This window comes from Microbacterium sp. F01 (genome assembly GCF_056156365.1).
The window spans coordinates 800,556-858,226 of the sequence record NZ_CM149592.1 but is presented as its reverse complement, the minus strand read 5'-3'; the positions used below and the strand labels follow the sequence as shown (position 1 = coordinate 858,226).

48 protein-coding genes and 1 pseudogene (2 of these 49 cut by a window edge) are annotated in these 57,671 nt (G+C 70.1%); 15 read left to right on the top strand and 34 right to left on the bottom strand.

Annotated elements, in window-relative coordinates; translation table 11 throughout:
• The 4 genes in view from ACVN90_RS03730 to ACVN90_RS03715 are tightly spaced (at most 28 nt apart) and all read left to right on the top strand, a layout consistent with a single transcriptional unit that may run on beyond the window.
• A protein-coding gene (locus tag ACVN90_RS03730; protein ID WP_475100830.1) for a branched-chain amino acid ABC transporter permease crosses the window boundary here: on the top strand, positions 1-372 show its final stretch. It extends 921 nt beyond the left edge of the window; the window shows 372 of its 1,293 coding nt (coding positions 922-1,293); the start codon falls outside the window, past its left edge; the stop codon is at positions 370-372.
• A gap of 10 nt (positions 373-382) precedes the next feature.
• Complete coding sequence (locus ACVN90_RS03725) at positions 383-1,363, top strand: branched-chain amino acid ABC transporter permease (protein ID WP_475100829.1); 981 nt, start codon at positions 383-385, stop codon at positions 1,361-1,363.
• Positions 1,364-1,391: 28 nt separating this feature from the next.
• The gene (locus ACVN90_RS03720) at positions 1,392-2,501 is read left to right on the top strand and encodes an ABC transporter ATP-binding protein (RefSeq protein WP_475102053.1); all 1,110 of its coding nucleotides are present in this window, start codon (positions 1,392-1,394) and stop codon (positions 2,499-2,501) included.
• Entirely contained in the window at positions 2,498-3,235 is a 738-nt protein-coding gene (locus tag ACVN90_RS03715) for an ABC transporter ATP-binding protein (protein ID WP_475100828.1), read from the top strand. Before ACVN90_RS03720 ends, ACVN90_RS03715 begins: the two co-directional genes overlap by 4 nt.
• A gap of 201 nt (positions 3,236-3,436) precedes the next feature.
• On the opposite strand, the gene ACVN90_RS03710 is transcribed toward ACVN90_RS03715, so the two are convergent.
• The gene (locus ACVN90_RS03710) at positions 3,437-4,714 is read right to left on the bottom strand and encodes an ABC transporter substrate-binding protein (protein ID WP_475100827.1); all 1,278 of its coding nucleotides are present in this window, start codon (positions 4,712-4,714) and stop codon (positions 3,437-3,439) included.
• A gap of 311 nt (positions 4,715-5,025) precedes the next feature.
• Between ACVN90_RS03710 and ACVN90_RS03705 the strand changes: the two genes are divergently transcribed.
• From ACVN90_RS03705 to ACVN90_RS03695, 3 genes are read left to right on the top strand one after another with little or no spacing between them, the layout of a single operon-like run.
• Positions 5,026-5,235, top strand: coding sequence for a heavy-metal-associated domain-containing protein (locus ACVN90_RS03705; RefSeq protein ID WP_475100826.1), 210 nt, complete (start codon positions 5,026-5,028; stop codon positions 5,233-5,235).
• Entirely contained in the window at positions 5,232-7,580 is a 2,349-nt protein-coding gene (locus ACVN90_RS03700) for a heavy metal translocating P-type ATPase (RefSeq protein ID WP_475100825.1), read from the top strand. Before ACVN90_RS03705 ends, ACVN90_RS03700 begins: the two co-directional genes overlap by 4 nt.
• 11 nt (positions 7,581-7,591) lie before the next feature.
• Positions 7,592-7,921, top strand: a complete 330-nt coding sequence (locus tag ACVN90_RS03695; RefSeq protein WP_374977118.1) for a metal-sensitive transcriptional regulator — start codon at positions 7,592-7,594, stop codon at positions 7,919-7,921.
• 3 nt (positions 7,922-7,924) lie between these two features.
• Here the strand turns inward: ACVN90_RS03695 and rarD are convergent, their stop codons facing one another.
• Together rarD and groES are read right to left on the bottom strand one after the other, a co-directional pair.
• A complete protein-coding gene (gene rarD, locus ACVN90_RS03690; protein ID WP_475102052.1) occupies positions 7,925-8,839 on the bottom strand; it encodes an EamA family transporter RarD in 915 nt (304 codons plus the stop codon).
• A gap of 260 nt (positions 8,840-9,099) precedes the next feature.
• A complete protein-coding gene (gene groES / locus ACVN90_RS03685) occupies positions 9,100-9,396 on the bottom strand; it encodes a co-chaperone GroES (RefSeq protein ID WP_045275440.1) in 297 nt (98 codons plus the stop codon).
• Between the two features lie 420 nt (positions 9,397-9,816).
• On the opposite strand from groES, the gene ACVN90_RS03680 reads away from it, so the two are divergent.
• The 3 genes from ACVN90_RS03680 to ACVN90_RS03670 all read left to right on the top strand — a co-directional run bounded on the left by ACVN90_RS03680 (position 9,817) and on the right by ACVN90_RS03670 (position 15,093).
• On the top strand, positions 9,817-11,649 hold the full coding sequence (locus tag ACVN90_RS03680) for an Hsp70 family protein (protein ID WP_475100824.1): 1,833 nt from the start codon (positions 9,817-9,819) through the stop codon (positions 11,647-11,649).
• Positions 11,650-11,671: 22 nt separating this feature from the next.
• Positions 11,672-14,215, top strand: coding sequence for a helix-turn-helix transcriptional regulator (locus ACVN90_RS03675; RefSeq protein ID WP_475100823.1), 2,544 nt, complete (start codon positions 11,672-11,674; stop codon positions 14,213-14,215).
• Between the two features lie 128 nt (positions 14,216-14,343).
• Positions 14,344-15,093 (top strand): IniB N-terminal domain-containing protein, encoded by a 750-nt coding sequence (locus ACVN90_RS03670; protein WP_475100822.1) that lies wholly within the window; start codon positions 14,344-14,346, stop codon positions 15,091-15,093.
• A 615-nt stretch (positions 15,094-15,708) separates the two neighbouring features.
• Here the strand turns inward: ACVN90_RS03670 and ACVN90_RS03665 are convergent.
• The 3 genes from ACVN90_RS03665 to ACVN90_RS03655 all read right to left on the bottom strand — a co-directional run bounded on the left by ACVN90_RS03665 (position 15,709) and on the right by ACVN90_RS03655 (position 20,617).
• Positions 15,709-17,328 (bottom strand): dynamin family protein, encoded by a 1,620-nt coding sequence (locus tag ACVN90_RS03665; RefSeq protein ID WP_475100821.1) that lies wholly within the window; start codon positions 17,326-17,328, stop codon positions 15,709-15,711.
• Positions 17,329-17,330: 2 nt separating this feature from the next.
• Complete coding sequence (locus ACVN90_RS03660; protein WP_475100820.1) at positions 17,331-19,223, bottom strand: dynamin family protein; 1,893 nt, start codon at positions 19,221-19,223, stop codon at positions 17,331-17,333.
• A 146-nt stretch (positions 19,224-19,369) separates the two neighbouring features.
• The gene (locus tag ACVN90_RS03655) at positions 19,370-20,617 is read right to left on the bottom strand and encodes a hypothetical protein (protein ID WP_475100819.1); all 1,248 of its coding nucleotides are present in this window, start codon (positions 20,615-20,617) and stop codon (positions 19,370-19,372) included.
• A 174-nt stretch (positions 20,618-20,791) separates the two neighbouring features.
• Between ACVN90_RS03655 and ACVN90_RS03650 the strand changes: the two genes are divergently transcribed.
• Positions 20,792-21,979, top strand: coding sequence for a THUMP-like domain-containing protein (locus tag ACVN90_RS03650; RefSeq protein WP_475100818.1), 1,188 nt, complete (start codon positions 20,792-20,794; stop codon positions 21,977-21,979).
• 7 nt (positions 21,980-21,986) lie between these two features.
• Here the strand turns inward: ACVN90_RS03650 and ACVN90_RS03645 are convergent, their stop codons facing one another.
• The 9 genes and pseudogenes from ACVN90_RS03645 to coaA all read right to left on the bottom strand — a co-directional run bounded on the left by ACVN90_RS03645 (position 21,987) and on the right by coaA (position 30,201).
• Positions 21,987-22,649 carry a DUF4190 domain-containing protein gene (locus ACVN90_RS03645; RefSeq protein WP_475100817.1) on the bottom strand — a complete coding sequence of 221 codons (663 nt, stop codon included), beginning with the start codon at positions 22,647-22,649 and terminating at the stop codon, positions 21,987-21,989.
• On the bottom strand, positions 22,646-23,713 hold the full coding sequence (gene tsaD, locus ACVN90_RS03640; RefSeq protein WP_475100816.1) for a tRNA (adenosine(37)-N6)-threonylcarbamoyltransferase complex transferase subunit TsaD: 1,068 nt from the start codon (positions 23,711-23,713) through the stop codon (positions 22,646-22,648). Before tsaD ends, ACVN90_RS03645 begins: the two co-directional genes overlap by 4 nt.
• Entirely contained in the window at positions 23,710-24,309 is a 600-nt protein-coding gene (gene rimI, locus ACVN90_RS03635; protein WP_475100815.1) for a ribosomal protein S18-alanine N-acetyltransferase, read from the bottom strand. Before rimI ends, tsaD begins: the two co-directional genes overlap by 4 nt.
• Complete coding sequence (gene tsaB, locus ACVN90_RS03630) at positions 24,306-24,965, bottom strand: tRNA (adenosine(37)-N6)-threonylcarbamoyltransferase complex dimerization subunit type 1 TsaB (RefSeq protein ID WP_475100814.1); 660 nt, start codon at positions 24,963-24,965, stop codon at positions 24,306-24,308. Before tsaB ends, rimI begins: the two co-directional genes overlap by 4 nt.
• Positions 24,962-25,495 carry a tRNA (adenosine(37)-N6)-threonylcarbamoyltransferase complex ATPase subunit type 1 TsaE gene (gene tsaE, locus ACVN90_RS03625; protein WP_475102051.1) on the bottom strand — a complete coding sequence of 178 codons (534 nt, stop codon included), beginning with the start codon at positions 25,493-25,495 and terminating at the stop codon, positions 24,962-24,964. Before tsaE ends, tsaB begins: the two co-directional genes overlap by 4 nt.
• Positions 25,496-25,533: 38 nt before the next feature.
• On the bottom strand, positions 25,534-26,658 hold the full coding sequence (gene alr / locus ACVN90_RS03620; protein ID WP_475100813.1) for an alanine racemase: 1,125 nt from the start codon (positions 26,656-26,658) through the stop codon (positions 25,534-25,536).
• A 122-nt stretch (positions 26,659-26,780) separates the two neighbouring features.
• Positions 26,781-27,128: pseudogene (locus ACVN90_RS03615) on the bottom strand (holo-ACP synthase); the annotation flags it as partial.
• A 176-nt stretch (positions 27,129-27,304) separates the two neighbouring features.
• Positions 27,305-29,155 carry a glutamine--fructose-6-phosphate transaminase (isomerizing) gene (gene glmS, locus ACVN90_RS03610; RefSeq protein WP_475100812.1) on the bottom strand — a complete coding sequence of 617 codons (1,851 nt, stop codon included), beginning with the start codon at positions 29,153-29,155 and terminating at the stop codon, positions 27,305-27,307.
• Positions 29,156-29,247: 92 nt separating this feature from the next.
• Positions 29,248-30,201: a type I pantothenate kinase gene (gene coaA, locus ACVN90_RS03605; RefSeq protein ID WP_475100811.1), complete on the bottom strand. Its 954-nt coding sequence runs from the start codon at positions 30,199-30,201 to the stop codon at positions 29,248-29,250.
• A 39-nt stretch (positions 30,202-30,240) separates the two neighbouring features.
• On the opposite strand from coaA, the gene ACVN90_RS03600 reads away from it, so the two are divergent.
• On the top strand, positions 30,241-31,185 hold the full coding sequence (locus ACVN90_RS03600) for a Ppx/GppA phosphatase family protein (protein WP_475100810.1): 945 nt from the start codon (positions 30,241-30,243) through the stop codon (positions 31,183-31,185).
• A 56-nt stretch (positions 31,186-31,241) separates the two neighbouring features.
• Here the strand turns inward: ACVN90_RS03600 and ACVN90_RS03595 are convergent, their stop codons facing one another.
• The 8 genes from ACVN90_RS03595 to ACVN90_RS03560 form a co-directional block, all read right to left on the bottom strand.
• On the bottom strand, positions 31,242-32,003 hold the full coding sequence (locus ACVN90_RS03595; RefSeq protein ID WP_475100809.1) for a hypothetical protein: 762 nt from the start codon (positions 32,001-32,003) through the stop codon (positions 31,242-31,244).
• Positions 32,004-32,226: 223 nt separating this feature from the next.
• Positions 32,227-34,260: a glycoside hydrolase family 32 protein gene (locus ACVN90_RS03590; protein WP_475100808.1), complete on the bottom strand. Its 2,034-nt coding sequence runs from the start codon at positions 34,258-34,260 to the stop codon at positions 32,227-32,229.
• 89 nt (positions 34,261-34,349) lie between these two features.
• Positions 34,350-35,336 (bottom strand): glycosyl hydrolase family 32, encoded by a 987-nt coding sequence (locus ACVN90_RS03585; RefSeq protein ID WP_475100807.1) that lies wholly within the window; start codon positions 35,334-35,336, stop codon positions 34,350-34,352.
• Positions 35,337-35,427: 91 nt separating this feature from the next.
• Positions 35,428-36,372, bottom strand: coding sequence for a carbohydrate kinase family protein (locus ACVN90_RS03580; RefSeq protein ID WP_475100806.1), 945 nt, complete (start codon positions 36,370-36,372; stop codon positions 35,428-35,430).
• Complete coding sequence (locus tag ACVN90_RS03575) at positions 36,369-37,325, bottom strand: carbohydrate ABC transporter permease (protein WP_475100805.1); 957 nt, start codon at positions 37,323-37,325, stop codon at positions 36,369-36,371. Before ACVN90_RS03575 ends, ACVN90_RS03580 begins: the two co-directional genes overlap by 4 nt.
• Position 37,326: 1 nt before the next feature.
• Positions 37,327-38,268, bottom strand: coding sequence for a carbohydrate ABC transporter permease (locus tag ACVN90_RS03570; protein WP_475100804.1), 942 nt, complete (start codon positions 38,266-38,268; stop codon positions 37,327-37,329).
• A gap of 58 nt (positions 38,269-38,326) precedes the next feature.
• Complete coding sequence (locus ACVN90_RS03565) at positions 38,327-39,616, bottom strand: sugar ABC transporter substrate-binding protein (protein WP_475100803.1); 1,290 nt, start codon at positions 39,614-39,616, stop codon at positions 38,327-38,329.
• A gap of 41 nt (positions 39,617-39,657) precedes the next feature.
• Positions 39,658-40,746 (bottom strand): LacI family DNA-binding transcriptional regulator, encoded by a 1,089-nt coding sequence (locus ACVN90_RS03560; protein ID WP_475100802.1) that lies wholly within the window; start codon positions 40,744-40,746, stop codon positions 39,658-39,660.
• Positions 40,747-40,943: 197 nt separating this feature from the next.
• Here ACVN90_RS03560 and ACVN90_RS03555 point away from each other — a divergent pair, with 197 nt between their 5' ends.
• Both ACVN90_RS03555 and ACVN90_RS03550 read left to right on the top strand, forming a co-directional pair.
• Positions 40,944-42,557 carry a glycoside hydrolase family 68 protein gene (locus ACVN90_RS03555; RefSeq protein WP_475100801.1) on the top strand — a complete coding sequence of 538 codons (1,614 nt, stop codon included), beginning with the start codon at positions 40,944-40,946 and terminating at the stop codon, positions 42,555-42,557.
• A gap of 197 nt (positions 42,558-42,754) precedes the next feature.
• Entirely contained in the window at positions 42,755-44,404 is a 1,650-nt protein-coding gene (locus ACVN90_RS03550) for a glycoside hydrolase family 32 protein (RefSeq protein ID WP_475100800.1), read from the top strand.
• Between the two features lie 55 nt (positions 44,405-44,459).
• On the opposite strand, the gene ACVN90_RS03545 is transcribed toward ACVN90_RS03550, so the two are convergent.
• The 9 genes from ACVN90_RS03545 to ACVN90_RS03505 form a co-directional block, all read right to left on the bottom strand.
• Complete coding sequence (locus ACVN90_RS03545) at positions 44,460-45,500, bottom strand: LacI family DNA-binding transcriptional regulator (RefSeq protein ID WP_475100799.1); 1,041 nt, start codon at positions 45,498-45,500, stop codon at positions 44,460-44,462.
• 178 nt (positions 45,501-45,678) lie between these two features.
• Entirely contained in the window at positions 45,679-46,515 is an 837-nt protein-coding gene (locus ACVN90_RS03540) for a universal stress protein (RefSeq protein WP_475100798.1), read from the bottom strand.
• An 84-nt stretch (positions 46,516-46,599) separates the two neighbouring features.
• Positions 46,600-48,630 (bottom strand): hypothetical protein, encoded by a 2,031-nt coding sequence (locus ACVN90_RS03535; protein ID WP_475100797.1) that lies wholly within the window; start codon positions 48,628-48,630, stop codon positions 46,600-46,602.
• Between the two features lie 486 nt (positions 48,631-49,116).
• Positions 49,117-50,475, bottom strand: a complete 1,359-nt coding sequence (gene glmM, locus ACVN90_RS03530) for a phosphoglucosamine mutase (RefSeq protein WP_475100796.1) — start codon at positions 50,473-50,475, stop codon at positions 49,117-49,119.
• 16 nt (positions 50,476-50,491) lie between these two features.
• Positions 50,492-50,968, bottom strand: coding sequence for a 30S ribosomal protein S9 (rpsI, locus tag ACVN90_RS03525; protein ID WP_056371198.1), 477 nt, complete (start codon positions 50,966-50,968; stop codon positions 50,492-50,494).
• Between the two features lie 25 nt (positions 50,969-50,993).
• Positions 50,994-51,440: a 50S ribosomal protein L13 gene (gene rplM, locus ACVN90_RS03520; RefSeq protein WP_109210436.1), complete on the bottom strand. Its 447-nt coding sequence runs from the start codon at positions 51,438-51,440 to the stop codon at positions 50,994-50,996.
• A gap of 236 nt (positions 51,441-51,676) precedes the next feature.
• Complete coding sequence (locus ACVN90_RS03515; RefSeq protein WP_475100795.1) at positions 51,677-52,453, bottom strand: HNH endonuclease signature motif containing protein; 777 nt, start codon at positions 52,451-52,453, stop codon at positions 51,677-51,679.
• On the bottom strand, positions 52,450-53,484 hold the full coding sequence (locus ACVN90_RS03510; RefSeq protein WP_475100794.1) for a hypothetical protein: 1,035 nt from the start codon (positions 53,482-53,484) through the stop codon (positions 52,450-52,452). The genes ACVN90_RS03515 and ACVN90_RS03510 overlap by 4 nt, the downstream gene beginning before the upstream one ends.
• A gap of 45 nt (positions 53,485-53,529) precedes the next feature.
• Entirely contained in the window at positions 53,530-55,545 is a 2,016-nt protein-coding gene (locus ACVN90_RS03505) for a hypothetical protein (RefSeq protein WP_475100793.1), read from the bottom strand.
• A 150-nt stretch (positions 55,546-55,695) separates the two neighbouring features.
• Here ACVN90_RS03505 and galU point away from each other — a divergent pair, with 150 nt between their 5' ends.
• Entirely contained in the window at positions 55,696-56,589 is an 894-nt protein-coding gene (galU, locus tag ACVN90_RS03500) for a UTP--glucose-1-phosphate uridylyltransferase GalU (protein ID WP_475100792.1), read from the top strand.
• A gap of 58 nt (positions 56,590-56,647) precedes the next feature.
• Here the strand turns inward: galU and ACVN90_RS03495 are convergent, their stop codons facing one another.
• Both ACVN90_RS03495 and ACVN90_RS03490 read right to left on the bottom strand, forming a co-directional pair.
• On the bottom strand, positions 56,648-57,373 hold the full coding sequence (locus ACVN90_RS03495) for a lysostaphin resistance A-like protein (RefSeq protein ID WP_475100791.1): 726 nt from the start codon (positions 57,371-57,373) through the stop codon (positions 56,648-56,650).
• Between the two features lie 74 nt (positions 57,374-57,447).
• On the bottom strand, positions 57,448-57,671 hold the final stretch of the coding sequence (locus tag ACVN90_RS03490) for an LPXTG cell wall anchor domain-containing protein (RefSeq protein ID WP_475100790.1). It continues 310 nt past the right edge of the window; 224 of the gene's 534 nt are visible here — the last part of the coding sequence; the start codon falls outside the window, past its right edge; its stop codon occupies positions 57,448-57,450.

Genomic DNA, 57,671 nt, shown 5'->3' with positions numbered 1-57,671 from the left:
CGTGCGATCTCCGACAACCCGTCGCTCGCTTCGGCGTCCGGTATCGACGTCGACTTCGTCGTGCGGATCGTCTGGATCGTGGCCGGCGCCATGGCGGGTCTCGCCGGCATCCTCTACGCCTTCTACCGACCGGGCATCCGGTGGGACATGGGAGCGCAGATCCTGCTCCTGATGTTCGCCGCCGTCGTGCTCGGCGGTCTGGGCACGGCCTTCGGCGCCCTGATCGGCGCACTCATCGTGGGCATCCTCGTCGAGGTGTCGAGCCTGTGGATCCCCGCTGACCTCAAGTACGCCAGCGCGCTGTTCATCCTCATCCTCATCCTGCTGCTCCGACCGCAGGGCATTCTCGGACGACGCGAGCGGATCGGTTAGGGCAACGACCATGGACTGGCTTCAGATTCTCTCCAACACGGCATCGTCGATCATCAGCCCGGCGACGCTCGGGTACGCCCTCGCGGCGCTCGGACTCGCGGTGCACTTCGGCTACGCCGGCCTGATCAACATGGGCATCGCCGGCTTCATGGCGATCGGCGCGTACGGGTACGCCATCTCGATCCTCACGTTCGGGCTGGAATGGTGGCTGGCGGCGATCATCGGGCTCGCCGCGGCCGCGGTGTTCGCGCTGATCCTCGGCATCCCGACGCTGCGCCTGCGTGGCGACTACCTCGCGATCGTCACGATCGCGGCGGCCGAGGTGCTGCGGTTGATGTTCCTCACCACGGCGTTCGACGACGTGACCGGATCGGCCGACGGCCTGAGCGGCTACCACGCCAGCTTCCGCGCGTCGAACCCGATCCCGCCCGGCACCTACGGCTTCGGCCCCTGGACCTACAACGAGACGGGGTGGTGGGTGCGCATCATGGGCATCATCACCGTGGTCATCGCCGTGATGGTCGTCTGGATGCTCATGCGCAGCCCCTGGGGCCGCACGCTCAAGGGCATCCGTGAAGACGAGGACGCCGTGCGCTCTCTCGGCAAGAACGTGTTCTCCTACAAGATGCAGTCGCTCGTGCTCGGCGGCGTGATCGCCGCGGCCGGCGGCATCGTCTACGCCCTGCCCTCGGCGGTCAGCCCCGGCGTGTACGTCACCTCCCTGACGTTCTTCGTCTGGACGGCGCTGCTGCTCGGCGGCGCGGCGACGGTCTTCGGCCCGATCCTCGGCTCGCTCATCTTCTGGGCGCTGCAGACGTTCCTCTCGAACGTTCTGCCCGCCCTCGCCTCCGCCGGCCTCCTCGGCGGCATGTCGCAGATCCAGGCCGGCATCCTGCGCTTCATCCTCGTGGGTGTCGCGCTCATGCTGCTCGTGATCTTCATGCCGCAGGGCATCCTCGGCAACAAGAAGGAGCTGACCTTTGTCAAGTAACGGCGCAGCCCACACCGCCACCGGACCGGTGGCACGCCCGAAGACGACCGGACTCCATGTCGGCGACGCAGCGCCCGGCGTCGCGAAGGTCGATCCGATCATCGTCGCCGACGGCGTACGTCGCACGTTCGGCGGAGTGTCGGCGGTCGACGTCGACCACCTCGAGATCCCCCGCGGAGCGATCACGGCGCTGATCGGGCCGAACGGCGCGGGCAAGACGACCCTGTTCAACCTGCTGACCGGCTTCGACAGGCCCGACGAGGGCAGTTGGAGCTTCGACGGTCGCAGCCTCTCCGGAGTGCCGGCGTACAAGGTCGCGCGCATGGGCCTGGTGCGCACTTTCCAGCTCACGAAGGCGCTGGGCCTGCTCACCGTCATGGACAACATGAAGCTCGGTGCCACCGGGCAGCGCGGCGAGCGCTTCTGGATGAGCCTCATCCCCGCGCTGTGGCGCAAGCAGGACGCCGAGATCGAAGACCAGGCGATCCGTCTCCTCGAGAAGTTCAAGCTCGACGCCAAGTCCGACGACTTCGCCGCAAGCCTCTCCGGCGGTCAGCGCAAGCTCCTCGAGATGGCGCGTTCGCTCATGACCAAGCCGACGCTCGTCATGCTCGACGAGCCCATGGCCGGTGTGAACCCCGCGCTCACGCAGTCGCTGCTCGACCACATCCTCGACCTGAAGGACGAGGGGATGACGGTCCTCTTCGTCGAGCACGACATGCACATGGTGCGCCACATCGCGGACTGGGTGGTGGTCATGGCCGAAGGCCGCATCGTCGCGGAGGGCGATCCCTACACGGTCATGCGCGACCCCGCGGTCATCGACGCGTACCTCGGCGCGCACCAGGAGCTCGACCTCGGTGTCGTCACCGGCCGCATCGATGTGATCGATGCGGATGCCACCACGGATGCCGAAGCCAGCGCCGGTGCGAGCGCCCAGGCACTCGTCGAGGCGGGCATCGCGGAGGAAGAAGGGGAAGTGGTGGAGCCCGACCGGGCATCATCCGCAACGGTCGCGGGAGCGCCGGCCCAGGCGCCCACCGCTGCGCCCGACGAACCCGCCCCTGGGGACGGATCCGTCGATGACGCTGCGCCCGCGCCCGAACAGCCGTCCGACGACAAGGAGGAGCGCTCATGAGCACCACCGCTACCCAGACCCCGGTCGTCTTCGTCGACGATGTCCACGCGGGCTACCTGCCCGGGGTGAACATCCTCAACGGCTGTTCACTCGTCGCCCATCAGGGCGAACTGATCGGCATCATCGGTCCCAATGGCGCCGGCAAGTCGACGCTGCTGAAGGCGATCTTCGGCCAGGTGCACGTGCGCAGCGGCACCGTCTCACTCCAAGGCGACGACATCACCGGGCTGAAGGCGAACAAGCTCGTCGCGCGCGGAGTGGGATTCATCCCGCAGACGAACAACGTCTTCCCGAGCCTCACGATCGAAGAGAACCTGCAGATGGGCCTCTATCAGCGGCCCGGGGTGTACAAGGAGCGCCTCGAGTTCGTGACGGGCATCTTCGCCGAGCTGGGCAAGCGCCTCAAGCAGCGTGCGGGATCGCTTTCCGGAGGCGAGCGGCAGATGGTCGCGATGAGCCGCGCGCTCATGATGGACCCCAAGGTGCTGCTCCTGGACGAGCCGTCAGCCGGCCTCTCTCCTGTCCGGCAGGACGAGGCCTTCATCCGCGTCTCCGAGATCAACAAGGCGGGCGTGACCTGCATCATGGTCGAGCAGAACGCCCGCCGCTGCCTGCAGATCTGCGATCGCGGCTACGTGCTGGACCAGGGCCGCGACGCCTACGAGGGAACCGGGCGCGAACTGCTGCAGGACCCGAAGGTGGCCGAGCTCTACCTCGGCACGCTCGGCACCTGACGCCGCGCCTGCCCTGCCTGACCCGGAGGGAACGGATGCCTCGCATCCGTCCCCTTCGGCGTTTCTGCGTATCGTGCCCGTCGTGAGCGACGAGGGCGGCAGGCGCGACGGCGCGGTCGCACCTCCCGCCCTCCCGCGCCACCGTCAGCGCACAGCGAAGAGCCCCGGGTCCGAAGACCCGGGGCTCCTGATCAGGAAGGATCAGCCCTCGTACGCGACGTAGGTGTTGTCGTCGATGTACTCGTAGATGCCGATCGACGCCTCGGTCGGGTCGCCGACCTCGTCGAACGTGATCGGGCCGGAGATGCCGTCGTAATCGGCCGTGCCGCCACCGAGGATGATGTCGGCGCACGCGGCGAAGGTGTCGCACTTCTCACCGTCTCCGCTGCCACCCGAGACCTCGATGAGCTTCTCGGCGATGGCCGTGCCCTCGGTCGACTGAGCCGCCAGCGCGGCCAGTGCGAGCAGGACCGTCGCATCGAACGACTCGGCCGCGTAGCTGTACTCGGTCAGCGGCTCCGTGCCCTCGCCCTCGACGAACGTGTCGAGCTCGTCGGTGAACGCCGAGATCGAGTCGATCGACAGGCCGGGGAGCGTGCCCTTGGCACCGGTCAGCGAGCCGGCCGGGAAGCCCTCGTCGTCGAAGTTCGACAGGTTGCCGTCGACGAAGTACAGCTTGTCGGCGGGGATCTGCCCGAACAGCGACGGGAGGATCGTCGTGACCTCTTCGAACGTGATCAGCGCGATCGCGTCGGGGTCGGCCGCGAGGACCTCCGAGACCTGGGCGTCGAACGACGTGTCACCCGTGTTGTAGGTGGGCTCCGCGACGACCTCGCCGCCGGCGGCCTCGAAGGCCTCCTTCACGTAGCCGGCAAGGCCCGTGCCGTACGAGTCGTTCAGCACGATCATGCCGAGCGTCTGGTTGCCGTCTTCGGCGATCAGGTTTCCGAGCACTTCGCCCTGGAGGACGTCGGACGGCGCGGTGCGGAAGTAGAGCCCGTTGTCTTCATAGGTCGTGAACGCGTCGGAGGTGTTGGCCGGCGAGAACTGGATGACGCCGTCGCCGACGACCTGGTCGATGAACTGCAGCGACGTACCGGACGATGCCGCGCCGATGATGGCGGAGACGTCCTCACCGAGCAGGCGCGGGATCTCGGTCTCGTACGCCTTGTTGTCGGTGTCGCCCGAGTCGCCGTAGACGACCTCGAGGTCGAGGCCAGTGGTCTCGGCGTAGTCGTTGATCTGCGATGCGGCGTACGCGACACCGGCCTCTTCGGGCGGACCAAGGAACGCCAGGTTGCCGGTCTGCGGCAGCGCCGTGCCGATCTTGAGGCTCAGATCCTCGACGGGGCCGGCCGACTCGGTTGCCTCGCCGCCGGTGCCGCCGCCGGTGCAACCGGCGAGGACGAGGGCGCTGGCGCCGACGAGCGCGATGCCACCGAGGACGGTGGCCGTACGCGAGCGGGTGAAGACGCTCATGTTGCTCCTTGCTGTGTTTTGACAACGGGAACGGCTCGGGCGCCGACCCAGTGCACTAAACCTAATCGTCGGCAAGCGTCAGCAATGTTGCCTTTCGTTAACGATCTGTAACGGATTGAAAACCGTGATCGGAGGGCATTTCCGGATCATGTGAACAGATCGGCGCTGTGGATAACTCATCGACGACCGACCCGGCGCCGCCGCCGCGCCCGCCGTTCTCGGCGGCGGCCCGCCATACCCCTTGCGGGTATACACTGGACCGACCGGGTACCCCTCAGGGGTATCCATCCCCGATCGACAGAGGAGAACTCATGGCTGAGGCCGCGTACACGGTGACTGGAATGAGCTGCGGGCACTGCGAGGCGTCCGTGCGCGGCGAGGTGTCGAAGCTCGCGGGCGTCCAGGACGTGCAGGTGAGCGCCGCCGCCGGCACGCTCAAGATCGTCTCCGCTGCCGAACTCGCCGACGACGCTGTCATCGCGGCCGTCGACGAGGCCGGCTACAGCGCGGTCCGCGCATGAACGAGGCCTCGATCCCCGCCGCCCGGTTCGAACTCGAGATCGGCGGGATGACGTGCGCGTCGTGCGCCGCGCGGATCGAGAAGCGGCTGAACCGGATGGACGGGGTCGAGGCATCCGTCAACTACGCCACGGAGAAGGCGTTCGTCACCGTTCCCGCCGGACTCGACCCGCGGGCGCTCATCGAGGAGGTCGAGAAGACCGGTTACACGGCCGCCCTCCCCGCGCCGCCGGTGACCGAGCTCACCACAGAAGAGCCCGCCGACCCCCAGCTCACGAGCCTCTGGCAGCGGCTCATCGGGTCGGTCGTGCTGTCGGCGCCGGTGATCCTCCTGGCGATGATCCCGGCGCTGCAGTTCACGTACTGGCAGTGGGCGTCGCTGGCGCTCGCGGCGCCGGTGGTGGTGTGGGGTGCGTGGCCGTTCCACCGCGCCGCGTGGATCAACCTGCGCCACGGCGCGGCCACGATGGACACGCTGATCTCGCTCGGCGTCTCGGCCGCCTTCCTGTGGTCGCTCTACGCGCTGTTCTTCGGGCACGCGGGCATGCCCGGGATGACGCACACGTTCGAGTGGTCCGTCACTCCGAGCGACGGCGCGGGCGACATCTACCTCGAGGTCGCGGCCGGCGTCACGACGTTCGTGCTCGCGGGCCGGTACTTCGAGCAGCGCTCGAAGCGCCGCGCGGGCGCGGCCCTGCGCGCCCTGCTCGAGATCGGCGCGAAGGACGTCGCGGTGCTGCGCCCCTCGGGCGCTCCCGCCGGTCAGGTCTCCCTCGACATGCCGGGGATCGGCTCCCCCGCCGCACTCGCCCTCGTCGAGGTGCGCGTGCCCGTCGCCGACCTCCGCGTCGGCGAGGAGTTCGTCGTGCGACCCGGCGAGAAGATCGCCACGGACGGCGTCGTGACCTCCGGCACCTCCGCCGTCGACGCCTCGATGGTGACGGGCGAATCGGTGCCCGTCGAGGTCGCGCCCGGCGACCCTGTCGTCGGCGCCACGGTCAACGCGGGCGGCCGGCTGGTCGTGCGCGCGACGCGCGTCGGCGACGACACGCAGCTCGCGCAGATGGCGCGGCTCGTCGAGGACGCCCAGTCGGGCAAGGCGAAGGTGCAGCGGCTGGCCGATCGCATCTCGGGCGTCTTCGTGCCGATCGTGCTGCTGATCTCGCTCGGCACGCTGGTGGCCTGGCTTCTGACCGGCGCCCCCGCCGCGATGGCGTTCACCGCCGCCGTCGCGGTGCTCATCATCGCGTGCCCGTGCGCGCTCGGTCTCGCAACCCCGACGGCGCTGCTCGTCGGCACGGGTCGCGGCGCGCAGCTCGGCATCCTCATCAAGGGCCCCGAGGTGCTCGAGTCCACGCGCACCGTGGACACAGTCGTGCTCGACAAGACCGGCACCGTCACCAGCGGCCGCATGTCGCTCGTCGACGTCATCGTCGCGGGCTCGCTCGATCCCCACGCGAATGAGGCGTCCGCCGCCCGCGCCGAGGTGCTGCGCCTCGCGGGCGCTCTCGAGCACGCCTCCGAGCACCCGATCGCGCAGGCGATCGCCCGTGCTGCCGCCGCCGAGGCCGGCACCCTCCCCCAGGTCGAGTCGTTCCAGAACGTGCCCGGCAAGGGCGTCTCGGGCGTCGTCGAAGGGCACGCCGTGCTCGTCGGCCGCAGTGCCCTGCTCGCGGACTGGGCTCTGACGCTCCCCGACGACCTGGCCGCCGCGAAGGCCGCGGCCGAGGCGCTGGGCCGCACCCCGGTCCTCGCCGCGTGGGACGGCGCGGTGCACGGTCTCCTCGTCGTCGCCGACCAGGTCAAGCCCACGAGCCGCGAGGCCGTCGCGCAGCTGAAGACCCTCGGCCTGTCGCCGGTGCTGCTCACCGGCGACAACGCCGCCGCGGCGCGTGCCATCGCCGACGAGGTCGGCATCGAGCGCGTGATCGCCGAGGTGCTGCCGCAAGACAAGGTCGCCGTGGTCAGCGAGCTCCAGGGCGAGGGCCGCGTCGTCGCGATGGTCGGCGACGGCGTGAACGACGCCGGCGCCCTCGCGCAGGCCGACCTCGGCCTCGCGATGGGAACCGGGACGGATGCTGCGATCGAGGCCTCCGACATCACCCTGGTCCGCGGCGACCTGCGCAGCGCCTCCGACGCGATCCGCCTCTCGCGCGCCACCCTCGGCACGATCAAGGTCAACCTCTTCTGGGCCTTCGCCTACAACGTGGCCGCGATCCCGTTGGCGGCCCTGGGCCTTCTGAACCCTATGATCGCCGGAGCGGCGATGGCGTTCTCGAGCGTCTTCGTGGTGGGCAACAGCCTGCGCCTCCGGCGGTTCCGCAGCCTCTCGAACACTGACCGTTGAAGGAGTCCGACATGACCGACATCGCTCTCGAGCACTCCCACTCGCACGCCGACGACCACGCCCACCACGGCTACATCACCGACAAGGACAAGTACCTCAATCGCCTCAAGCGCATCGAGGGACAGGCCCGCGGCATCCACAAGATGGTCGAGGACGAGAAGTACTGCATCGACATCCTCACGCAGATCAGTGCGCTGACCTCCGCCCTCGAGGCCGTCGCCGTGGGCCTCTTGGACGACCACCTTCGCCATTGCGTGGTGGATGCTGCGCGCCTGGGCGGCGCGGAGGCCGACGCCAAGATCACCGAGGCCACGCAGGCCATCGCTCGCCTCGTGCGCTGAGCGCTACGCCGCGACGCGCGTGCGGCGCGCGTGGATGAGCGAGTCGACTGTCAGCACGGTGAGTGCGACCCACACGAGGCCGAAGCCGATCCACCGTTCGAGGGGCATCGGCTCCTGGAGCACGAGCCAGCCGACGAGGAACTGCAGGATCGGCGCCACGAACTGCAGCAGGCCGATCGTGGTGAGCGACACCCGGCGCGCGCCGGCGGCGAAGAGCAGCAGAGGCACCGCGGTGATGACGCCGGTGAGGCTCAGCAGTACGGTGTGCTCCCAGCCTTCCCTGCCCATCGAGAGGCCTTCGGTCGCGCCGACGATCACGAGCACCGCGACGGCGATCGGCGTGAGCCACAGGGTCTCGAGCGTCAGACCGCTCACCGCGTCGACCGACGGGCCGACCTTCTTCTTCACGAGGCCGTAGACGCCGAAGGATGCCGCGAGCGTGAGCGCGATCCACGGGAAGGCGCCGTAGCCCACCACGATCACGAGCACGGCAGCGGCCGCGATGCCGATCGCGACCCACTGCGTCGGGCGCAGGCGCTCCCGCAGCACGAGCACGGCGAGGAGCACGGTCGCGATCGGGTTGATGAAGTAGCCGAGGCTGGTCTCGATGACGTGACCGTTCAAGGCGCCGTAGATGAACACCTGCCAGTTGACATAGATCAAGAGGCCCGCGATCACGGTCAGGCCGAGCACCCTCGGCTGCCGGAAGATCGCGGTCAGCCGCGGCCACGTGCGGGTCACCGTGAGCAGCAGCGCGCAGAAGACGAGCGACAGCAGGATGCGCCATGCCACGATCTCCCACGGCCCGGTCGGAGCGAGGAGCAGGAAGTACAACGGCAGGAAGCCCCACAGCAGGTACGCCGAGAACGTGTAGATCCCGCCGAGCTTGCGCTCGCGGGCCTGGGCCGCGTCGCTCACGATCCGGCGCGTGCCGGTCGTGACGCCGAGGTCCAGCGCGGTCGAGTCGTCGAGCCCGTCCACAGCGGTGGGTTCCGGCGGGGAGGGCTGCGGGTGGCTCACCGAGTCAGCCTACGCCCGCTCACCTCGCGCCCGGCCCGCGGCGCCGGGGGCGCAGCATCCGTTCTCCGCCGTCCATGACGCGATTCCTGCCACCGGGAACGACGAGAGGGCCGGATGCCGAAGCATCCGACCCTCTCGTTACGCGTGGTGCGCTGGACTCAGCGGACGACGACCGCGAGGACGTCGCGAGCCGACAGGACGAGGAACTCGTCGCCGCCGAACTTGACCTCGGTCCCGCCGTACTTGCTGTAGATCACGCGGTCGCCGACGGCGACGTCGAGCGGGATGCGGTTGCCGTTGTCGTCGATACGACCCGGGCCCACCGCCACGACCTCGCCCTCCTGGGGCTTCTCCTTGGCGGTGTCGGGGATGACCAGACCGCTGGACGTGGTCTGCTCGGCCTCGACCTGCTTGATGACGATGCGGTCCTCGAGCGGCTTGATGGAAACCGACACGGTCTACCTCTTCTTTCTTGAGACTAAGACTCGTTAGCACTCTGACGTTGAGAGTGCTTACGTCAGTCTAGGCAACCGGCTGGCACTCATGCAACGTGAGTGCCAATGAGTCGTCATGCACGCACCGCTGTTTCGCTCCGTGACACCGACGCGTCGCAAATGACCCAAGCCCTTGAGGGTGATTTCGAGTCGGATGTATCATCGCGAGTGTCGGCTGCTCTTTCGTGGGGAACGCAATAAGACAGTCGATGCGAGATCGGGGGAGCTCGCTTGCAAACGAGGTGGGGGCGTTTCAGCGTGGATTCCTATTTCCTCTCGGTTGATGTCGGGACCAGCCGAGTGGGTGCAGCAACAGCCAGACTCGCCACTGACGGCAGCATCGTCACATCATCCTTTCCGCTGGGTCGGCGCGCAGACAGCGTGGCGACAGTGGTCTTCGTCGCCGAGGACGGCGAGATGCTCTTCGGCGATGCGGCCGAGCGCCGCGGAGTCACGCAGCCCGAGCGATTGATCCGCGAGTTCAAGCGGAGCATCGGGGACGAGATCCCCATCGTCGTCGGCGGCCAGTCGATCCCGGCTGAGCAGCTGTACGCACGGACCGTCGCCGACGTGATCGACACGGTCGCGGAGCGCGAGGGCGCACGCCCGGAAGGCGTGATCCTGACGCACCCCGCGATGTGGGGTCCGCACCGCATCGGCCTGGTGCGCTCCGCGCTCGAGGCGATCGGCGTGAGCGAGGTGGCATTCATCACCGAGCCTGAGGCCGCAGCACGCCACTACGACGCGTCGCGCAATGTCCAGGACGGTCAGATCCTCGCCGTGTACGACCTCGGCGGCGGCACCTTCGACTGCGTGATCCTGCGAAAAGAGGCGGGCAGCTTCGACCTCGTGGGCGAACCCGTCGGTATCGACAATCTCGGCGGTGCGGACTTCGACGACGCTGTCCTGCGGCACGTGCTGCGGACGGCAGAGGTCCCCGCCGAAGCGCTCCAGGACGCCTCCCCCGACTCCCGCATCGCGCTCTCTCAGCTGCGACGCGAGTGCGTCGACGCCAAAGAGGCGCTGTCATTCGACTCCGACGCCGTGATCCCGGTGCTCCTGGCAGGGGGCCGCTCGAGCGTGCGGCTGACCCGCGCGGAATTCGAGGGGATGATCGACGAGTCGCTGGCGAAGACGATCGACGCTCTCGAGGATGCCCTCGAGGACGCGGGTCTCGAGCCCGATCAGCTCGAGTCCATCCTGCTCATCGGGGGCTCGTCGCGGATCCCGCTGGTCACGCAAGGTCTCTCCGAGCGGTTCGGCCGCCCGACGGCGATCGACGCCGACCCGAAGTCTTCGATCGCGCTCGGCGCTGCCCACACCGCTCTCATCCGCGCGACAGACGTGCAGCTGGGCGTGTCGGCCGAGCTGGCGATCTTCGACGGCGCGCCGGCGGCAGCCGCCGAACTCGAGCTCGCGGGATCTTCCGTGGAACGCGGCATCCCAGCTCCGGTCGGGCCGGTCGCGGCAGCATCATCCGCGCCCAGCGCTCGGCACATCGTCGCGATCGCGGGAGGTGCCGTCGTCGTCGCGGCCGCGATCGTCTTCGGCAGCACGCTCACGGCCGGCACGGGGGCGCTGAACGGGTTCTTCACCGTCTCGACCGAGCCGACGCCCGGACCCACCGACGAGCAGGCCGCCCCCGAGGCGGCGGCGCCGGAGGCGCAGCAGCCCGCTCCCGAGAGCGCCGCGCCTGTCACGGAGCAGGCGGCCCCGCGCGCGGCGAACCCGCAGCGCAAGGGCGCGACCCCGCAGAAGAAGACGACCACCACCACGACGACCACGGCCGACGCCGCACCGGCACCCGCACCGCGTCCGACCAAGGGCGCTTCGCCCGCCCCCAACCCGGGTTCGCAGGACACCGGCGGCACGGGCGGCACCGGTGGAACCGGCGGTGAATCGGGAGGAACCGGCGGCACCGGCGAAGATTCGGGTGGAACCGGAGGACAGACGGGCGGGACCGGCGGCACAGACACCACCGGCAACGAGCCGACGCCGGAGCCCACCCAGGAGCCCCAGCCGGAGCCGACTCAGGAGCCCCAGCCGGAGCCCACCCAGGAGCCCCAGCCGGAGCCCACCCAGGAGCCCCAGCCGGAGCCGACTCAGGAGCCCACTCAGGAACCCGCTCCGCCCGCAGACCCGGCCCCTCCAGCCGATCCCGCGCCCGCCGAGCCGGCACCCTCGCCGAGCCCGACCCAGGACATTCCGGTCTGACGCGGGCCGACGGGGTTTCAACATGGCTACAACCACAACGACTGTGGCGGCGTTCTTCGACGCGACGACCTTCACGGGCGCGCGCCACGCACGTCCCCTCATCGACGCGCTGACGACGCACGACCTGCCCCCGCGGGTCTTGATCTCGGGGAACGCCGGCTCAGGCAAGACCACGATGCTGCGGGGTGCGCAGCGCTTCCTCACGCAGAGCCATGCCGAGGTGAGCGTCCTCGGCCCGGAGACCGACGTGTTCGACGTTCCCGTGTCCAGCATCCTGCTCGTCGACGATCTGCATCTGCTCCCCGCCGCACAGGTCGAGGGCCTGGGAGTGCGCGCGAGCGATCCCGACGCGGCTCTCGTCGTGACGAGCCGACCCTGGCCCCACTCGCAGGCGCTCTCGTCGATCGCGCGTCACCTCGAGCGGAGCCGCCCCGCCGTCGTGCTGGGCCACCTCACACGCTCCGACGTGCTCGACTACCTGGAGGCGAACGACCGGACTCTGAAGCCCGGCTGCCTCGATCATCTGCTCGAGGTGACGGGCGGAGTGGCGTGGCTCGTTTCTGCCGCGCTGGCCGCGCACGACGACCGCGACTGCACGGACGATGGCGCACACGCCGCTCTCGGCCATGTGCTCGAGCAGAGCGTCGCGCACCGGATGGGCGTCGTCGAGGAGGATGTGCGCCGCGCCATCGAGGAGATGAGCGTGGGATCGGACGACGTGCCGGTGCTCACCGACACGGTCGGCGACGTCGAGAGCGTCATCGCCCAGGGCTACGCGGAAGGACTGCTGCTGCGCAACGGGCGCCCGGTGCCGGTGGTGCGCTCCGCCGTGCGCGCGAACCTCTCCGCTCGGCGGCTGATCGACCTCATCGCAGCGATGCCCGGCGGCCTGAACCCCCTCGCGTCCCGATCCGACGGCTTGCTCGCAGACATCCGCGACCCGCGCCTGTCGTCCGCCCTGGTCGAGCACGGCGACCAACTCCTCGATTCCGATCCGGTGCGCGCGGGCGAGCTGTACGCCGCCGCCGCCGACGCCGGCGTGACCTCCGCCGACCTCGCCGCGAAGCGCGCGCAGGCGGCGTGGTCCTGCGGCGACATCGACTCCGCCGCCCAGCTCCTCGATGATGCGATGACCTTCGCCGAGCCCGAGCAGAGCGTCACCGCGCGGATCGCCGACGTCGCGGCCGCCACCTGGTCGATACGGGGAATGCTGCACACCGGGTCGGGCTTCTACGATGCGTTCCCGCCGACGACGGCCGAGGCATCCGTCCGCCGCACGATCGCCCGCGTCGGCATCGGTGAGGCCGGAACGGCAGGGACCGACCAGGCATCCGAGGTCCAGCGCGTCGCTCCCTCGACGCTCGGCGTGGCGATGAACCTGCTCCAGCGCGGGCTCGAGACATCGCTGCGCACCGAGCACGCCGAAGCGGCGGTAGCCGACCTCGTGCGCGCGTCGCACCTGTACACCGCGTCGCGATCGTCCACGCCGATGCCCGAGCATCCCGCGGTGATCGCCGCCGTCGCCGCCATCAGCGCCGGTGATCTCGCGACAGCGCGCGCGGTCGTCGATGCGGCGATCGAGGGCCACCAGGGCACCCCGTGGGTGATGTCGCGGCTTCTGCTCTGGAAGTCATGGATCGCCCTGCAGCAGGCACGCGGTGCGCGTTCCCGCGAGGCGCTCGAGGCCGCTGTGGCGCTGACGCCGAAAGCCGCAGCGCGCGATGAGCTCCTCCTCCAGGCGATCCGCGTCGGACTGGCGCGGCGGTATGAAGATGCCGCCGGCCTGGAGGCCGCGTGGGAGCGAGGCCGTGACGGTCTGCTCGACGCGGACGTCGACCTGTACACGCTGCTGCCGCTCGTCGAGTTCGTCAGCGCCGGCGCCAGAGTGGGCGACGAGGCGGTCACCGAGCCGCTCTTCACCCGTGCGCTCGCGCTGGTCGATGCACTCGGCCGGCCGGCGCTGTGGTCGGCACACCTGCGGTGGGCGGGCATCCAGCGGGGCATCCTCCGCAACCGCCCCGAGTCGCTGAGCTCTCACGCGCACGCTCTCGTGGACGCCGCCCCGCACAGCGCCGTCGCCGAGACGATGGCCAAGGCCGGGCGGCTGTGGACGTCCGTCCTCGCGGGCTCGGTCGACGTCGATGAGGTCGATACGGCGGCCCGATCACTCGCGGCGATCGGACTGCGATGGGATGCCGCGCGCCTGGCCGGTCAGGGTGCAGGACGCTCCGACGACCGCAAGGTGTCGGCACGGCTGCTGGCGCGGGCGCGGGAGCTGTTCCCGCAGGAGAAGCCGGCGGTCGCCGAGACGCCCGGGGAGAGCGCCGAGACATCGCCCGACACCGTGGCGTCGGTGCTGAGCGAGCGCGAGACGGATGTCGCGCGCCTGGTCGTCGAGGGCAAGACCTACGCCGAGATCGGCGAGACGATCTTCATCTCCCCACGCACCGCGGAACACCACATCGCCAGCATCCGGCGGCGGCTCGGCGCGACATCGCGCTCGGATCTCATCGCCAAGCTGCGTGTCGCCCTCTCGCAGACCCGACCCCTCGCAGAGGACGGCTGAGGGCACGTGTGCGGATGGCCCCCAGAACCCCCAAGAACCCCCCTACCGATTCGGGAAAACCCCCGATTCGCCGATTGTGAGAAACACCTAATGTCGAGAGTGATTCTCGAAGTGACAGGAGCCGAGTCATGACAACACCCTTGGCAACGATTGCCGACGCACTGATCGAGTTCATACTCAGTCTCCTGGGCGACCCGGCCGCCGCGGCGGAGTTCGAGGAGGACCCCCAGGGAACGCTGGCCCGCAACGGTCTCAGTGACGCGTGCGTCGAGGATGTCCGCGCCGTCGCCCCGGTCATCGTGGACCACCCCCACGTCAGCCCCAAGCCGCCGATGCCTCCGGCACCGCCGAAGCCGCCGTCGGTCGAGAACGAGATCTACAACATCACGAACAGCTTCGCGATCGACAATCGCGCGACGATCGTGGACCAGTCCGTCAACCAGAACATCTGGGCCAACGGCGACGTCAACCAGATCTTCGACCAGGAGGCCATCGTCAACAGCGGCGACAACGGTGCCGCCGCCGGCGAAGACGCCGAGGTCGACAACTCCAACGACACCACCACGGTGGGCGACGTCTCCATCGGCAACGAGGACACGACGACGAACATCGACGGCTCGTTCAACGACAACTCGACGAACACCGACACCGAAGTGGATGCCGAGGCCGACGAGTCGTTCAACAACTCGCCCGACTCCGACCCCGTCGTGACCGCGAGCGTCGAGGCCCCTCCCGCAGAGGCCCCGCCCGTCGAGGAGGTCGCGCCGCCGGTCGAGATCGAGACGGTAGCCGACGACGCCTACGACTACGCGGTCGACGCGGCGACGTTCGTCGCAGAAGAACCTCCGCTCGAGCTCGAATCCGAGGACCAGTACTAAGGATCCGACGTGCCCGATCGGGAAGACGACGACCGCTCGCGCGCCCTGGCAGGACCAGGGCGCGCGAGCGCGCGTCCCAAGCCGCCCCCGCCGACCTTCGAGGAGCCGCCGCCGGGCCAGGCCATCGGCCGTGTGCCGGTGCGCAAAGTGCCGGCCTCCAGTGTGCAGCGCCCGCCCGCGACGGCCTCCCCACCGAGACAAGGGACTCCTCAGCCTCCGCCACCACCAAGGCGAGAGGCTCCCGAGCGGCCTCCGACCGCCAGCCCGAACGCGGCCCCCGTGCTCACGAAGCGCCCCCCACCGTTCTCTGTCAGGCTCAGCCAGTTCCTGTGGGTGCTGAGCCTGCTCACCGGCGGCGTCGCGGTGGTCTATCTCTTCGTCATCCGCGAGGACCAGCTCCCCATCATCACGGACGTCGTGCGCGCCGTCGAGGAAGGCCGGAGTGAAGAGACCTACACTGCTGCGGCCGACATCATCTTCTGGCTGGTCTTCGGCACGGCGCTGGCGCTGCTGCTGGTGCAGATCGTGCTTCTCGTGTCGTTCACCAACCGCAAGCCGCACGTCCGGTGGTGGCAGCTGGCCACCGTGGTGGGGCAGATTCTGCTCTTCCTGCTGTCAGCGGAGATCTTCACCACGGGCGAGCACGCCCCCGTCCTGCGGCAGGTGCTCTTCGCCCAGTGGGCCCTCGCCCTCCTCGCGCTCCTGTTCAGCACGTTCCACGGCGCTCTCCAGTGGACCGCCCGCAAGTACGACGTCAGACGCGCCGGCTCCGACGACGGCGAGTTCTGACGCGACCTCCTCGAGACTGCGGATCACCGAGCGGGCGACCTCCACGGTGGCCCGCTCGGCGAGGGGCGACTCGCTGAGCGTGCGCCAGCGCGCAAGGAGCTCGTCGACCCGCTCGCGGCTCTCGACGGTAGTGGCGGTCTCCGGCAGCGCCAGACGAGCGCTCGGGGAGGGGCCGGTTCCGCCGATGATGCGCTCCGCCTCCTCCGCGTCGAGTCGGCCCAGCGGCAACCCCGAGGAGCGCGCCCGCGACAGAAGCGAGAGCTCCCGCAACGTGTGCGCCGACGCGTAGATGCGCTCGACCCCACCCAGGACCGCTTCCGCGCCGTCGCGCGGTTTCTCGCGCAGGAGCCTCTGCAGTGCGTCGAGCACACCGCGCACCTTCAGCGCCCCGGCGCGAGTACGGAACTGCAGCTGGATGAACTGCTGGAGTTCGTTGAGACCGCTCTGCTGCACGAGTTGCTCGGAAAGCTGCGACGAGTCGGCGGCGCCGCCGCGGATCAGCGCGCTCGCGAGGCGCACACCGAAGATGCCGAATCGGTTGAGCAGCTCGCGACGGACGTCTTCGCTCAGCGTCGTCGCCTCGGTGGGGCGCACGAATCGGTCGGCCGACACCATCAGCGCCTCGCGAGACTTCCGCTCCAAGCTCGCCAGCTCGCGGAAGGCGGCGAACTCGTCCTCGCGGAGGGTCTTCGCGCTCTCGGCGAGGAGACCCGCGACGGGCACCACGCCGAGCGACAGCGACGCGAGGTCGCCGTCCTTCTCGTAGCGGCGCGCCACCTTCCCCGCCGACAGCAGCGAGTCGATGCGACCGGATCCGATCTCGTCGGCGCGCGACAGCACCGCGACCGCGTTCACCGTCTGCGACGCACCGGCAGCCGTGTCGCGGAACGACTCCAGGAACTTCAGATCGGATGCGTGGAGGTGGCGCATAAGGTAGACGATCGCGTCGGCCGACGAGGGCTCGGCATCGGGCACCAGGAAGTCGGTGGAGCGCGCTGACACATCCCGCGAGAGGGAGGCGATTCCCGGGGTGTCGATGAGGATGAGCGACCGCAGCCCGGTCGACGGCCAGCCGACGTCGATCCAGGCGACGTCCTCGGGCGAGACGCCGCCGAGATCGAGCACCAGCCGGCCCGCGTCGCGACGGATGGGCATCGGGCGCGGCTCTCCGTCATACGGGTGCATGGTGATCGTCGGGGTCGCCGAGTAGCGATACCACGTCACCACGCGCGTGCACTCTCCCGCGTCCGTGGGGGCCAGGCGTTCGCCGAGCATCGCGTTCAGCAGCGTCGACTTGCCGGCCTTGACCATGCCCGCGAGGGCGAGACGGATCGGCTCGCTGAGGCGGCGCTCCAGGTCGGTCAGCAGGTCGCAGGCTTCCTGATCGTCGGCGTAGAGCTCGCGCGCGGCGCGGACCAGAGCGCTCGCGTCGTCGCGGATCGACACCCTCACCGCTTCGCTGCCTCCACGGCTCGCAGCGGCGGCAGCGCCGGGATCTTCGCCTTCAGCGTCTCGAGCTGCTGAACCCGCAGCTGAAGCTCCTTCACTCGCTGGTCCTGCTCTCCCGCGTAGGTGCCGGCGGCCTGCTTGGCGGCGAGGACCGCGTCCGAGAGCGAGCGGTGCAGCTCGTCGGCGATGCTGCCGAAGTGGTCGCGCGCGGCACGCTGCACGATGCGCAGTCGATCCTTCAGCTGCTTGCCGACCTGGAACTGGACCTCGTCGAGATAGCGGCGCACCAGCGTCTTGGCCTCGAAGCGCCGGCGGGACAGCCGCGAGTTCATGTCCTCTCGATAGGCCCTGCGACCCACCAGCACACCGGCCAGGAGCGACAGCGGGTTGATGAGCGACAGGCCGATGAGGCCGGTGGCGAGGCCGACCATGAGCACGCCGCCGTACGAGCCGCGGACGCCGATGAAGATCTTCTCGCCGGCACCCATCTGACGGTGCTCGAGCGTCGAGATGTTCTCCACGTCGTCCAGGATGCCCTCGGTGTCGCCCACGTAGATCACGGGCAGGTCCGTCTCGCCCTGGATGAACAGCTCTGCGACTTCTTCCGACAACCACCGTGAACGCTCGTCGGTCCACACGAACGTCTCCGAGACGGCCGCCGAGACGCGCTGATCGAGCCACTCGGTGAGCTGGTCCCAGATGGGCCCGGGGTCGCCCTCGTCGATGGCGTTCTCCGCCTCGCGCTGCACCTTGCGCAGGCGGTCGCGGAGGTCATGCTCCATGTCGGAGATCAGGTCGGCGACGCCGTCGTTCAGCTGCACCTGCCACTTGGATGACCGGCCGCGGAATTCGTCGGCGCGCGCCTTGGCGTCCTCGAGTTGCGCGATGAGCTTGGGGGTGTCCTCCGGGTGGAGGATCGCCTCGAGCTCGGAGGTCAGCGACATCTTGAGCTGGTCGACGACCGAGATAAGATCGTGCACCGCGCTGCGCGCCTGGATGATCTCGGCTCGGCCGAGCACTTCCTGGCGCAGGTGGCTCACGAGCGCAGGGAAGCCCGACTCCTCGTTGAGCGTGCGGTCGCGCTCTTCCGCCGCGATCAGGCGCAGATCGCTCGAGACGGCGAAGATCGGCACGTCGCCGATGTCGCCGAGGTGCGAGCGGTCGATGCGCTCGATGTCGCGCCACTGCGGGTAGAGGTCTGTCTTGGCGAGCACGGCGGCGACATTGGGGGACACGCGCATCGCGTGCTTGAGGAACTGCACCTCGGGCTCGGTGTACTCCTGTGACGCGTCCGACACGAGAAGGACGGCGTGCGCCGATGACAGCGCGGCGAGTGTCGCGAGAGCGTTCGTGGAGTCCAAGCCGCCGACGCCGGGCGAGTCCACCAGGCGCAGGCCGCCCTTGAGCAGCTCGCGAGGAAGGACCACCTCCGCGGTGATGACCTTCCGCTCGTTCGCGGGATTCCCGCTCTCCGACACGTACTGGGCCAAGTTCTCGAGCGGGATGCGCTGGCGCACGGGTGGTGTGTCTTCGTCACCCTGGATCGTCACCCAGGCGTCGGGTTGCGCCGCGTAGCCGACCGACGTCGGAACGCTCGTGGCCACGTCGTCGTCGACCGGGCAGACCGGCGCGTTGACGAGAGCGTTGATGAGCTTGCTCTTGCCCTGCTTGAACTCGCCGACCACGATGACCCGGACGTTCGGGTCCTGTAGACGGGCATGCGTGTTCTCGAGGCGCTTGGCCAGGTCGCCGCGGCCCGTCGTCGTGGCGAGCTGGCCGACGTTGTCGACGATCGAGACGAGCGCCTTGCTCGCCGCCGGTGCGACCGGCGGCGCAGTGGGCCTGTCGGCGTCCCCTGAGACCGATTTCTGGACGGCCGTGCTTTCAGCCACGAATGCTCCCCCTTGTACGCACTCCCCGGGTACCACGCTAGTCGAAGGTCAAGGAGCGGGGGCGGTACCGGAAAATACGTGTCCGTAACGTGGTCTTGCCCGGCCGCCCCTCGGGAGGGCGGCCGGGCAAGGTCTGTGTGAGTGGATCAGAGATCGATGATGTCGTCGCCCGCGGAGTCGCCGCCGGGGCTGAAGAAGTTACCGCTGTTCTCCCACTCGATCTCGTTCTCGAACGACGTGTCGACCTCGCTCGTGAACGAGTCCTCGATGTCGACGTCGACGTCGGTCGACTGGTCGTTGAACGAGTCGTCGATCTCGACCTCGAACTCGTTCCACTCGTTGGTGGAGTTGTCCTGGAACGAGTCCTGGATGTGCGTGTCGATCCACGTGTTGCCGATCGACACGTCGCCGACGCTGATGGTCGTCTGCGAGTTGTCGACGTCGGCGTCGTCACCGGCGGCCGCACCCCAGTCACCCGAGTTCGCGACGGCCTCCTGCTCGAACTCCTGGTCGACATCGCCGTCCACGAAGCCGAACGACTGCGACACCGACTGGTCGACGACCTGCGCGCGGTTGTCGATGTCGAGGTTCAGCGCGCCCGACGCGGCCGCAGCAGCGGCAGCAGCACCGCCGGCACCGCCGAGGGCGAGGTTGAGGTCGCCACCGACACCGGTGTTGTACTGACGGACGCCGACCGTGACCGAGTCGTCGTTCAGCGTGGTCTCGTTGAACGAGTCGGTGTAGTCGTTGTACGACTCCTCGGTCTCCGAGTTGTCGTTGTACGAGTCCTCGATGTCGCGGTTGTCATCGGTCGAGTTGTCGGAGTTGTCGTTGTACGAGTCCTCGGTCTCCGAGTTGTCGTCCGTCGAGTTGTCCGAGTTGTCGTTGAACGAGTCCTCGATGTCGACCTCGAGCTCGTTCTCGACCGAGTTGTCGGAGTTGTCCGACTGGTTGCCGACGCCGACGGCGGCGTTGTTGGTCGAGTTGTCCGAGTTGTCGGAGTTGTCCGAGTTGTCGGAGTTGTCCGAGTTGTCGTTGCCCGAGAAGTTGCCGTTGCCCGAGTCCTCGACGTCGACGTCGGTGGCGTCGCCGCCCACGTTGTCGGAGAAGTTGCCGTTGCCCGAGTCCTCGACGTCGACATCGGTGTTGCCGATCTCGTTGTCGGAGGCGATGTCGTTGCCGACAGCGCTGTTGACGTTGTTGTCGTCGTTGCCGACTGCGCTGTTGACGTTGTTGTCCTCGACGTCGACGTCGGTGTCGTTGCCGACAACGTTGCCGTCGTTGCCGACGACGTTGTCCTCGACCTCGACATCGGTGTTGCCGACGTTGTTGTCGGACAGGACGTCTTCGATGTTCGTCTGAACGCCGAGGACGTTCACATTCTCGTCAGCCATGATCAATCCTTTTCTCGCAGAGCCAGGTGGCGATGTATGAAGAGTCTCTTCCCACCGCCGTGTACCCGCATCCGGGGTGATCCCGGAACCTCCCCGGGGGAATAGGGGGTTCGGGGTAGGGGTTTCCGGAGGGGGTCCGGGGGTGCCCCGAACCGGAGCACGTAGGCTCGGCGGGTGGAACTCTCCGAACTCGAAGCGCTCCTGACGCCCGAGGGCCTGCGGCTGCTCGACGCGATGCCGCCGGTGGACTCCTCCGACGACGTCGCGCGCGCCGTGACCCGGCTGCGCAGGGACGGCCACTCCCCCGACCTCGTCTCGGCGGTCGTCGGCCAGGCGCGACTCCGCACGCGCGCGCGGGCGAAGTTCGGCGATCTGGCGGAACGGATGCTGTTCACCCGTGCGGGTCTCGAACAGGCGACGCGTCTCGGCATCGCGGCCCGCCACGCGGCACGGTTCCGCGACGCGGGGTTCACGCGCGTGGCCGACCTCGGCTGCGGCATCGGCGGCGACGCCCTCGGACTCGCGGGACTCGGCCTCCGTGTCACGGCCGTCGATGCCGACGCGGTGACCGCCGGCATCGCTGCCTACAACCTGGCGCCGTTCGGTGCTGACGCCGAGGTGCGCCTCGGCACCGCGGAAGACACCGACCTCGAGGGCATCGACGCCGTGTGGCTCGACCCGGCCCGCCGCACCGCCGGGCACTCCGAGACCGCCCGCACGCGCCCCGAGGACTGGTCGCCGTCGCTCGACTGGGTGTTCGACCTCGCACAGCGCATGCCCGTCGGCGTGAAGCTCGGCCCCGGACTCGACCGCGACCTCATCCCCGACCACGTCGAGGCCCAGTGGGTGAGCGCCGACGGGTCGACCGTCGAGCTCGTGCTGTGGTCAGGAGCCCTGGCTCGACCTGGTGTCCACCGCGCCGCGCTCGTGATCCGCGGCGATCAGGCGCACGAGCTGACAGCCGAGACGGATGCTGCGGACCAGCCCACCCGTGACCTCGGCGCCTTCCTGCACGAGCCCGACGGCGCCGTCATCCGCGCGCGCCTCATCGGTGACGTGGCACGCTCACTCGAGGCCGGGATGCTCGACGAGCACATCGCCTACCTCACGTCGGACGCCGCCCTCACCTCGCCGTTCGTCTCGACGTTCCGCGTGCGCGAGGTGCTTCCCGCCGACGAGAAGGCCCTCGCCAGGGCGCTGCGCGAGCGCGACATCGGCCGCCTCGAGATCAAGAAGCGCGGCGTCGACATCGACCCCGCGGCGCTGCGCACGCGCCTGAAGCTCCGCGGGTCGGCATCGGCGACCCTGCTCCTCACCCGCGTCGGCACCCGCCGCACCGCGATCCTCGCCGACCGCGTCTGATCCCGGATCAGCCGATGATGTGGGCTTGCGCCGCGGCGTAGAGGAGCCAGCCGGCGCTGTAGAGGATGGACAGCGTGCCGAGCACGATCGCCCAGACCGCGATCGCGCGGTTCTCGAGCGGTCGGCGGAGAGCGATGATCGCGGATACGACAGCGACCAGCCCGATCGGGAATCCCCAGCCGACGAACATCGACACGAGGAGCCCGACGATCGCGAACGCGAGCGCCCAGGCCGCGAGTCCGCGGTGGAACGCCGAGTCCGTCGCCGGCCACGACGTGTCTTCGGGGTGGAACTCGCCGCCCGGCTCCGCCGGCGCCGTCTCCACCGTGACGGCGACCGGTGCGGTCGGCAGCCGCAGGAACCCGCCGCGATGCGCCCCCGGCAGGGGTGACGCGTCCTGCGCGAGGTCGACGTCGGGCGACACCGACGACACGGTCGGCCCCGCGGGGGTCGTTGCGCTGTCGGGCACATCGGAGGGAGCGGATGCTGCGTCCCCGTTGCCCGGCCCGAGCTCGCCCGGATCGCCGACGCGTTTCGCCTCTGCGTTTCGGCTCGCAGGCTCGCTCAACGACCGCGTTCCTCGCTCGCTCAACGAGCGAGATGCGGCGTCGGCCGGATCAGCCGGGGGCTTCTCGGCGTCGCCGGGCGGCGGCATCCGTTCGTCCGTCATGCCGACTCCGCGACCTGGATCTCGGTGACCGGCAGCGTCGAATCCGCCCCGAACTCGAGGGTCGAGGGCGCGCGGCCCGACATGATGAGCTCCGACGTCAGCGCCGCGATCATCGCGCCGTTGTCGGTGCAGAGCGACAGCGGCGGGATCCGCACTGTGACGCCTTCGGCCGCGGCGCGCTCGATCGCCACGTCCCGCAGCCGCCGGTTCGCGATGACGCCACCGCCGAGCAGCAGGCGGGGCACGCCGTGGTCGCGGCACGCGGCGAGTGCCTTGGTGACGAGCACGTCGACGACGGCCTCGCGGAAGCTGGCGGCGACATCGGCCACGGGCACCGGCTCGCCCGCCGCCTCGCGCTGCTCGACCCAGCGGGCGACCGCGGTCTTGAGGCCCGAGAACGAGAAGTCGTAGCGGTGCTTCGCCATGTCGCTCGCGCGCGACAGCCCGCGCGGGAACGGGATCGCCGCAGGCTCTCCGGATGCTGCGGCCCGATCGATCTCGGGACCACCCGGATACGGCAGCCCGAGCAGCCGCGCGACCTTGTCGAAGGCCTCGCCGGCGGCGTCGTCCATGGTCTCGCCGAGGAGCTCGACGTCGGTGGTCAGGTCGCGGACCAACAGCAGCGAGGTGTGCCCGCCGGAGACGAGGAGCGCGACCGTCGGGTACTCGAGCGGCGGCGCGTCGGCGTCGAGGATGTCGGCCGCGATGTGCCCGACGAGGTGGTTCACCGCGTACAGAGGCTTCTCGAGCGACACCGAGAGCGCCTTCGCGGCACCGACGCCGACCATGAGCGCACCGGCGAGTCCGGGGCCGGACGTCACCGCGACCGCGTCGAGGTCGGCGAGAGCGACTCCGGACTCGGCGAGGGCCGCCTCGATCGACGGCTGCAGCGCCTCGAGGTGCGCGCGGGCGGCGACCTCGGGCACGACGCCGCCGTAGCGGGCGTGCTCGTCCATCGAGCTGGCGATCGTGTTCGACAGCAGCGTGCGGCCGCGCACGATCCCGATCCCGGTCTCGTCGCAGCTCGTCTCGATGCCGAGCACCAGCGGTTCGGCGCGGTTCACGTGCACACCCCTCCGTCCCACGCGGCCTTCTCGTCGGGGCGCCGTTCACGGACTTCGGAGATCTGCGTCGAGGCCGCAGCATCCGTCCCGGATCCTGCGAGGTCCGTCGCGTTCTGCGAAGTCTGGGAGACGAATGCCGCCGCCGACCACCCGCGCAGGTCGAGCTTCATCACCACGGCGTCGACGTCGTCCGGCTGGTAGTACCGGGGCTTGCGGCCGATCTCGGTGAAGCCCTCCGACACGTACAGCCCCTGGGCGACGGGGTTGTCGGCGCGCACCTCGAGGAACACGTCCGTGACGCCGCGCCGCGCGGCCTCCTCGAGCAGCGCCCGCAGCATCGCCCGCCCGCGGCCCCGGCCGCGCGACACCTCGGCGATCGTGATGGTCTGGATGTCGGCATCCTTCGCCCCGGCGACCGCCCGGAGCCCCGCGTACCCGACCAGGCGGCCGGCCTCGTCGTCGACGACGTACCAGCCATGCGGCGAGGCGAGCTCCTCGCGCATCATCGCCTCGGACCACGCGTCGGTCGGGAACGACGTGCGCTCGAGCGTCATGATCGCGGCGAGGTCCTCGGCGGTCGCGGCGCGAAGGGTCACGAGCCCACCCGCTTCGGCGCGTGCGGGAGGGTCACGTCGGGTGAACGCAGGTAGAGCGCGTCGGCGGGTCCGATCGTGCGTCCGGCGCCGAGTGCGCGGGCCGCGGCGAGCGCGAGCATTGCCGCGGGGATCCGGTCGGCGTCGCGACGCACGGCCGCGGCGCTCGCGAGCACACCGTCGAGGTCGTCGCGGGGTGCGAGCGCGGGCTCCGTGACGCGCACCGGGAGCCCGTCGTCGTCGAGCCCGCGGTAGAGCGTGTACGCGAACTCGCGGCGGCGCGCGTCGGTGACGACGGCGAAGGTCTCGTCCGCGGCATCCTCGTATCCGCCGGTGAGCGCATCGTGGAGGAGCAGTTCGAGGGCGACCGCGTCGTGGCTCGGCACCGGCACGACCGGCACGCCGCGCCCGAGGGCGAAGGTGCGCGCGGCGGCGATGCCGACGCGCAGCCCGGTGAACGGGCCGGGTCCCATTCCCGCGGCGACATGCGTGATCTCGGACGGGGAGACGGATGCTTCCGCCAGCGACCGTTCGATCAGCGTGCCGATCACCTCGGCGTGGCCACGGGGGTCTGCGCTCTCGACCTGCGAGCGGATGACGCCGTCCGGCTCGACCACCGCCACCGCGGAGCCGAGCGACGTGTCGATGCCGAGGATCACCCTTCCAGGGTAGTCGGCGCCCCGTGCCGGGTGATCTCCACCAGGCGGGGGGTGTCGGCGTCGAGGTCGGCCTCGTGGGCGATCGTGCCGCAGGCGTTGTCGACGCCGCGGCCGTGCCACTCGCGCTCGAGCTCGACCTCCCACCACCGGTCGCGGAGGCCGTCGACGAGCCCGCGGCCCCACTCGACGATCACGACGGAGCCGTCGAAGTCGATGTCGAGGTCGTCGAGCTCGGCCGCCGAGCCCAGGCGGTACGCGTCGACGTGCACGAGCGGCGCCCCACCCGACAGCGACGGGTGCGTTCGGGCGAGCACGAACGTCGGGCTCTGGATGGGTCCGCGTACGTCGAGCCCTCGGCCGATGCCGCGGGTGAGCGTGGTCTTGCCCGCGCCGAGCGGACCGGTGAGCACCACCATGTCGCCGGGGCGCAGCATCCGTCCCATCTCTTCGCCGAGCGCCTCCATCGCGTCGGGCGAGGTGATCTCGCGCGTGCCGACGAGTGCGTCCAAGCCCTGAGCTGTCGTGTTCACGCGGGGTGCAACAACGGGCGCGTCGTCCGCGTTCCCGCTCACTCCGACACCTGCCGGCGGGGCACGCGGGGTCCGATGCGCGTGACGATCTCGTAGTTGATGGTGTCCGCGGCATCCGCCCATTCCGTCGCCGACGGCACGGCGAGGGTCGGGTCTCCGAACAGCACGGCCGTGTCGCCCACGGCCACGGGCGCATCGCCGACGTCGACGACGAACTGGTCCATCGCGATGCGGCCGGCGACGGTGAACCGGCGCCCGCCGATGACCACCGGCCCCGCACCCGACGCCTGGCGCGGCACCCCGTCGGCGTAGCCGAGGGGCACGAGGGCGAGCGTCGTGTCGCGCTCGGCTCGGTAGTCGTAGCCGTACGACACGCCCTTGCCGGCCGGCACGCGGCGCACCGCGGCGACGGTGCCCCGCAGCGTCATCGCGGGGCGCAGGCCCAGGTCGGCCGAGGTGCGGTCGTCGAACGGCGAGAGGCCGTAGATCCCGATGCCGATGCGTACGCAGCCGAGGCGCGCCTCGGGCAGATCGATCGCCGCGTGCGTCGCGGCGATATGCCTGAGCGGCGGCGCGAGGCCGAGCGAGGCTGCGGCGGCCACGCCCTCCTCGAACGCGCGCAGGGCTGCGCGGTCGTCTTCTGTCGACGCGTTCGAGAGGTGGCTGAAGAGCGCGATGACGCGCACCCGGCCGATGCGCTCGAGGCGGGCGGCCTCGGCGAACACCACGCGATACTCCTCGGGCGCGATCCCGTTGCGTGAGAGCCCGGTCTCGAGTTTCAGGTGCACACCGACGGGACGATCGGCGGATGCTGCGGCCGCGGCCTTCTGCAGCTGCTCGAGGCTCGAGATGCCGAGCTCGATCCCGAGCGCGGCGGCCTCGGCGAAATCCGCGCCCGGGGCGTGCAGCCACGCGACGATCGGGGCGTCGATGCCCGCGCGGCGGAGGGCCAGCGCCTCGGTGATGTCGGAGACTCCGAGCCGCGACGCGCCGCCGGCGAGCGCGGCGAGCGCCGAGCGCACCGCGCCGTGCCCGTACCCGTCGGCCTTGACGACCGCGATGATCTCCGAGCCGGTGAGCCGGCGGAGGTGCCGCACGTTGTCCTCGATCGCGCCGACGTCGACCGTCGCCTCGCGCAGAGCTCCGGCGGGCACGCGGCTCACGCGTCGGCTCCGTCGGTGCCGTCGTCACCGGCGACGTTCTCGCGAGGCAGGCGATTCGCGCCGAGACCGGGGACCTCACCCTCGGTCTCGCGGACAATCCCCTGGTTCGGCGTCCCAGGCACGGCCTCGGCGATCACGTATGCCGTCGCGAGCCCCGCGTCGTGAGAGAGAGACAGGTGCAGCGCCGTGATCCCCCGCTCCGCGACGACCTCGGCCGTCGAGCCGCGCAGCGAGAACACCGGACGCCCGGACGCCTCGGAGGCGATCTCGATCTCGGTCCAGTGCACCCCGTCCGAGCCGCCGAGCGCCTTGATGAGTGCCTCCTTCGCGGCGTACCGCGCGGCCTGCGAGTGCGGCTTGAGCTGCTGCTCCGCCTCCGAGAAGAGGCGCGGCAGCAGCTGCGGGGTGCGCTCGATCGTCCGCTCGAACCGAGGGATGTCGACGATGTCGACGCCGATACCGACGATCATGTGGTCCTCCTGCGTGCTGCAGCCGCAGCATCCGCCACCCTATCGCGCCACCCCGTCGCCCGACGTCCTCGTTGAGTTGGCGTATATGCACGCGACTCGCGGGCGTGTCGCGTGCATATACGCCAACTCAACGAGAGGAGGAGCCTCAAAAGGGACGGCAGGCGGAGCGGATGCTGCTACTCGACCGTGACCGACTTCGCGAGGTTGCGGGGCTGGTCGACGTCGAGGCCCTTGGCCGTCGCGAGACCCATCGCGAAGATGTGCAGCGGCACGACGGCCAGGAGCGGCTCGAAGAACGGGCCGGCCAGCGGGATTCGGAGCACCTCGTCGGCCTTGGGCAGCACCGCGGCGTCGCCCTCTTCGGCGATCGCGATGACGCGGGCGCCGCGGGCGCGGATCTCCTCGATCGAGGAGATGACCTTCTTGTGCATCTCGGCCGAGCTGATCGGCGACGGAACCACGACGAACACCGGCTGACCGGGCTCGATGAGCGCGATCGGGCCGTGCTTGAGCTCACCCGCAGCGAAGCCCTCGGCGTGGATGTACGCGAGCTCCTTGAGCTTGAGCGCGCCCTCGAGCGCGATCGGGAAGCCGACGTGGCGACCGAGGAACAGCACCGAGCGGGTGTCGGCCATCCAGTGGGCGAACTGCTCGATGCGCGGCTGCTCGCGCTCGAGGATCTGTGCGATCTTCCCAGGGATGGCTTCGAGCTCGCGCACGTGATCGGCGGCGTCCGCCGCGGTGATCGCGCCACGGACGCGGCCGATGTGCAGGGCCATCAGGTACAGCGCCGTGATCTGCGCGACGAAGGCCTTGGTCGAGGCGACCGCGACCTCGGGCCCGGCGTGCGTGTAGACGATCGCGTCGGACTCGCGCGGGATCGTGGCACCCTGCGTGTTGCAGACCGACAGGGTCTTCGCACCGTGCTCGCGCGCGTACTTGACGGCCATGAGGGTGTCCATGGTCTCGCCCGACTGGCTGATCGAGACGACGAGGGTGTCGGGGCCGATCACCGGGTCGCGGTAGCGGAACTCGTGGGCGAGCTCGACGTCGACGGGGATGCGGGTCCACTGCTCGATGGCGTACTTGCCGACCTGGCCGGCGTAGGCCGCGGTGCCGCAGGCGATGACGATGATGCGCGAGACGCCGGCGAAGAGCTCGTCGAGTCCGTCGAGCTCGGGGATCACGACCTCGCCGTCACGGACGCGGCCGCGCAGCGTGTTGGCGACCGCCTCGGGCTCTTCGGAGATCTCCTTGGCCATGAACGACGACCAGCCGCCCTTCTCGGCGGCGGACGCGTCCCACGTCACCTCGAACGGCTCGACCTCGACCGGGTTGCCGGCGAAGTCGGTGACCGTCACGGCTCCAGGGGTGATCGCGACGATCTGGTCCTGGCCGATCGCGAGGGCGTTGCGGGTGTGCTCGACGAAGGCGGCGACATCCGATCCGAGGAAGTTCTCCCCCTCGCCCAGGCCGATCACGAGCGGCGAGTTGCGACGGGCGCCGACGACGAGTCCCGGCTGGTCCTCGTGCATCGCCAGGAGGGTGAAGGCGCCCTCGAGGCGCGAGACGACGGCGCGGAACGCGGCCTCGAGGTCACCGGCGCGACGGTACTCGCGGCCGAGGAGCACGGCGGCGACCTCGGTGTCGGTCTCGCTGCGAAAGGTGAAACCGTCCGCGAGGAGCTCGTCCTTGAGCTCGGAGAAGTTCTCGATGATGCCGTTGTGGATGACGGCGAGCCTGTCGTCGTCGGCGAGGTGCGGGTGCGCGTTGCCGTCGGTCGGTCCGCCGTGCGTCGCCCAGCGGGTGTGGCCGATCCCGGTCGTGCCGTCGGCGAGCGGGTGGGCGGCGAGGTCGTCGCGCAGCACCTTGAGCTTGCCGGCGCGCTTGCGCACCCCGAGTCCGCCGTCGCCGTCGATCACGGCGATCCCCGCGGAGTCGTATCCGCGGTATTCCAGTCGCGAAAGCCCCGAGATCAGGACGGCCTGGCTCTGGCGCGGGCCCACGTATCCGACGATTCCACACATGCCGACAATGGTAGGCGGGCGGTTTCGCAAGGCTCCCTTACGAATCCAGAATCCCTGTTCAGTGAGGAATACGGATGCTGCGGCCCGGGGTGTCAGAGCTTGCGCAGGAGCACCGTCTCCACGGTGTGGTCGGCCGCCTTCTGCAGCACCAGGTTCGCACGGTGGCGGGTGGGGAGCACGTTCTCCTCGAGGTTCGGGAGGTTGATCGCGTTCCAGAAGCCGAGGGCGCGCTCCACCGCTTCCTCGTCCGACAGCTGCGCGAAGACGTTGAAGAACGAGCTCGGGTTGCTGAACGCGGCCCGGCGCAGGGCGAGGAAGCGGTCCACGTACCACTGCGCGATGTGCGCAGCATCCGCATCGACGTAGATCGAGAAGTCGAACAGGTCGCTGACGGCGACGTCGTTCGGGGTGGGCGGCGGCTGCAGCACGTTGAGGCCCTCGACGATGACGATGTCGGGGCGGCGCACGGTGACGACCGCGTCGGGCACGATGTCGTACCGCATGTGCGAGTAGAACGGCGCCCTCACCTCGGGCGCCCCGCTCTTCACCTCGGTGAGGAACGACACGAGCGCGCGGCGGTCGTACGACTCGGGGAAGCCCTTGCGGTCCATGAGGCCGCGGCGCTCGAGCTCGGCGTTCGGGTACAGGAACCCGTCGGTCGTGATGAGCTCGACGCGGGGGGTTCCAGGCCAGCGGGAGGTGAGCTCGCGCAGGAGGCGCGCGATCGTGGACTTGCCGACCGCGACCGAGCCCGCGACGCCGACGATGAAGGGGGTGGTGGAGTCCGCCTCGCCGAGGAATGCGGACTCCTCGCCGCCGAGACGCTTCGTCGACTCCGCGTACAGCGACAGCAGTCGCGACAGCGGCACGTACACCTGCTCCACCTCGGCCATGTCGAGGCGGTCGCCGAGTCCGCGGATCTGCACGATCTCGGTCTCGGACAGTGGCTGCGTCATGCCTGACGCCAGACGTGCCCAGTCGGCACGGTCGATCTCGCGGTACAGCGAGAGTGCGGGGGCGACTGCGGTCGCTTCGTCGGCGGACATCGCGCCCATCGTAGCCCGTCGTCCCGCTACTCTTTTTGCGTGCGCCTCGGAGTTCTCGACATCGGCTCGAACACCGTCCACCTGCTGGTCGCCGACGTCCGCCCCGGCGGCCGGCCTCTCGCCACGACGAGTCAGCGCACGGTGCTGCGGCTGATGCGCTACCTCGCGCCCGACGGCTCGATCACCGAGGAGGGCGTCACGGCGCTCGTCGGCGCGGTGACCGAGGCGCGCAAGATCGCGGCGGCCGAGTCGGTCGACGAGCTCCTCGCGACAGCCACGAGCGCCGTGCGCGAGGCGAAGAACGGCCCCGAGGTCATCGCGCTCATCGAGGGGGCCCTCGGCCAGCCGCTGCAGGTGCTGGGCGGCGAGACCGAGGCGCGGTACACGTTCCTCGCGGTGCGCCGCTGGTTCGGGTGGGCTGCCGGGCAGATCCTGCTGTTCGACATCGGCGGCGGCTCGCTCGAGATCGCCGCCGGAGCCGACGAACTGCCCGAGCAGGCAGCATCCGTCCCCCTCGGTGCCGGGCGTATGACGGTGCAGTTCCTTCCCGACGACCCGCCGGGCGAAGCTGCCGTCGAGAAGCTGCGCGACCACGCGCGCGCCACCCTCGCCCCGGTGGCCGCGTCGTTCGGCTCGCTGGCTCGCCCGGATCACGTCGTGGGCTCGTCGAAGGCGATCCGGTCGCTCGCGAAGCTGGTCGGCTATCCGGTTCCGGGCTGGTCGGGAATTGAACGGATGCTGCTCCCCCGCGCCGCGCTCGGCTCGTGGATCCCACGCCTGGCCCGCATTCCCGCGTCGGCGCGGCAGGAGCTACCGGGCATCACGCCGGACCGCACGTTCCAGATCGTCGCCGGCGCCGTCGTGCTGCACGAGGCGATGCGCGCGATGGACGTGGACGAGCTCGAGGTCTCACCGTGGGCTCTGCGCGAAGGCGTGCTGCTGCGCTACATCGAGTCGCTCAGCTGGAGCGCGCCGAGCGCCTGACCGGGACTCGCGAAGGGGTGGGTTTCCGCCCGCCCGGACGGCGATCCGCCGCGCGGTTACGCCTCGATCGCCTCGGTGTACGCGGTGTAGATGCCGTAGACCGCGATCCCGGCGAGATGCCACTCGCGAGGCCCCTCCGGACCGAGGGCGGAGACACGCGGCGCGTCGACCATCGCCGGGTTGATGCGGCGGTGGTCGCTCATGCCGTCGACCATCGCCATGATGGCCACGGCCAGGTCGCGCTCGTCGACGCCGTCGCGCATGCGGAGCCCGAAGGCGCCGTTGAGCACCCGGTACGTCTCGGCCATCCGGGTCAGGTACCGGTCCTCGATCTCCGACAGCAGCGCGCGGATCTCGTCACCGCCCGGCACGGCGTCGCCGCTGGAGAGCGCCGCCGACATCGCCCGGTAGGCGCGGAACGCCACGGTGTGCTCCACCGCGGTCATGTTGTGCGACACGGTGACCCGCAGCGCCTCCCGGAGCGCCATCTGCCGCCCCTCGGGAGTGCTCATCGCCTCGGGGTCGCCGGCGATCGCCTCCTCGAGGCGGCGGAGCGTCTCGCCGTCGAAGCCGGTGTCGAAGCCCGGGTCTGCTTCGAACAGCGCGCGCACGAGGTCGGCGACGAACGCCACGCGGTCGGGCCAGATGCGGAAGACGGTCGAGCGCGGCACGCCCGCGGTGCGGATCAGATCCTCGAGCTCGATGTTGGCGTAGTCGAGCAGCAGGCCCTCTTCTTTGACGCGGTCGACGGCGACCGCGAGCATGAGGGCTCGCGTCTCGCCCGCAGGCCGCCGCGATCGGGATTCGGGTTGCTCCACCCCTTGATTATCGCCCTCGGCGCGCTGTCCGGTAGGCCTCTTCGCCCCCGCAGAAAGTCGCGGTGCCGGGTCCCCACAACCCGGCACCGACTAGATCGAACGCGACGGCATGGGGCCACCGGCAAGATCGGTGTGCAGGAGCCCCCCGACTCGTGCACGCATTCCACACTAGAGACTGGAAGTCTCATATCTCAAGTCCGAACGCACAGGTGTTGCACCGGCGTCAGTCCGAGAGAACGACCTGATCGACCATGAGGTGTCCCCACTGTCCGGTCGCGTCATCCAGAATCTGGAACTGCGCGGTCCGTCCGGCGAGATCGCGCAGATCCCACGCGACGTGGCGCAGGTCACCGGAGTTCGCGCCGGTCGCCGTGCGGACCGGCTGCCCGTCGACGAGCAGCTGCACCGAGGTGGCGGGTTCCACGCCGAGCGGGTGATAGCCACCGCCGATGAGCAGATGCAGGAAGTTCCTGTCGATCGTGAACGCCGGCGAGGTGATCGTGCCCGAGGCCGGGTCGCCTTCGCCCACGAACGTGTCGGCGACGCGCGCGCCGACCTGTCCGCGCAGGTCGGCCGCGCTCGGTCCTGCACCGAGGAAGCTGCCGGTCGCCGTCCATCCCTGCCCCCACGTGTGACCCTCGAAATCGGCGATCACCCGGGCCGGACGCTGCACGACGCTGCCGAACTCGGTGATCGTCAGGTCGCGGAACACAGCGGACCCGCCCGAGGAGTAGAGAGCGATGCCGTCGTCGCCGGGCGGCGCGAAGAGCTGACTCGAGTGGACGTATCTCCCGTCGTCGACGAAGACCTCGATCGTGGTGCGGTCGACCAGGATGCGCAGATGCACCGTGTCGGCGCCGCCGTCGAAGGGCGTGCGGCTCTCGGTCTTCCAGGTTCCGGCCGGGTAGCCGGTCTGGCCGCGGTTCAGGTAGGCGTACGTGCCGGTCACGCCGACATCGGCGTGGCGCGTCCCGTCGGCCGAGCGCCGCAGCTGCAGGCCGATGTTGGTCGCGGTCTCCCACGTCACGTCCGCCTCGACCTGGTACGCGTCGCCCTCGTGGGCGAGCGGCAGGAAGCCGTCGACGCGCACGTCGCCGAGCTCGGTCCGCCCGGTCGTGATGTCGGCGAGCGCCGCCACCGGCTGCGACACCAGGCTGAACGTCGAGCCGTACCTCGTGAGGCGGATCTCGCGCGTGATCGAGTCGGTGCCGTTGAAGCCGTCCGCCGTCCAGGTCGGGGTCGAGTGCGCGTAATCCCAGTTGTTCATCCAGCCCACGGCGTAGCGGCGGTCCAGCGGCGCGGCGGGATCCTCCCACGTCACCGCGCCATACCAGTCGAACCCGTGGTCGAGCCATTGCGGGGCGCTCTGGTCGAACGTGAACGACGTGCCGTCGAACGATCCCGTCCAGTAAGCGAAGGTCGCGGGTTCTCCGGTCGCATACCCGTTCGCACTGACGCCGAACACCCACTTCATCGTGCCGTCGTCCGCGCGGATCCGGAACAGGTCCGGACATTCGATCGTGCCGATGCCGGGGTTCACGTACTCCCACGTGCGGGACCAGGTCTTGAGGTCCGGCGACGTGTAGAAGCTCACCCGGTCGCGCTCGGCGATCAGCGCCACCCAGCGGCCGCGCTCGGCATCCCACACGACCTTCGGATCGCGGAAGTCCGCGCGACCGCCGTTCGGGATCACCGGCTCGTCGCCGTACGGGCGGAAGTTGCGACCCCCGTCCGTCGAGTACCAGAGGAACTGCGCCTGGGGTCCGGACGCGTTCGCCTGCTGCGCCGGCGTGGGGTGGTCCATCTGGGTGACGAGCATCACCACGGCGCCGGCACCGAACCCGGCCGTGTTCGCCGCGTCGACGACGGTCGATCCCGACCAGAGGTCGTAGTTCGCGTTCGTCTTCTTGGGCGCGGCGACGCCCTGGTCAGCGAAGACGACGCCGTCGTACGAGGTCGCGAGCCGCCACTCCGTGCCGAAGTTCGCGGCCGGATCCGCGTTGTAGTCGCTGTTGTAGAGGTAGTAGTAGTGGAATTTGCCGTCCACGAAGACCGGCCGCTGGGGGTCGTTCTTCCAGTGGTCGGGCACCGTGAAGTGGTACTGCGCGCGGTACTCGTCGGCGGAATCGGCCACCGCAGCCACCGCGGCGGCCGTTTCAGACGAGCCACCCCCGAGGCCACTCGCCAGTCCGACCCCGATCACCGCGAGTGCACCCGTGACGCGGCGCACCCGTCGCGGCCTGATTGCTGACTCCATCGTCATCCTCTCTCGTGCGAGCGTCGTGGTCCGCCGAAGCGGAAGCGGCCGGGGCCCGCCCGCGGAGCCCCGCCGTTCCCCAGGTTGAGTTAGTGCGGGCGGGCGTCAGACGACCGGGAGGCGCCCACCTCCTCGCGGCGGACGAGTCGTCCGCCGTCCCACTGCACCGGCATCGGGTCGGTGACGCCGCCCAGGAACCGCCCGTCCTCGCCGATGTTGCGGAAGGCGAAGAGCAGCCACTCGCCGTCCGAGCGTCGCTGCAGCAGGCGCCCGACGTAGAGGCGCTCATCGGTCAGCGGGTACGCGGCGTCGATGTCGAACGGCCCGAGGAGGCTCTCCGCGGGCACCACCCACGTGCCGCCGGCTGCGGCGCGACGGGACGCTGTGCTCTGCTCCTTCAGGCACGAGAAGATCACCACCGGCCGCCCGTCGACGACCTCGGCCTGCAGCACCTCGAGCTGCCCGAAGCCCTCGGCACTGGGCGCACTGAGCGGTTCGCGCAGCTCCCACGTGCGCAGGTCCGCCGACCACGCGTGCCCGATGACGCCGCGCCCGTCGACCGGTCCCTCCGGCGCACGGGCGGTGATGAGCATGTGCCACCCGTTCCCGTCCGGGTCGGCGAACACCCACGGGTCGCGGAAGGCCTCGTCGTGCCAGGCGCCGCTCGAGAGCTTCTCGTACCAGGGCGCCGCCGCCTCGAGCACCGGCCCGTCGGCCTTCGTCCACGTGAAGAGGTCGGGCGACGTGGCGTAGCCGATCCGCTGCACGTTCTGCCCGCCGAGGGCGAGAGTGGCACCGGTGTAGAACATGAACCACGTCCCGTCCGGGTGCCGCACGACCGACCCCGTCCACGTCGCGAGCTCATCGAAGGCGGGCGCGTCGCTGCGCACCAGCGCATCGGCGACCTGCGTCCACTCGACGAGGTCGGTCGAGACCGCGTGGCCGACGGAGGCACGGTAGTGACGGGCCTCGGGGTCGTGCAGGGCGCGCGAGGCGTAGAGGAAGAAGAGGTGGTACCGCTCGCCGTCGTCGGCGAACCAGTAGTCCCACACCCAGGAATCGGGGAGGTCGAACACGAGAGTTCCTTCGAGAGTCGTGCGCGGTGGATCGCGCGATGGGGTGCCCCTCCGCCGGGCGGGCGGGGAGTGCGAACGGGTGAAGCGGCGGCTAGTGCGACGCCGGCGCGGCGAGCTCGGCGCGTCGGGGCGGATCGGCGCCCGGTCGCGACACCGTGATCGCCGCCGCGTGGGCTGATCTCCGGAGGAGGGATTCAACGGCGGAGGAATGGATGCTGCCGCCCGCTGTCTCGAGCGACGCTCGCAGTTCGTCGCTGCCGACGATGCTGTCGATGAGCACGCCCATGAACGTGTCGCCGGCGCCGACCGTGTCGACCACCTCGGTCAGGACGGCGGGCACGGCGACCGCGCCGTCGGCTGTCACGCCGATCGCGCCGTCCTGACCGAGGGTGACGACAACGAGACGCGGGCCACCAGCGACCCATTCCCGGGCGACCTCCACGAGATCACGCCCCGGGTGGAGCCAGCGGAGGTCTTCGTCGCTCGCCTTCACGACGTCGGCGAGCTCGACCAGTGCGGCGACGCGGTCCCGGACGCGGTCCGGGTCGTCGACGAGCGACGGCCGGATATTGGGGTCGTAGGTCACGATCGCCCGTCCCCGCACCGCTCGCACGAGTGCCGCCACCTGCCCGGCGCCGGGCTCGAGCACCGCGGCGACGGAGCCGACGTGCACGACGTCGGCCTCCCCCGCGAGTGCCTCGAGGCGCGTGAGATCCGCCCCGAGATCCCACTCGAGATCGAAGTCGTACGCGGCGGCACCGCTCGAATCGAGGTGGGCGGCGGCCGTCGACGTGCGCGCCGCCGGTACGGCCACCACGTCGACATCCGACTCCTCGAGCCACCGCCGCACGCGGGCACCTCGGTCGTCCTCCGCCAGGCGGGTGATCAGCGTCGGGCGCCGTCCCAGCCTTCCGAGCGTGAGCGCGGTGTTGGCGGGGCTGCCGCCGGGCGCCTCCTCGACGACGCCGTCCGCACGGTGGACGATGTCGACCAGGGCCTCGCCGACGACCACGAGGCGCAGCATCCGTTCCGTCATCCCTTCACCCCGCTCGCGGCGATGCTGCTCACGAACGCCCGCTGGAAGACGAGGAACACGATGAGCACAGGGATCGTGATGAGGGAGGTGTAGGCCATCACCTCGCCCCACGCGGTGTTCAGCTGGAAGAAGTACTGCATGCCGACCATGACGGGCCGGAGCTCTTCCTTCTGCACGACCATGAGGGGCCAGAGGTACTGGTTCCACGCGGGCAGGAAGGTGAGGATCGCCACGGTCGCGAAGGCCGGACCCGACAGCGGCACGAGGATGCGCCGATAGATCGTGAACCAGCTCGCGCCGTCGATGCGCGCCGCCTCGTCGAGCGACCTCGGGATCGTGGAGAAGTACTGCGTGAACAGGAAGATCGAGAACGCGTTCGCGATGAACGGCACGATCTGCACCTCGTAGGTGTTCAGCCAGCCGAAGTCGTACTTCAGCACGCCGCCCTCGATCACGAGGGTCGGAAGCTGGGCGACCCAGTAGACCATCGGCACGGCGATCGTCTCGAACGGGACGATGAGCGTCGCGATGATGAGCGCGAGCACGACGATCCGGCCCTTCCACGCCAGGCGCGAGAGCGCGAAGCCGGCCATCGAGTTCACGATGAGGCCGAGCCCGACCGTCAGCACCGTCACGAGCACGGAATTGAACAGGAACTGGGCGACCGGCACCCGGTCGAACACCCCGAAGTAGTTGTCGAGGCTGATGTCGCCGACCGGCAGGAACGCCGCCGGCGAGTCGATGTCCTGCAGGATCTGGCTGTCGGGCTTGAGGCTCGACACGAACATGAAGACCAGCGGGAACAGGAAGATGATCCCGAACAGCGACAGGGCGAGGTAGAGGAAGATCCTGCCGCGCAGGCGCTGCGACCTCTCGCTCCGCGCGGGCGCCGGGCGCGCGGCACGACGCGGCGATCCGGCGGGAGCCGTCGTCAGAGTCTGGGTAGCGGTCATGTCAGTCCTTCTCTCGCGTGATCCGGCGCTGGATGAGCGCGATGGCGAGGACCGCGACGAAGAAGATCAAGGAGATCGCCGCCGCGTACCCGATCTCCTGCTGCTCGTACCCCTTGCGCACGGCGTGGAAGACGATGGTCGAGGTCGAGTTCACGGGCCCGCCCTGGGTCATGACGTCGATCTGCACGAACAGGCCGAGGGCGGCGATGGTGATCGTGACGAGGACGAACACCATGGTGGGCCGAAGGCCCGGCCACGTGACGTTCGTGAACTGGCGCCACGGGCTCGCGCCGTCCATCTTGGCGGCCTCGTAGAGCTCCTCGGGGATCGTCTGCAGACCCGCGAGCCAGATGATCATGTGGAAGCCGACGGCCTGCCAGATCGACAGCACGATGATCGCGCCGAGCGCCGTCTTCGGGTCGTTCAGCCAGTCGACGTTCGACCACGCCCCGAAGGTGAGCGCATCGAACATCGCGTTGATGAGGCCGTCCTTCTGGTACATGAACTTCCACAGGATCGAGACCACGACGATCGAGGTCACGACGGGGATGAAGAAGATCACGCGGAAGGCGGTGACGCCGCGCATGCGCCGGTTGACGAGCACCGCGAGGAGCAGCCCGAGCGCGGCCTGCACCGGCACGACCACGACCGCGAACACCGCGGTGTTGCCCACCGACTGCACGAACACCGGGTCGGCGGTGAAGGCGCGGATGAAGTTGTCGAAGCCGACGAACCGCGGCGGGTTCGGCGAGATGAGGCGGGCGTTCGTGAACGACAGCGCGAACGCGAGGACGACCGGGATCACGAGGAACAGCACGAGGAGGATGCCCGCGGGGGCGATCATCCCGAGTCCTGCCCAGGTCTCGCGACCCTTGATGGAGCGGAAGCGACGGTAGGCGCGCCGAGGCTCTTCGGCGGCGACCGTCGGAGGAGTGACAGTCATGACAGATCTCTCGGAGAGTGCGCCGGCGGGGACTCGAGGTCCCCGCCGGCACGGTGGATCACTGGAAGCCGTAGCCGTCGTTCGAGGCGATGTTGGCGTCGATCTCCGACACCGCACGATCGAGCGTCTCCTGGACGTCGGCGCCGTTCATGATGTCCTTCGCCGCCGTCTCGAACGTCGTCGAGATGACCGCGTACGCCGGCGTCTCGGGGCGCAGCACCGCGTACTGCTCGGAGAACTCCACGAACGGGCGCAGGGCGCCGTCGTCGCCGAAGTACTCCGACGCCTGAGCGGCGGCATCCGTCGCGGGGATCACGACCTGCTTGTCGGCGAACTCGGTGATGTACTCGTCCTGGAAGCTGAACTCGAGGTACGCGCGAGCACCGTCGGCGTCGTTGCACTCCGACGAGATCGCCCACTGCCACGAGCCGCCGCCGATCTTCGGGCCGTTGCCGAGGTCCGGCGGGGGCAGGATCAGCAGGTCGTCGCCGACCTCGTCGAGCGCGGCCACGGCGTTCCAGACGCCGGTGTAGCTGAGCGCCACCTCGTCGTCGATGAACTCCTGGTTGCCGACGGTGCCGCTGTTGCCGGCGTACCCGTCGGCGAAGAGACCGGCGAACCAGTCGCCCCACGCGACCGCCTCGGGTCCGTTGAGGGCGCCGTCTGCCGAGAGCATCGTGTCGCGGTCGATGAGGTCACCGCCGAAGCTCTGCAGGAACGGCGAGTAGGCGTAGGGCCACCACTCGCCCGTGTCTTCGGCGCCGATGTCGATCGGCGTCTCGTAGCCGGCGTCCTTGAGCGTGGCGAGCGCCGCGTCGAACTCGTCCGCGGTCCACGGCTCCTCGATCGTCGGGATGCGGATGCCATTGGCGTCGAGAACAGACTTGCGCGCGAAGATGCCGAGTGCGGCATCCCAGTAGCCGGCCGAGTAGATCTCGTCGTCCCACACGCCCACCGCCGTCGGCAGCAGCGAGTCGGTGATCTCGGTCGGCAGGCCCAGCGGCTGCAGGTAGCCGGCCCATGCCCAGTTCGGCATGATCGGGCCGTCGAGGTCGAGGAGGCAGGGCAGATCACCGGATGCTGCGGCCGCGACGATCGCGTCGTTGTAGGCGCCCTGCGGGAACGACTCGTGCACGACCTCGTAATCGTCCTGCGATTCGTTGAAGTCGGAGATGATCTGCTCGTAGACCTCCAGCTCGGCGGGGTTGCCCGCCGAGTGGGTCCACATCGTCAACTGTGTGCGGCCGTCCGCGGTGGTGGCGTCGCCTTGGCCGGCTTGCCCGCAGCCGGTCAGGGCGATCGCCGTGACCAGGCCCGCGGACACGAGGATCGGGGTCCTTGTGCGCATTGTTGTGGTTTCCTTTTCTTGGTGACTCACGCCCGCGTGGGTCACCGATCGGGGGCCGCCTGTGGCGGCCGCTCGGTGTGTGAAGCCCGTCGCCGGTTCGGTTTGGCGACTTGCGCCGGCGGCGGGCCTACGGAGTCTCGTCGGATGACGGGACACTCCATCAGGTGCGTGGCGTCCTCATCCCCTTCCGCGCGGACGCCGAGCGCGACCTCCATCGCCCAGCGGCCCATGGCGTAATGGGGCAAGGCGACGGTGGTGAGTGGGGGATCCTGTTCCGCGGCGATCAGCTGCTGGTCGTCGTAGCCGACGACCGACAGATCACCCGGGATGTCGAGGCCGCGGCGGTGTGCGGCGATGTACACGCCGGCCGCCATGCGGTCGTTGAAGCAGAAGATGCCGGTGGGACGCTGCTCTTCGGGGAGGTCGAGCAGGAGCGCGGCCCCCGCCCGGCCGCCGTGCGCCGAGGTCTCACCGGTGACATGGAGCGCCGGATCGGCCGGGATGCCGGCTTCGGCGAGCGCCTCGAGGTATCCCTCGTGGCGCAGGCGCGAGGCGATGGGCAGCGGGTCGTCGGTGTCGAGGTAGGCGATGCGCCGGTGGCCGGCGGCGACGAGCTCGCGCACGGCGGCTGCTCCCCCGGCGCGGTCATCGGGCACGACGCTGCGGTAGCCGCCGTCCGCGGGCCGGCAGTCCAGCAGCACCGTCTTGGCAAGGACGCCCTGCGGGACGTCGACGATCCGGTGCCACATGCACGCGTAGATCATCGCGTCGACCTGCTGCGCGGCCAGCGCGTCGATGGCCTCACGCTCGATGGCGGCATCGCCGCCGGTGTCGAGCAGGTAGACGAGGTGGCCGTTCTCGCGTGCCGCATCCTGCGCACCGGCGAGCATGCGCCCGGCGAACGGGGTGGTCGCGATCTGGTCGGAGATGAGTCCGACCGTGCGCGTGCGCTGCGTGCGGAGCCCTCGCGCCACCGAGCTGGGGGCATACCCGACCGCGCGCGCCGCGTCGCGGACGCGCTGGCGCGTCTCGTCCGAGATGCGCGACTCGACGTCGTTCATGACGAGCGAGACCGTGGTCACCGAGACGCCGGCTGCCGCCGCGACGTCTGAGATACGGGCCCTCGCCATGAGAGACACTCCCTTGTGCTAAATCGATTTATCGAGCGGGTTTGATTATGGACCGCCCGACGGCGGGTCGTCAAGTGCGGGGTTTGGCGAACTTCATGCACGTGGATCCAGGTGTGCGGGAACGCCTCGCACGTGCAACGATGAGGTCGCTATGCAAATCGATTTGCATAGCTGAGAATCCAAGGAGCGAATCAGAAATGCACACTCCCCCGAAGAAGGTCAGGCGCGCCCTGACCGGCGGTCTCACCGCCGCCGCGGTCGCAGCATCCGTGCTCGTCGGCCTGCCCGCGGCAGCCGCCGCGGCGCCCGCTGCGACGGCGGTTCCCGACCTGCAGGACGGTCCCCAGCCGACCGAGCACACGCAGCAGGCGTACGACCCCGAAGACGACTTCACCGCGAAGTGGACCCGCGCGGACGCCCGGCAGCTCAAGCGCCTGTCGGACCCGACCGCGGGCTCGAAGCAGAACTCGATGCCCGCCGAGCTCACGATGCCCGCGGTCCCGCAGGACTTCCCCGACATGAGCAACGAGGAGGTCTGGGTCTGGGACTCGTGGCCGCTGACCGATGAGGACGCCAACCAGTACAGCGTCAACGGCCAGGAGATCATCTTCTCGCTGGTGGCCGACCGCAACCTCGTCTTCGACGAGCGGCACGTGTTCGCGAAGATCGGCTACTTCTATCGTCCCGCCGGCGTCCCCGCCGACGAGCGCCCCGAGAACGGCGGCTGGACATATGGCGGCCTCGTCTTCGACGAAGGCGTGACCGGCAAGATCTTCCCCGACCAGTCGTACAGCCACCAGACCCAGTGGTCTGGTTCGGCGCGCATCTCGAAGAGCGGCGAGATCAAGCTGTTCTTCACCGACGTCGCGTTCTACCGCAACGAGGACGGCAGCAACCGCAAGCCCTATGACCCGCGCATCGCGCTGAGCGTCGGCAAGGTGCACGCCAACAAGCACGGCGTGAAGCTGACCGGCTTCGACAAGGTCACCGACCTGCTGCAGGCCGATGGCACGTACTACCAGACCGGTACGCAGAACGAGTTCTTCAACTTCCGCGACCCGTTCACGTTCGAGGACCCGGCTCACCCCGGTGAGACCTACATGGTCTTCGAGGGCAACTCCGCCATGCCCCGCGAGACGGCGACGTGCAACGAAGAGGACCTCGGCTACCGCGAGGGCGATCCCTTCGCAGAGTCGGTCGACCAGGTGAACGCCTCGGGCGCCACGTACCAGATCGGCAACGTCGGTCTCGCGAAGGCGAAGAACAAGGACCTCACCGAGTGGGAGTTCCTGCCGCCCATCCTGTCGGCGAACTGCGTCACCGACCAGACCGAGCGTCCGCAGATCTACATGAAGGACGGCAAGTACTACCTCTTCACGATCAGCCACCGTGGCACGTTCGCGAACGGCATCGATGGTCCCGAGGGTGTCTACGGGTTCGTCGGTGACGGCATCCGCAGCGACTACCAGCCGATGAACTCCGGTTCGGGCCTGGCACTGGGCAACCCGACGAATCTGAACTTCGCGGGCGGGCAGCCGTTCGCCCCGGACTTCAACCAGCCGATCGGGCATTTCCAGGCGTACTCGCACTACGTGATGCCCGGCGGACTGGTGCAGTCGTTCATCGACACGATCGGCACCGAGGGCGACTTCCGCCGCGGCGGCACGCTCGCGCCGACCGTCAAGATCGACATCGACGGCGCCTCGTCGGCTGTCGACTACTCATACGGCAACGGCGGGCTCGGCGGCTACGCCGACATCCCGGCGAACATCAACGTCAACCCGGGCGGCAAGGTCACGCCGCTGCCGTGACCTGATCGACGGTCGAGCGGATGCCTCGGCACGGCCCCGTGCCGAGGCATCCGTTCTCCCCCCGTTCCCCCGTCTCCCCCTGCCCTCCCTGGCAGACACCACGATCGCCACGAGACACCTCGCCGGCGCGCCGTGTTCGACGCCGCTGCGGTGTTCACCCCCTGACCCACCCCGCCCGCAACCGGAAGGAGCCTGCGATGCATGCTCACGACGTCCGCACCTCTACCCCGCGTCGACGCGCCCTGCTCTGGGCGGCGGCGGCCATCGCTATGGTCGCGATCGCGCTCGGAGCGGCGGTCGCGGTGCTGCGACCCTCAGACGGCGGGACGGATGCTGCGCCCTCACCGTCCGCGACGGCGGACGCGTCCGAGCGGCCGGCGGACTGGTCTCCGCACCGGCCGGCCGTGCACCTCACGCCCGACAGCAACTGGATGAACGACCCGCAGAAGCCGTTCCTCCTCGACGGCGTGTGGCACTACTACTACCTCTACAACGCCGACTACCCCGACGGGAACGGCACCGCGTGGTACCACGCGACCTCGACCGACCTCGTGCACTGGAGGGACGAGGGCGTCGCGATCGACAAGTACACGAACGGGCTCGGCGACATCTGGACCGGCACCGCGGTCGTCGACGAGAAGAACACGGCCGGGTTCGGCGAGGGTGCTGTGATCGCGCTGGTGACGCAGCAGGTGGACGGCGTGCAGCGCCAGTCCCTGTTCGTCTCGCGCGACGGCGGCTACCGCTTCGAGTCGTTCGAGGGCAATCCCGTGATGGACAACCCCGGTGTCGCCGACTGGCGCGACCCCCGCGTGTTCTGGGACGACGCGGCCGGGCACTGGGTGATGGCCCTCGCCGAGCACGACCGGATCGGGTTCTACACGTCGCCGAACCTTCGCTCGTGGACGTACGCGTCCGACTTCGTCACGGCCGACCTCGGGGTGCTGGAGTGCCCCGACCTGTTCCCGATGGCGGTCGACGGCGACCCCGACGACGTGCGCTGGGTGCTCGTCGCGGGCGCGAACGGCGCCGCCGAGGGCAGAACCACGGGCACCGCGTACTGGGTGGGCGAGTGGGACGGCGAGCGCTTCACCGCCGACGGCACCGGCCACCAGTGGCTGGACCACGGCCCCGACTACTACGCGGCCGTCACGTGGGACGACCCGCGTCTCGATGAGACCGAGCGCCTCGCGTCGCGGTACGGCATCGGGTGGATGAACAACTGGGCCTACGCCGGCAGCTTCCCGACCGAGGACTGGCACGGCGGATCGGATTCGCTCGTGCGGACGATCACGCTGCACGACGACGAGGGGCGGGCGACGCTGCATTCGACGCCGGCGCCCGAGCTCGATGCGGTCTCGGGTGACACCGAGAGCCTCGACGATGCGCAGCTGCGCGAGGGCGACACCGTGGACGTCACGGTGCCGGCATCCGGTGCGTATCGACTGCGATTGGATGCTGCGAGCCCGGGCGGTGAACTCCGGGTGAAGGTCCTGACGGGCGACGGCAGCTTCGCGACGGTCGGCTACGACTTCGCGGCACGGTCGGTGTTCGTCGCACGCGACGCCGACGGGGTCGCCGGCACGATGCCCGAGGCGTACCGCGAGGTGCGCACGGCGGCCGTGGACGTCACCGACGGGCGGATCGAGCTCGACATCGTGGTGGACGCCGCCTCGATCGAGGTCTTCGCGGGCGGCGGGCGCGCCGCGCTCACGATGGCGACGTTCGGCACGGCGGGCGAACGAGGGCTTCAGCTCGAGGGGGCGCGCGAGCACGTTGCCGTCACTGGTGCCGCTCTCACGCCGCTGCGGATCGCGCCGGTGGAGCGGGAATCGACGGGTCGATAGCGACGGGCGACGGGCTGACGCCGGTAGCGGCGGTCCGACGCGTCGTCGTGGCAGATCAGCGAGTCGCGGGGGCGGCCACCGAGTCGCGTTCGACGAGCCAGCCTCGGAGCAGGTGCAGGCCCTCGCCGAGCGCGGGCGCCGTGCCGTCGATCCGGTCGAGCAGGCGCGTCATCCCCCACCGGCCCATCTCGTCGTGGGGCAGCGCGATCGTCGTGAGCCCGGGGTCGAGCGCGTCGGCGACGGGATGCAGGTCGTCGATCCCCACGATGGAGAGGCCTTGCGGGACGGGGATGCCCCGGCGAGCGGCGGCCTGCATCACGCCCATCGCGATCTGGTCGTTGAAGCAGATCACCGCCGTGGGCGGGACCGGCTGATCGAGGAGTCGTCCGCCCGCTTCGCGACCGCCCGCGGCGTCGGATGCGCAGAAGTCGAGGCGCCCGTCGGCCAGGGCGATGCCCGCGTCGCCGAGAGCGGATCGCACGCCGATCAGGCGGCCACGAGCGGCGCGGGACTCGTCGACGGTCCCGACATACGCGATCTCGCGGTGCCCCTCGCGGGTGAGCCGCTCGCAGGCGAGCGCGGCGATCTGCGCCTCGTCGGGCACGACGGCGTCGACCTCCCAGCCGGGCTCCGGTGCCGCGTCGACGAGCACGACGGGCACGCCGTCGGGCACGTCGGGCCGCTCGACGCGCTGGTGATACATCCGTGCGATCAAGAGGCCGTCGACGCGCTGCGCGAGGAACCGTGCGACGAGGTCGCTCTCGGCGTCGGCATCGCCGCCGCTCTCGGCAACCATCAGCAGCACGTCGCGCTCGAGGCCGGCCCGACGAGCGCCCTCGATGATGCGGCCGGCGAACGGGGTCGCCGCAAGGTCGTCGCCGATCAGGCCGATGATCCCGGTGCGGCGGCGGCGCAGGCCGCTGGCCACCCGGTCGGGCACGTATCCGAGTTCGCGCGCCACGGCGAGGATCCGTTCGCGCGTCTCGGCGTTCACCGCCCGCGCGCCGCTCAGCGCATGCGAGACCGTCGTCGCCGAGACGCCCGCGGCGGCGGCCACATCGCTGACGCGCGCGCGCCCGCCGGTCTTCCCAGACATACGCCCAGCCTATGGCGCGCGGCCGGCGCGATCCGGAATCCGGTGTTGCGGCCGCTCTCCGGAGCGGTCCGCGCCCGCGGATCCGGAGAACGCGCAGAGGTCCGAATTCCGGATCCGCGGGGATGCGACGCGACCGGGTGGGCGGACGGATGCTGCGCCCGTGCGCGCTGCGCGATCCTCAGCGCACGACGGCGGTGACGGTGGCGAGTCGCGCCAGCACCTCCTGGCTGATGGAGCCGAGGAGGAAGCGTGCGAGTGCGCCCCGGCCGTGCGATCCGACCACGGCGAGCCGTGCCGAAGCCGCGAGCTCGTTGATGATGTGCGACGGATAGCCGCGCTCGACGCGGCGCACGATCTCCAGGTCGGGGTATTGCGAGCCGAGTCCCGCGAGCGAGAGCCCGAGTGCCTCGGCCGTGAGCTTCTCCATGTTCTCGAGGTACTGCACGGGGTACGCGCCCATGTTGCGCGGAACTTCGAGCGGGGTCCATACCGCCACGGCGATGAGCGGCTCGCCGAGTCGATCGGCCTCCGCTGCGGCGAAGGCGACGGCCTTCTCCGACACCGAAGACCCGTCGACGCCGACGACGACGCCGGCGCGACCCGAGACGTCGACGTCGGGAACGACGACGACGGGGCAGTGCGCTCCGGCCGCGATGCGCAATCCGTGAGCGCCACGGCGGTGCGCCCCGCTGCCGGTGTGATCGCTGCCGATGACGAGGAGCGACGCGTGAGCGGAGGCCTCCGTGAGCACCGCGACAGGACTGCCGCGATCGACGCGCATGTAGACCTTCAGACCGAGGCGAGGAAGAGCGGATGCGGTGGCCTCGACCCGCTCCCGGGCCGCGGCGACGGCGGCGTCCAGCACCTCGTCCTCCCCGACCGCGCCGACGGCTCCGCCGACGACCTCGATGAGCTTGAGCGGCAGGCGATGAGCGGACGCGCGCTTCACCGCCCATTCCACTGCGCGCTGCGCGGCAGGGGCATCCGTTACTCCCACGACGATCGGTTCACCCACGTTGGCTCCTCTCGGATGCCTCCACGTTAGCCCGCCGGCACGCCGCAGCGCGGGATGTCGGCCCGTGAGAAATCCGCGCGCCGATCAGGAGTTGTCGGGCCACGGCCAGGGCCACGGCCACTCGCCGCCGGGGCCTGGTTGGGGCTCCGGTTCGGGCTCCGGTTCAGGCTGCGGTTCCGGTTGCGGTTCGGGCTGTGGTTCCGGTTGGGGCGCCGGTTCGGGAACCGTGGACTGTCCTGTCCCCGGGGCCGGCTGCGGCGCGGGTGCGGGATCGGGCACGGCGGCCTCCGTCCGCGGGGAGCGGGGCGTCTGTGCGCGCTGCTCCTCCAGCTCGCGCAGCCGCAGCTGCTCCGCGGCCACCTTGGCCTGTTCGTCGCGCAGCGCCGCCACGGCGGCGGCGTATGATCCCATGGCTTCCAGCGCAGCCGCTTGGTCCGTGGCCGCCGCGGCGCCGCCGGCAGCGCCGCGGACGGCGTCGTGCAGGGGCGCAGCGGGCAGCGGGTTCTCTGCCACGATCCGCTCGGCCCACGCGGGCAGCGAGTCTCCGAGAGCGAAGAGCGCGGAGCGTGCCTCCTCGATTTGCCCCTCCAAAGCCGCCGCGGCGGCGCGCGTATCCGAGGCGGCCGCGGCGAGCTGATCCCGGTGGGCAGCGGCGGCCGCGGCGCCGGTCGTGAGCGCCGTGAGATCGGTGGTGTCGATCTCGGCGGGAGCGTACTGGGCCGTCTCGGCCGCGGGCTCGGCGAGCCCCTGCGCCGTGAGCGCATCGAGTGCCGCCTGCGCCGCGAGCCGCGACGTTTCGTCGCTCACGCCCGCGAGCTGGGCGAGCACCGGGCCGACAGCTGCAACGGCCTCTTGACTCTGCGCGCCGACCGCGCGGTAGTCGAGCGTCGCGGCGTCCAGGTCGCTCTGCGAATCTGCGACCGCCTGCTCGGCCGCATCCCACTGAGCGACGGCGGCGACGAGGCGATCGCGAGCCTGGGCAGATTGCACGGTGAGGGCTCCGCCGATGGCGACCGCCGCGACGACGAGGACGGATGCTGCGACCAGCCCCCACTTCACCGCGCCCCTGCGGCGTGCCGGGCGAGAGGAACGCGGCGCGGCCGCAGTCGTGCCCGAGTGAGCGGATCGCGCCGTGGCAGGCGCGAGCGTCGGCTTCTCTTCCGGATCTGCGATCGGTGCCGGCGTCATCGTCGCCGTTGCCTGCGCGGCGGCCCGGTCTCCACCCCAGATCACCGCAGGTATCTCCGACGCCGTCCCCCACGCGGCGGCCGGGTCCCCAGACCCGACCTCCGTAGGCGTCTCCGGCGCCGTCCCCAACGTCGGAGCCGGGTCCCCCGGCCTCACCACCGCAGGCATCGCGGGCGCCATCCCCGACGCCTGGGCTGAACCCCCGGTTCCCACCACCGCAGGCATCTGCGGCGCCGCGCCCCACGCGGCGGCCGGGTCCCCAGACCCGACCACCGCCGGCACCTCGGGTGCCATCCCCAACGCGGTGTGCGGATCCCCACCGCCGACCACCGCTGGCGCCGAGGGCGCCGTCCCCAATTCCTTGGCCGAATCCCTGATCACCGCGGGCATCTTCGGCGCCGCCAGCGCGGCGGCCGGGTCCCCAGGCCCGACCGCCGCAGTCTGAGGAGCGGCGTCGAGCTCAGCGGTCTCGGCCGTCGCGATCGCAGCGGTCGGCGCAATCGCGGCAACGGTTGCTTCACGGATCACTGTCGGCCCACGCTCGGCTTCGTGCGCGCCGTCGGCCTGCAGCGCGTCGAGCGGAGCGGGTGACACCCGTCCCTTCCCCTCCGTTCGCCCTGGAGCAGCCTCTGGCGCGCTCGCCCCCAGCGGCGCCGCGGCGGCGCTCTGCGCACTCGTTCGCGCGGTCACCGCGCCCGAAGAAACGGTGACCAGCCCGGCGACCGTCGGCGCCGATGCGGGCAGGGTCACGGCCGCTGCTCCATGGCGAGCCATCAGACGAGCGCTGGCCGCCGTCATGGCGATCGGCTGCTGGCGCTCCCCGGCGGCGAGGGGGCCGAACAGACCGGCCAGCGCCTCTTCGCGAGCGCGTTCGGCCTCCAGGTCGCTCTGATCCGCGGCATCCCGCGGTCGATCGCTGTGTGGCACGCGAGGCTTGCTGCGAACGCCCATGCTCGATCTCCCCTCCTCATCGCTGAGAAGGACGCCAGTGTATGTCGGCGCCACGACGCGTCACATGGGGGTTTTCCCCGGAACCCCCGGCTCGACGATGGGGGTCGGCGAGGCTCGATCTTCGACCGGATGCGCCGATGCCGCCGACGATAGGCACGCGGTGAGAAACCCGCGATCAGCTATCGAAACGCAGACGCCGCGCAGATCCGGACACGCACGTGCGCCGATACACGACCGGGCCGGCCGCACACGCCACTCGGATCGCACGTCCGACCCGCGTGGCACTGCCTCACGACGATCGCTCCAGCCATGCCGTGTCGCTCGACCGGAATCCATTCCCTTCACGGCATACACCGGGAATCGCGGCCCGGCCCGCCCCCGGAGAAACGCCGAAGGGTGGATGCTCGCACGCTGGGCGTGCGGGCATCCACCCTGTGCTGGTCTCGAGCAGACCGAGCCGAACTACAGCGAGAGTCGCTCGCGAACGACGCCGGCGAGCTCGTCGGCGTGGCGGCGGGCTTCGTCTTCCGACGATGCCTCGACCATCACGCGCACGAGCTGCTCGGTGCCTGACGGGCGCAGCAGCACGCGTCCCGAGAGGCCGAGCTGCGCGGAGGCGCGGGCCACGGCATCCTGAACTCCCTCGTCGGTGGCGGCGCGGGAGCGGTCGACGTCCTTCACGTTCACCAGCACCTGCGGGTACACGGTCATGATCGACGCGAGCTCTTCGAGCGTCTTGCCGGTGCGAGCCATCTCGGCGACCAGGTGCAGGCCGGTGAGGAGGCCGTCGCCGGTCGTCGCGTAGTCGCTCATGATCACGTGGCCGGACTGCTCGCCGCCGAGCGAGAAGGCCCGCTCGTTCATGCGCTCGAGCACGTAGCGGTCACCGACCGCGGTGGTCTCGACGTGGATGCCGTGAGCCGACATGGCGCGGTGGAGTCCGAGGTTGCTCATCACGGTGGCGACGAGGGTGTCGTCTTTGAGTTCGCCGCGGTTCTTCATCGACACCGCGAGGATCGCCATGATCTGGTCGCCGTCGACGACCTTGCCGTTCGCGTCGACCGCGAGGCAGCGGTCGGCGTCGCCGTCGTGCGCGATGCCCACGTGGGCACCGACGCGTACGACGTGCTCGGCGAGCTGGTCGAGGTGGGTCGAGCCCACGCCGTCGTTGATGTTCCACCCGTCGGGGTCGGCGCCGATGACGGTGACCTTGGCGCCGGCGTCGCGGAACGTCTCGGGCGAGACACCGGATGCCGCGCCGTGCGCGCAGTCGAGCACGACGTGGAGGCCGTCGAGGCGGTTCGGCAGCGAGCCGAGCAGGTGGACGACGTAGCGGTCCTCGGCGTCGGCGAAGCGGCGGATGCGGCCGACTTCGGCGCCGGTCGGCATCAGCTTCGGTCCGGCCATGGCGGCCTCGATGCGCTGTTCGACCTCGTCGGGCAGCTTCACGCCGCCGCGGGCGAAGATCTTGATGCCGTTGTCGGGTGCGGGATTGTGGGATGCCGAGACCATGACGCCGAAGTCGGCATCCATGTCGGCGATCAGGAACGCCGCTGCGGGGGTCGGCAGCACGCCGGCGTCGAAGACGTCGACGCCCGACGAGGCGAGGCCGGCTTCGACCGCGGCGGAGAGGAACTCGCCGGAGACGCGCGGGTCGCGGGCGACGACGGCGGTGAGCCGCTTGCCCGCGGCGCGACGCGCCTCGGCGGAACGACCCTGGCCCAGGACGACGGCGGTCGCCTGGGCCAGGGACAGTGCGAGATCGGCGGTGAGGGGGCCGTTGGCCAGCCCCCTCACCCCGTCCGTGCCAAAGATCGGCATACGGAATGGAAGCCGATCAGCGCTTCGAGTACTGCGGCGCCTTGCGGGCCTTCTTGAGACCGGCCTTCTTGCGCTCGATGACGCGGGCGTCGCGCGAGAGGAAGCCGGCCTTCTTGAGGGTCGGGCGGTTGTTCTCGACGTCGATCTCGTTCAGCGCACGGGCGATGCCGAGGCGGAGCGCACCGGCCTGGCCCGAGGGGCCACCACCCGAGATGCGGACGATGACGTCGTACGCACCCGTGAGGTTGAGGACCGTGAACGGGTCGGTGATGAGCTGCTGGTGGAGCTTGTTCGGGAAGTAGTCCTCGAACGCACGGCCGTTGACCGTGATGGTGCCCGAGCCGGGGACGACGCGCACGCGGGCGATGGCCTGCTTGCGGCGACCGACTGCGGCGCCCGAGACCGAGAGCACGGGGCGCTCGGCGGCGACGACGGTCTCGTCGACGGTGGACTCGGTGGAGTAGCTCGTGGGGGTTTCTTCGATGTTCGCCATCAGTGTGTCCTGTTCTGTGCGGCGCTTACTGGGCGACCTGGTCGAAAACGTACGCGGTGGGCTTCTGCGCGGCGTGCGGGTGCTCGGCACCGCGGTACACCTTGAGCTTCGACAGCTGGTTGGCGCCGAGGGTGTTCTTCGGGAGCATGCCGCGGACGGCCTTCTCCACGGCGCGGACCGGGTTCTTCTCGAGGAGCTCCGAGTAGGTGACCGACTTGAGGCCGCCCGGGTAGCCCGAGTGACGGTAGGCCTTCTTCTGCTCGAGCTTCTGGCCCGTCAGTGCGACCTTGTCGGCGTTGATGATGATGACGAAGTCGCCCATGTCGACGTGGGGGGCGAAGGTCGCCTTGTGCTTGCCACGCAGGAGCGCGGCAGCGTGCGAGGCGAGGCGGCCGAGGACGACGTCAGTCGCGTCGATGACCAGCCACTCGCGCTGGGCTTCGCCAGCCTTGGGGGTGTAAGTGCGCGTCACAGTAGTGCTGCTTTCTTGATTCGAACGGAGAGGTTCGTGAATCCCACTCCGGGGTGGTTCTGTCTCTCGACGAGGGACCGAACACGCCAGTGGAGGGCTCACGTTCGCGGTGCCGGGTCAGCTGAGCCGGACACCAAAGATCAATAGTACGCGACTCGGATGCCTCGGCCAAACCGACGCTCTACCGGCAGGTCTCCCCGACTCGGGGTCGCCACGCCGAGCGTGCCCCTCCTCGGTCAGGTACCGGTTCTCAATCCGCTACCCCTGGCACGCTCTGTCGAACTCTGCGTTTCGGGAATCCACCCTCCCGGTCCTCCGGGTCTTGGTGGAACGTCGGGTGGTTGTCGCCATTCGGCTCGGTCGGGTGGTCGGGGCGGATCCCACGCCCAACTCCACGCCGCCTTGGAGACCAGCACGATCGGGGCGCCTTCGCCGGCGGGCGGACGCAGCAGGAACGAACCTTTCCCGTCCCTGGTGATGCGCCACCCGGTGTTGTGCAGCTTCATATGGTGGAAGCGACAGAGCAGCACGCCGCGATCCACGTCAGTCTTGCCACCCTCTGCGAAGTGGTCGATGTGGTGCGCCTCGCAGTACGACGGTGGGCGGTCACAACCCGGCCACACGCAGCCGCCGTCGCGGACGGCGAGCACGAGCCGCTGCGCACCCGAGTACATGCGGGCTTCTCGCCCGAGGTCGAACGGGTTGCCCTCGGGGTCGACGATGACCTCGATGAACCCGTTTGCGCACGCATTGCGATCGATCACCGAACCCGGCGGGGCGCACCCGCCGTCGCTGTCGTGGCCCACCGCGAGAAGTCGACCGAAGGCATCGCGGGGTCCGGCGTCCTTGACGACGACCATGCGCACGCCCGGCTGCCGCGATCCGAACACCCGCTTCGCCTCGGCAAGCGCGCCGGCACGGATGATGTCCATCAGCAGGTCATACGCGAGCTGGTCGTTCGTGCGCGGGTCATCGATGAGGTTCTCGGCCTCCGCGCGATCTTCGTCCGTCATGAAGCGCGGGCCACCGCGTCGCGGACGCAGCCCGGCGGCCAGCATGGACCGGACGAACGCCCCCATCTCGTCGTCGAAGGCGATCGTGCCGCGGTCCTGCCCGTCGGCATCGGTCCACATGCGGAATCGTCGAACCGCCGGCCGTAGCGCTCCTCGGCTCCGACCGGGTCGAGGATGTCTCGCATGGTCCGCGCGCGCTTCGCCAGTTCCTCCACCGGCAGCCCCGACGCTTCCACCGCGAGCGCTTCCGCCGCCAGCATCCACGCCTCACGCACCATCGCTTCGCGGGCGGCCTCGTCGGCCGGGTCCGCCGGCGGGAACAGCATCGACTCCCTCACCGGATCGCCGTCACCGCCCGGCGCCTCAGATCCATCCGCGCCGGCGACGTCGCCCTCACCGGGCTCGCCCTCGCCGGCGGGCGTATCGTTCGCGTCCGGCACGGCCTCCGCGCCACGCTCAGCGGTCGCCACCCGGGGCTCGCCGAGCCCTCGCCGGATCGCGTCATGCTGCGCCGTCGTCAGCCGCCCCTCGAGCAGCCCTCGCCGCAGCGGCTCATCCCACGGCACCACGCGCACCGGCGCCTCGACGCGCGCATCGACGCCGTCGTCGTCGCCGAACCCCGGAAGCCCCAACACCCCCGCAACCCCAACCCCAATGCGCAGATCAAGCGCTGGGGGCGCAGCATCCGTCCCCTCCACCAACGACTTGCCGACGCGCACCTGACGCACGGCGTCGGCCCTCGTGCCGCCGGTGATCGACTGGATCATCTTCTCGGGCGTCGAGAACCCCTGCCCGGCGGCGAGTCCGCCCTGTCCGCGATCCCGCGACGACCTCGTGGCCGCGACCCCCGCGATCACCGCCTGCAACCGGTCGGCATCGTTCGCGATGGCGCCGACCTCGGCGAGGATCTCGAGCACCGACGCATCACTCAACAGCGCCGCGCTCGAGGGGAGCGCCTCAGCATCGACGTCCAGCTCCGACCATGCCGCGAGCCGATTCAGACGGCCCTGCAGATCGGTGAGGATGTTCATACCTGAAGCATCTCACCAACGCCCGACATTCGAATCTGCGTTCGCCTACTCGAACTCCCCCGTCATCGCCGCCGCGAGGAAAGCCCGCCCGAGCATCGCCCCCTGGGCGACCGGCCCCTTCAGCGCGTCGGGCACCGTCAGCCCCGACTCCTCAACGCTTGCGAGTCCGAGCATCTCCAGATCGACGACCAGCCGACTCACGACGTACTGCTCCACCGGCGACAGCTCATCGAGCGCGTACGGCTCGGGGTCGACCAAGCCGAGCACCGCCTCGACACGGGTCTCCACGAGTTCGGCGCCGAACTCACCCGCGTCGATCAGCCCGTCACGCGTGATCAGATCCGCGACCACCAGCCCGATCAGCTGCTCGGCGAGCTCGAGCCCCGCCGCGTCCTCGTCGCGCGCCGCCACCTCCATCCCCCACCGCTCAGCCGCCGCTGCACGTCGCACGCGTGTCGTCGAGACGCTGATGATCTCGGCGATCTGCAGCGCCTCCCACCACGCCGTCACCAACGGCAGGTCGAACATCGACAGCGCCTCCACGGGCGCGCCCGCCGCCGGTCCTGCACCGCCGCCCATCACCTCGTCGCCGCCTCGCGACGCCCCCGGCGACGATCCGGAGTACTTGGCCACACCGACGGCCGCGATACCGACCATGCCGGCGACGACCTCGATGTCCGCGCGTCGCACCGCCCCGCTCGACGTGACCGGCCGCCCCGTGCCGACCCACTCCAGCAGCCGGTCGACACCGGCGATCATGGGCACCGCGGCCAGCACCGCACGTCGCTCGGAAAGGTCGACAGCGTGCGTGGCGGCAACCGCCTCGATGACGACCGCTCGCCCAGGATCGAACTCATCGAGCGCCAGTTCGATCGCCTCGTGGGCGTCATCCCACGCCGCGGGGTCGGCGTCGGTCTCCAGCCGGAAGTGCACGTAGTCGTGCAGCGTCTCCAGGGCCTGCTCGACAGCTTCATCGCCATCGGGGTCGTCCTGTTCGAGGTCGAGCACGACATCGATCAGCTCATCGATGTCGTCCGGCTCGCGCAGATCGAGGCCGTTCCCGCGCGCGACAGACTGCAGCACCTCGAACAGCTCCACCTCCTGAGCAGGCTCCGGTGCCGCGATCGCCTCCTGCCGCCGAAGCCAGCCCCCGAACTCGCGCACCAGAGCCTGATCACGAGAACGGATGCTGCCGCCCGACGCCCGCCCCGCACCCGGGGCAGGCGAGCCCAGCACAGCAGGGCGAACGAAGCTGCTCACCGACGCCCCGTCGCGCACGAAGCTGCTTCCCGATCCACCCGAACCGGAGCCACCCGAACCCGCCCCGAACGCCGCACCCGCACCCGCTCCCGAGCCACCCGCCCGCGAGCCGCCCTCATCCGGCACGAGCCGCAGTCGTGGCGCTCCGGTGAGCTCGCGCACCGCGATCGCCCGCACGTCCACGCCCTCCGCGTCCGCCCGGCGCCCGATCCCGTCCGCGACGAGCAGCGCCGCGCCCTGGAAGATCGCGAGCCCGCTATGTCCCCGGTGCAGTCGGCCGATCGACGCGAACGCCCGGCCTTTGCGGGCCAGCGCGAGCAGATCCTTCGCAGCCGCCTGGGCAGCCCGGGGACCGCGGCGCACCCGGGTGCCGGCGAGCACGGCGTCCCACTCGGGGTTCGTGTACCAGTCGTCGAGCAACCCGATTGCGACCCCCATGACGTGCGAGATCGCCGCCGCACCGTGGGACGGCTCGGCCTGGACCGAATCGAGCACGTCGAAGGGAGTCGGGTCGCGCTCATCCGCGAACCCCACCGAGAACTCGCGCAGCACGGCGAGCGCGTCGGCACGCTGCGGGCCGACGGGCGTGACGAGCTCGAGGTTGCGTCGCTCCGTCGCCCGCGCGAGTGCGGCGTTCACCTCGTCGATGTCGGCACCGTCGAGATCGTCGAGGTCGATGCCCTCCGCGGCCAGCAGCGGCGCGATCTCGTCGAGCATGCGCTGCCCAGAGCCGGGCGAGTACTTCACGCCCATCGCCTCCAGCTGCGCTCGGAACTCGGGGTCGTCGAAAGGCGAATCCATACCTGAAACGGTACCCGCGGCATCCTCCTTATATAGAGAGGAACGGATGCTGCGCGCCCCGCCGTACCCGATCGCCTCGTCGACTCCCGTCTGACGCTGTTCATGTCATCTGTAACACCGGGTTCACGGAGCCTCTCTAATGTTCTCCTCATGAAACCACCGTCGATCAAAGCAGTGATCCCCGCCGCCGGTCTGGGCACGCGCTTCCTTCCCGCCACCAAGGCGATGCCGAAGGAGATGCTCCCCGTCGTCGACAAGCCCGCCATCCAGTACGTCGTCGAAGAGGCGGTGGCTGCGGGCATCGACGACGTCCTCGTCATCATCGGACGTAACAAGAACGCCCTCGCCAACCACTTCGACCGCGTCACCGAGCTCGAGGACACCCTCCACCGCAAGGGCGACCTCACCAAGCTCGAGCGTGTCATGCATCCGAGTTCGCTCGCCGACGTGCACTTCGTCCGCCAGGGCGACCCGCGCGGTCTCGGTCACGCCGTGCTGCGCGCGCGCAAGCACGTCGGCAACGAGACGTTCGCCGTGATGCTCGGCGATGACCTGATCGATGCGCGCGACCCGCTGCTCTCGCGCATGATCGAGGTCTCGCAGCGCGAGTCGGCCACCGTCGTCGCCCTCATGGAGGTCGAGCCCAGTCAGATCCACCTGTACGGGTGCGCCGACGTCGAGGCGACCGGCGAGACCGACATCGTCAAGATCAATGCCCTCGTCGAGAAGCCCTCGGCGGAGGAGGCGCCGAGCAACCTGGCGATCATCGGCCGCTACGTGCTCAAGCCCGAGATCTTCGACGTGCTCGAGCGCACCGAGCCGGGCAAGGGCGGCGAGATCCAGCTGACCGACGCGCTCGAGGTGCTCGCCGACGACGAGCAGATCGCCGGCCCGGTGCTGGGCGTCGTGTTCGGCGGCCGCCGCTACGACACGGGAGACCGGCTCGACTACCTGAAGTCCAGCATCCAGCTCGCCCTCGACCGCGACGACCTCGGCCCCGAGCTGGCCGCTTGGATCAAGGAACTCGCGCCTCAGCTCGGCTGAGCGCACACCTGAAAGCGGGACGGATGCCGCGACCCGAGGCATCCGTTTCGCGCACGCGTCACCACACCAGCAGTGCCACACCGATCGCGTTGAAGGCGACGTGCGCGATGAGGGCTCCCGCGAGGCGTCCGGTCAGCACCGTGAGCACGCCGCATCCGAGTCCCACGGCCACGGTCCCGAGGAACAGGCCGACAGGCACCGACGTCCCCGAAGCCAGCGCATGCAGCCCCGTGAAGATCGCCGTCGCCACCGCGACCGCGACCACTCCTGCGAGGAGCCGCCCGGCCCCCGCGAGTGCGTCACCGAGCGCCCGCTGCAGCAGTCCGCGGAAGAACAGCTCCTCTATCAACGGAGTCACGAGCACGGCTCCCGCGAGCCCGACGATGATCGCCGCCGTCGCGTCGAACCCACCGCCCGACAGCCCGCCGGCGAGCCCACCTCTATAAGTAGGTGCGACGAGCTCCACGAGCGCCCGCGCGACAAGTCCGACGCCCAGGCCGGCGACGAGGTCGATCCACGAGAATCCCCGGAGGCCCACCGCTGCCCGGAACCCGTCGCCCGACACCCGCACGGCGACGATGACCGCCCCCAGCAGCGGAGCCGACAGCAGCAGCAGGTCGATCACGGCGACGACGACGGCCGGCCACCGCACGAGCGCTGAATGCACCGACGGCAGCCACAGGATCACGACCGCGACGAGGAGCGCCCCCACCGCGGCGACCGCGACGGCCGCCCACGGATGCTGCCACGCACGGCGGACCGCCGTGACGTCCGAGTCCTTCACCGGCACACCCCCCGAGCCCCGGGTATACGACGAAGACCCCGGGCGCGAGCCCGGGGTCTTCGAGGAGTCGTTGGTCAGCGGTTGCTCGCTGCGCGACGACGGGCGACGGCGGCTGCGACGGCGATGCCGCCGAGGCCGATGGCGCCGACGCCGAGCCAGATGATCGCGCCGGGAACCTCGCCACCCGTGGCGGGCAGCTGGCCCGAGCCGGTCGAACCGCCCGTGCTGGAGCCTGCGGCTGCGACGTTGAGGGTGACCGAGCCGATCGTGGTCTCGCCGTCCGAGACGCTGACCTCGT

What these genes read in the sequence shown, in the direction of transcription:
- ACVN90_RS03515 (WP_475100795.1), bottom strand. Translation starts at nt 52,453, where the DNA reads ATGACGGACGAAGATCGCGCGGAGGCCGAGAACCTCATCGATGACCCG.
- ACVN90_RS03710 (WP_475100827.1), bottom strand. Translation starts at nt 4,714, where the DNA reads ATGAGCGTCTTCACCCGCTCGCGTACGGCCACCGTCCTCGGTGGCATC.
- coaA (WP_475100811.1), bottom strand. Translation starts at nt 30,201, where the DNA reads ATGTCCGCCGACGAAGCGACCGCAGTCGCCCCCGCACTCTCGCTGTAC.
- ACVN90_RS03570 (WP_475100804.1), bottom strand. Translation starts at nt 38,268, where the DNA reads ATGACTGTCACTCCTCCGACGGTCGCCGCCGAAGAGCCTCGGCGCGCC.
- ACVN90_RS03675 (WP_475100823.1), top strand. Translation starts at nt 11,672, where the DNA reads ATGGCTACAACCACAACGACTGTGGCGGCGTTCTTCGACGCGACGACC.
- ACVN90_RS03580 (WP_475100806.1), bottom strand. Translation starts at nt 36,372, where the DNA reads ATGACGGAACGGATGCTGCGCCTCGTGGTCGTCGGCGAGGCCCTGGTC.
- ACVN90_RS03575 (WP_475100805.1), bottom strand. Translation starts at nt 37,325, where the DNA reads ATGACCGCTACCCAGACTCTGACGACGGCTCCCGCCGGATCGCCGCGT.
- ACVN90_RS03715 (WP_475100828.1), top strand. Translation starts at nt 2,498, where the DNA reads ATGAGCACCACCGCTACCCAGACCCCGGTCGTCTTCGTCGACGATGTC.
- glmM (WP_475100796.1), bottom strand. Translation starts at nt 50,475, where the DNA reads ATGCCGATCTTTGGCACGGACGGGGTGAGGGGGCTGGCCAACGGCCCC.
- ACVN90_RS03670 (WP_475100822.1), top strand. Translation starts at nt 14,344, where the DNA reads ATGACAACACCCTTGGCAACGATTGCCGACGCACTGATCGAGTTCATA.
- ACVN90_RS03655 (WP_475100819.1), bottom strand. Translation starts at nt 20,617, where the DNA reads ATGGCTGACGAGAATGTGAACGTCCTCGGCGTTCAGACGAACATCGAA.
- ACVN90_RS03645 (WP_475100817.1), bottom strand. Translation starts at nt 22,649, where the DNA reads ATGACGGACGAACGGATGCCGCCGCCCGGCGACGCCGAGAAGCCCCCG.
- ACVN90_RS03555 (WP_475100801.1), top strand. Translation starts at nt 40,944, where the DNA reads ATGCACACTCCCCCGAAGAAGGTCAGGCGCGCCCTGACCGGCGGTCTC.
- ACVN90_RS03545 (WP_475100799.1), bottom strand. Translation starts at nt 45,500, where the DNA reads ATGTCTGGGAAGACCGGCGGGCGCGCGCGCGTCAGCGATGTGGCCGCC.
- ACVN90_RS03560 (WP_475100802.1), bottom strand. Translation starts at nt 40,746, where the DNA reads ATGGCGAGGGCCCGTATCTCAGACGTCGCGGCGGCAGCCGGCGTCTCG.
- galU (WP_475100792.1), top strand. Translation starts at nt 55,696, where the DNA reads ATGAAACCACCGTCGATCAAAGCAGTGATCCCCGCCGCCGGTCTGGGC.
- glmS (WP_475100812.1), bottom strand. Translation starts at nt 29,155, where the DNA reads ATGTGTGGAATCGTCGGATACGTGGGCCCGCGCCAGAGCCAGGCCGTC.
- ACVN90_RS03565 (WP_475100803.1), bottom strand. Translation starts at nt 39,616, where the DNA reads ATGCGCACAAGGACCCCGATCCTCGTGTCCGCGGGCCTGGTCACGGCG.
- rpsI (WP_056371198.1), bottom strand. Translation starts at nt 50,968, where the DNA reads ATGGCGAACATCGAAGAAACCCCCACGAGCTACTCCACCGAGTCCACC.
- ACVN90_RS03725 (WP_475100829.1), top strand. Translation starts at nt 383, where the DNA reads ATGGACTGGCTTCAGATTCTCTCCAACACGGCATCGTCGATCATCAGC.
- ACVN90_RS03705 (WP_475100826.1), top strand. Translation starts at nt 5,026, where the DNA reads ATGGCTGAGGCCGCGTACACGGTGACTGGAATGAGCTGCGGGCACTGC.
- ACVN90_RS03550 (WP_475100800.1), top strand. Translation starts at nt 42,755, where the DNA reads ATGCATGCTCACGACGTCCGCACCTCTACCCCGCGTCGACGCGCCCTG.
- ACVN90_RS03510 (WP_475100794.1), bottom strand. Translation starts at nt 53,484, where the DNA reads ATGAACATCCTCACCGATCTGCAGGGCCGTCTGAATCGGCTCGCGGCA.
- ACVN90_RS03590 (WP_475100808.1), bottom strand. Translation starts at nt 34,260, where the DNA reads ATGGAGTCAGCAATCAGGCCGCGACGGGTGCGCCGCGTCACGGGTGCA.
- ACVN90_RS03505 (WP_475100793.1), bottom strand. Translation starts at nt 55,545, where the DNA reads ATGGATTCGCCTTTCGACGACCCCGAGTTCCGAGCGCAGCTGGAGGCG.
- ACVN90_RS03695 (WP_374977118.1), top strand. Translation starts at nt 7,592, where the DNA reads ATGACCGACATCGCTCTCGAGCACTCCCACTCGCACGCCGACGACCAC.
- ACVN90_RS03700 (WP_475100825.1), top strand. Translation starts at nt 5,232, where the DNA reads ATGAACGAGGCCTCGATCCCCGCCGCCCGGTTCGAACTCGAGATCGGC.